Origin of the sequence: Amycolatopsis lurida (assembly GCF_900105055.1) — a bacterium.
Taxonomy (GTDB): domain Bacteria; phylum Actinomycetota; class Actinomycetes; order Mycobacteriales; family Pseudonocardiaceae; genus Amycolatopsis; species Amycolatopsis lurida.
Window position 1 is genome coordinate 5,524,782 of record NZ_FNTA01000004.1, and the last position, 54,826, is coordinate 5,579,607.

Annotated in this window: 53 protein-coding genes and 1 pseudogene (2 of these 54 only partly in view); 27 read left to right on the forward strand and 27 right to left on the reverse strand. The window is 68.7% G+C overall.

The genetic code is table 11. The features are described from left to right. Nucleotides 1–1,226, forward strand: the 3' portion of a protein-coding gene (locus tag BLW75_RS31585; RefSeq protein WP_034309188.1) for a 3-hydroxyacyl-CoA dehydrogenase NAD-binding domain-containing protein. The gene continues 946 nt to the left of window position 1, outside the view; 1,226 of the gene's 2,172 nt are visible here — the last part of the coding sequence; its start codon lies off the left edge, out of view; its stop codon occupies nucleotides 1,224–1,226. A gap of 68 nt (nucleotides 1,227–1,294) precedes the next feature. On the opposite strand, the gene BLW75_RS31590 is transcribed toward BLW75_RS31585, so the two are convergent. The 3 genes from BLW75_RS31590 to BLW75_RS31600 form a co-directional block, all read right to left on the reverse strand. Beyond that, nucleotides 1,295–3,397: an MMPL family transporter gene (locus BLW75_RS31590; protein ID WP_034309323.1), complete on the reverse strand. Its 2,103-nt coding sequence runs from the start codon at nucleotides 3,395–3,397 to the stop codon at nucleotides 1,295–1,297. Nucleotides 3,398–3,506: 109 nt separating this feature from the next. Next, the gene (locus tag BLW75_RS31595) at nucleotides 3,507–4,175 is read right to left on the reverse strand and encodes a response regulator (protein ID WP_034309185.1); all 669 of its coding nucleotides are present in this window, start codon (nucleotides 4,173–4,175) and stop codon (nucleotides 3,507–3,509) included. After that, complete coding sequence (locus tag BLW75_RS31600) at nucleotides 4,172–5,248, reverse strand: sensor histidine kinase (RefSeq protein WP_034309183.1); 1,077 nt, start codon at nucleotides 5,246–5,248, stop codon at nucleotides 4,172–4,174. The genes BLW75_RS31595 and BLW75_RS31600 overlap by 4 nt, the downstream gene beginning before the upstream one ends. A gap of 84 nt (nucleotides 5,249–5,332) precedes the next feature. Here BLW75_RS31600 and BLW75_RS31605 point away from each other — a divergent pair, with 84 nt between their 5' ends. The 5 genes from BLW75_RS31605 to BLW75_RS31625 all read left to right on the forward strand — a co-directional run bounded on the left by BLW75_RS31605 (nucleotide 5,333) and on the right by BLW75_RS31625 (nucleotide 9,577). Continuing rightward, nucleotides 5,333–5,890, forward strand: a complete 558-nt coding sequence (locus tag BLW75_RS31605) for an ArsR/SmtB family transcription factor (RefSeq protein ID WP_034309181.1) — start codon at nucleotides 5,333–5,335, stop codon at nucleotides 5,888–5,890. Further along, a complete protein-coding gene (locus tag BLW75_RS31610) occupies nucleotides 5,883–6,770 on the forward strand; it encodes an SRPBCC family protein (protein ID WP_034309177.1) in 888 nt (295 codons plus the stop codon). Before BLW75_RS31605 ends, BLW75_RS31610 begins: the two co-directional genes overlap by 8 nt. Before the next feature lie 9 nt (nucleotides 6,771–6,779). Further along, nucleotides 6,780–7,532 carry an SDR family NAD(P)-dependent oxidoreductase gene (locus tag BLW75_RS31615; RefSeq protein ID WP_034309175.1) on the forward strand — a complete coding sequence of 251 codons (753 nt, stop codon included), beginning with the start codon at nucleotides 6,780–6,782 and terminating at the stop codon, nucleotides 7,530–7,532. Between the two features lie 71 nt (nucleotides 7,533–7,603). Further along, a complete protein-coding gene (locus BLW75_RS31620) occupies nucleotides 7,604–8,092 on the forward strand; it encodes a DUF3761 domain-containing protein (RefSeq protein WP_241783454.1) in 489 nt (162 codons plus the stop codon). Nucleotides 8,093–8,149: 57 nt separating this feature from the next. Beyond that, on the forward strand, nucleotides 8,150–9,577 hold the full coding sequence (locus tag BLW75_RS31625) for an MFS transporter (protein WP_034309171.1): 1,428 nt from the start codon (nucleotides 8,150–8,152) through the stop codon (nucleotides 9,575–9,577). A 45-nt stretch (nucleotides 9,578–9,622) separates the two neighbouring features. On the opposite strand, the gene BLW75_RS31630 is transcribed toward BLW75_RS31625, so the two are convergent. Together BLW75_RS31630 and BLW75_RS31635 are read right to left on the reverse strand one after the other, a co-directional pair. Continuing rightward, the gene (locus BLW75_RS31630; protein WP_034309169.1) at nucleotides 9,623–11,176 is read right to left on the reverse strand and encodes an acetolactate synthase large subunit; all 1,554 of its coding nucleotides are present in this window, start codon (nucleotides 11,174–11,176) and stop codon (nucleotides 9,623–9,625) included. 12 nt (nucleotides 11,177–11,188) lie between these two features. Beyond that, a complete protein-coding gene (locus BLW75_RS31635; RefSeq protein ID WP_034309320.1) occupies nucleotides 11,189–12,571 on the reverse strand; it encodes an FAD-binding oxidoreductase in 1,383 nt (460 codons plus the stop codon). 190 nt (nucleotides 12,572–12,761) lie between these two features. Here BLW75_RS31635 and BLW75_RS31640 point away from each other — a divergent pair, with 190 nt between their 5' ends. Beyond that, a complete protein-coding gene (locus tag BLW75_RS31640; RefSeq protein ID WP_034309167.1) occupies nucleotides 12,762–13,556 on the forward strand; it encodes a Calx-beta domain-containing protein in 795 nt (264 codons plus the stop codon). Here BLW75_RS31640 and BLW75_RS43645 read toward each other — a convergent pair. The 3 genes and pseudogenes from BLW75_RS43645 to BLW75_RS31645 form a co-directional block, all read right to left on the reverse strand. Further along, nucleotides 13,540–13,704: a hypothetical protein gene (locus BLW75_RS43645; protein WP_241783452.1), complete on the reverse strand. Its 165-nt coding sequence runs from the start codon at nucleotides 13,702–13,704 to the stop codon at nucleotides 13,540–13,542. The genes BLW75_RS31640 and BLW75_RS43645 overlap by 17 nt on opposite strands. A gap of 15 nt (nucleotides 13,705–13,719) precedes the next feature. Further along, nucleotides 13,720–13,914: pseudogene (locus BLW75_RS43985) on the reverse strand (tetratricopeptide repeat protein); the annotation flags it as partial. A 6-nt stretch (nucleotides 13,915–13,920) separates the two neighbouring features. After that, the gene (locus BLW75_RS31645; protein WP_241783451.1) at nucleotides 13,921–16,527 is read right to left on the reverse strand and encodes an AfsR/SARP family transcriptional regulator; all 2,607 of its coding nucleotides are present in this window, start codon (nucleotides 16,525–16,527) and stop codon (nucleotides 13,921–13,923) included. Between the two features lie 149 nt (nucleotides 16,528–16,676). On the opposite strand from BLW75_RS31645, the gene BLW75_RS31650 reads away from it, so the two are divergent. After that, nucleotides 16,677–17,663: a hypothetical protein gene (locus tag BLW75_RS31650; protein WP_034309164.1), complete on the forward strand. Its 987-nt coding sequence runs from the start codon at nucleotides 16,677–16,679 to the stop codon at nucleotides 17,661–17,663. Nucleotides 17,664–17,723: 60 nt separating this feature from the next. Here the strand turns inward: BLW75_RS31650 and BLW75_RS31655 are convergent, their stop codons facing one another. Both BLW75_RS31655 and BLW75_RS31660 read right to left on the reverse strand, forming a co-directional pair. After that, a complete protein-coding gene (locus tag BLW75_RS31655) occupies nucleotides 17,724–18,221 on the reverse strand; it encodes a DUF3830 family protein (protein WP_007033814.1) in 498 nt (165 codons plus the stop codon). Further along, nucleotides 18,221–19,471, reverse strand: a complete 1,251-nt coding sequence (locus BLW75_RS31660; RefSeq protein ID WP_034309162.1) for an aspartate aminotransferase family protein — start codon at nucleotides 19,469–19,471, stop codon at nucleotides 18,221–18,223. The genes BLW75_RS31655 and BLW75_RS31660 overlap by 1 nt, the downstream gene beginning before the upstream one ends. An 88-nt stretch (nucleotides 19,472–19,559) precedes the next feature. Here BLW75_RS31660 and BLW75_RS31665 point away from each other — a divergent pair, with 88 nt between their 5' ends. The 3 genes from BLW75_RS31665 (at nucleotide 19,560) to BLW75_RS31675 (ending at nucleotide 23,069) form a co-directional block, all read left to right on the forward strand. Then, nucleotides 19,560–21,023 carry an NAD-dependent succinate-semialdehyde dehydrogenase gene (locus tag BLW75_RS31665; RefSeq protein WP_034309160.1) on the forward strand — a complete coding sequence of 488 codons (1,464 nt, stop codon included), beginning with the start codon at nucleotides 19,560–19,562 and terminating at the stop codon, nucleotides 21,021–21,023. Then, nucleotides 21,020–22,093, forward strand: coding sequence for a tartrate dehydrogenase (locus BLW75_RS31670; protein WP_034309157.1), 1,074 nt, complete (start codon nucleotides 21,020–21,022; stop codon nucleotides 22,091–22,093). The genes BLW75_RS31665 and BLW75_RS31670 overlap by 4 nt, the downstream gene beginning before the upstream one ends. A gap of 499 nt (nucleotides 22,094–22,592) precedes the next feature. Further along, a complete protein-coding gene (locus BLW75_RS31675) occupies nucleotides 22,593–23,069 on the forward strand; it encodes a DUF4262 domain-containing protein (protein ID WP_034309154.1) in 477 nt (158 codons plus the stop codon). A 4-nt stretch (nucleotides 23,070–23,073) separates the two neighbouring features. Here the strand turns inward: BLW75_RS31675 and BLW75_RS31680 are convergent, their stop codons facing one another. The 3 genes from BLW75_RS31680 to BLW75_RS31690 are packed head-to-tail and all read right to left on the reverse strand — an operon-like array spanning nucleotide 23,074 to nucleotide 25,325. Continuing rightward, nucleotides 23,074–23,766, reverse strand: coding sequence for a GntR family transcriptional regulator (locus BLW75_RS31680; protein ID WP_034309152.1), 693 nt, complete (start codon nucleotides 23,764–23,766; stop codon nucleotides 23,074–23,076). 3 nt (nucleotides 23,767–23,769) lie between these two features. Then, the gene (locus BLW75_RS31685; RefSeq protein WP_091598693.1) at nucleotides 23,770–24,540 is read right to left on the reverse strand and encodes a maleate cis-trans isomerase family protein; all 771 of its coding nucleotides are present in this window, start codon (nucleotides 24,538–24,540) and stop codon (nucleotides 23,770–23,772) included. Between the two features lie 44 nt (nucleotides 24,541–24,584). Next, nucleotides 24,585–25,325, reverse strand: a complete 741-nt coding sequence (locus BLW75_RS31690) for a maleate cis-trans isomerase family protein (protein ID WP_034309150.1) — start codon at nucleotides 25,323–25,325, stop codon at nucleotides 24,585–24,587. Nucleotides 25,326–25,423: 98 nt separating this feature from the next. Here BLW75_RS31690 and BLW75_RS31695 point away from each other — a divergent pair, with 98 nt between their 5' ends. Beyond that, the gene (locus BLW75_RS31695; protein ID WP_034309147.1) at nucleotides 25,424–26,413 is read left to right on the forward strand and encodes a D-2-hydroxyacid dehydrogenase; all 990 of its coding nucleotides are present in this window, start codon (nucleotides 25,424–25,426) and stop codon (nucleotides 26,411–26,413) included. Between the two features lie 7 nt (nucleotides 26,414–26,420). Further along, nucleotides 26,421–27,797: an amidase gene (locus BLW75_RS31700; RefSeq protein ID WP_034309144.1), complete on the forward strand. Its 1,377-nt coding sequence runs from the start codon at nucleotides 26,421–26,423 to the stop codon at nucleotides 27,795–27,797. Nucleotides 27,798–27,849: 52 nt separating this feature from the next. Here BLW75_RS31700 and BLW75_RS31705 read toward each other — a convergent pair whose 3' ends face one another. Beyond that, a complete protein-coding gene (locus BLW75_RS31705; RefSeq protein ID WP_034309142.1) occupies nucleotides 27,850–29,070 on the reverse strand; it encodes an MFS transporter in 1,221 nt (406 codons plus the stop codon). Further along, entirely contained in the window at nucleotides 29,067–29,585 is a 519-nt protein-coding gene (locus tag BLW75_RS31710) for an ArsR/SmtB family transcription factor (RefSeq protein WP_034309140.1), read from the reverse strand. The genes BLW75_RS31705 and BLW75_RS31710 overlap by 4 nt, the downstream gene beginning before the upstream one ends. A gap of 107 nt (nucleotides 29,586–29,692) precedes the next feature. Here BLW75_RS31710 and BLW75_RS31715 point away from each other — a divergent pair, with 107 nt between their 5' ends. Then, on the forward strand, nucleotides 29,693–30,667 hold the full coding sequence (locus tag BLW75_RS31715) for an aldo/keto reductase (protein WP_167373545.1): 975 nt from the start codon (nucleotides 29,693–29,695) through the stop codon (nucleotides 30,665–30,667). Here the strand turns inward: BLW75_RS31715 and pqqB are convergent. The 5 genes from pqqB to pqqA all read right to left on the reverse strand — a co-directional run bounded on the left by pqqB (nucleotide 30,664) and on the right by pqqA (nucleotide 33,713). Further along, nucleotides 30,664–31,521, reverse strand: coding sequence for a pyrroloquinoline quinone biosynthesis protein PqqB (gene pqqB, locus BLW75_RS31720; RefSeq protein ID WP_034309133.1), 858 nt, complete (start codon nucleotides 31,519–31,521; stop codon nucleotides 30,664–30,666). The genes BLW75_RS31715 and pqqB overlap by 4 nt on opposite strands. Then, the gene (gene pqqE, locus BLW75_RS31725; protein ID WP_034309131.1) at nucleotides 31,518–32,600 is read right to left on the reverse strand and encodes a pyrroloquinoline quinone biosynthesis protein PqqE; all 1,083 of its coding nucleotides are present in this window, start codon (nucleotides 32,598–32,600) and stop codon (nucleotides 31,518–31,520) included. Before pqqE ends, pqqB begins: the two co-directional genes overlap by 4 nt. After that, entirely contained in the window at nucleotides 32,591–32,863 is a 273-nt protein-coding gene (gene pqqD, locus BLW75_RS31730; protein WP_034309129.1) for a pyrroloquinoline quinone biosynthesis peptide chaperone PqqD, read from the reverse strand. Before pqqD ends, pqqE begins: the two co-directional genes overlap by 10 nt. A 2-nt stretch (nucleotides 32,864–32,865) precedes the next feature. Continuing rightward, nucleotides 32,866–33,543, reverse strand: coding sequence for a pyrroloquinoline-quinone synthase PqqC (gene pqqC, locus BLW75_RS31735; protein WP_034309126.1), 678 nt, complete (start codon nucleotides 33,541–33,543; stop codon nucleotides 32,866–32,868). 83 nt (nucleotides 33,544–33,626) lie between these two features. After that, nucleotides 33,627–33,713: a pyrroloquinoline quinone precursor peptide PqqA gene (gene pqqA, locus BLW75_RS31740; protein ID WP_034309121.1), complete on the reverse strand. Its 87-nt coding sequence runs from the start codon at nucleotides 33,711–33,713 to the stop codon at nucleotides 33,627–33,629. Nucleotides 33,714–34,028: 315 nt separating this feature from the next. On the opposite strand from pqqA, the gene BLW75_RS31745 reads away from it, so the two are divergent. Then, nucleotides 34,029–35,012, forward strand: a complete 984-nt coding sequence (locus tag BLW75_RS31745) for a PQQ-dependent sugar dehydrogenase (RefSeq protein WP_034309119.1) — start codon at nucleotides 34,029–34,031, stop codon at nucleotides 35,010–35,012. 11 nt (nucleotides 35,013–35,023) lie between these two features. Here the strand turns inward: BLW75_RS31745 and BLW75_RS31750 are convergent, their stop codons facing one another. Further along, nucleotides 35,024–36,430: a WS/DGAT/MGAT family O-acyltransferase gene (locus BLW75_RS31750; protein WP_034309116.1), complete on the reverse strand. Its 1,407-nt coding sequence runs from the start codon at nucleotides 36,428–36,430 to the stop codon at nucleotides 35,024–35,026. Between the two features lie 95 nt (nucleotides 36,431–36,525). On the opposite strand from BLW75_RS31750, the gene BLW75_RS31755 reads away from it, so the two are divergent. The 9 genes from BLW75_RS31755 to BLW75_RS31795 all read left to right on the forward strand — a co-directional run bounded on the left by BLW75_RS31755 (nucleotide 36,526) and on the right by BLW75_RS31795 (nucleotide 47,812). Then, nucleotides 36,526–37,539: a glutathione S-transferase family protein gene (locus BLW75_RS31755; RefSeq protein ID WP_034309114.1), complete on the forward strand. Its 1,014-nt coding sequence runs from the start codon at nucleotides 36,526–36,528 to the stop codon at nucleotides 37,537–37,539. Beyond that, on the forward strand, nucleotides 37,523–38,680 hold the full coding sequence (locus BLW75_RS31760; protein WP_034309111.1) for an NAD(P)/FAD-dependent oxidoreductase: 1,158 nt from the start codon (nucleotides 37,523–37,525) through the stop codon (nucleotides 38,678–38,680). The genes BLW75_RS31755 and BLW75_RS31760 overlap by 17 nt, the downstream gene beginning before the upstream one ends. Next, nucleotides 38,673–39,296: a pyridoxamine 5'-phosphate oxidase family protein gene (locus BLW75_RS31765; protein ID WP_034309110.1), complete on the forward strand. Its 624-nt coding sequence runs from the start codon at nucleotides 38,673–38,675 to the stop codon at nucleotides 39,294–39,296. Before BLW75_RS31760 ends, BLW75_RS31765 begins: the two co-directional genes overlap by 8 nt. Before the next feature lie 99 nt (nucleotides 39,297–39,395). After that, nucleotides 39,396–41,027: a thiamine pyrophosphate-binding protein gene (locus BLW75_RS31770; RefSeq protein WP_034309107.1), complete on the forward strand. Its 1,632-nt coding sequence runs from the start codon at nucleotides 39,396–39,398 to the stop codon at nucleotides 41,025–41,027. Beyond that, the gene (locus BLW75_RS31775; protein WP_034309104.1) at nucleotides 41,024–43,084 is read left to right on the forward strand and encodes a hydantoinase/oxoprolinase family protein; all 2,061 of its coding nucleotides are present in this window, start codon (nucleotides 41,024–41,026) and stop codon (nucleotides 43,082–43,084) included. Before BLW75_RS31770 ends, BLW75_RS31775 begins: the two co-directional genes overlap by 4 nt. Then, a complete protein-coding gene (locus BLW75_RS31780; RefSeq protein ID WP_034309101.1) occupies nucleotides 43,081–44,778 on the forward strand; it encodes a hydantoinase B/oxoprolinase family protein in 1,698 nt (565 codons plus the stop codon). The genes BLW75_RS31775 and BLW75_RS31780 overlap by 4 nt, the downstream gene beginning before the upstream one ends. 2 nt (nucleotides 44,779–44,780) lie before the next feature. Continuing rightward, entirely contained in the window at nucleotides 44,781–45,566 is a 786-nt protein-coding gene (locus BLW75_RS31785) for an SDR family NAD(P)-dependent oxidoreductase (protein ID WP_034309098.1), read from the forward strand. A gap of 4 nt (nucleotides 45,567–45,570) precedes the next feature. Continuing rightward, entirely contained in the window at nucleotides 45,571–46,266 is a 696-nt protein-coding gene (locus tag BLW75_RS31790) for a GntR family transcriptional regulator (protein ID WP_034309096.1), read from the forward strand. Nucleotides 46,267–46,540: 274 nt separating this feature from the next. After that, nucleotides 46,541–47,812, forward strand: a complete 1,272-nt coding sequence (locus tag BLW75_RS31795) for an aminotransferase family protein (protein WP_034309093.1) — start codon at nucleotides 46,541–46,543, stop codon at nucleotides 47,810–47,812. A gap of 6 nt (nucleotides 47,813–47,818) precedes the next feature. On the opposite strand, the gene BLW75_RS31800 is transcribed toward BLW75_RS31795, so the two are convergent. Next, a complete protein-coding gene (locus BLW75_RS31800) occupies nucleotides 47,819–48,823 on the reverse strand; it encodes a GlxA family transcriptional regulator (RefSeq protein WP_034309091.1) in 1,005 nt (334 codons plus the stop codon). Nucleotides 48,824–48,906: 83 nt separating this feature from the next. Between BLW75_RS31800 and BLW75_RS31805 the strand changes: the two genes are divergently transcribed. Together BLW75_RS31805 and BLW75_RS31810 are read left to right on the forward strand one after the other, a co-directional pair. Continuing rightward, nucleotides 48,907–49,782 carry an NAD(P)-dependent oxidoreductase gene (locus BLW75_RS31805; RefSeq protein WP_034309089.1) on the forward strand — a complete coding sequence of 292 codons (876 nt, stop codon included), beginning with the start codon at nucleotides 48,907–48,909 and terminating at the stop codon, nucleotides 49,780–49,782. Continuing rightward, the gene (locus BLW75_RS31810) at nucleotides 49,779–50,264 is read left to right on the forward strand and encodes a pyridoxamine 5'-phosphate oxidase family protein (protein WP_034309087.1); all 486 of its coding nucleotides are present in this window, start codon (nucleotides 49,779–49,781) and stop codon (nucleotides 50,262–50,264) included. The genes BLW75_RS31805 and BLW75_RS31810 overlap by 4 nt, the downstream gene beginning before the upstream one ends. A 175-nt stretch (nucleotides 50,265–50,439) precedes the next feature. Here BLW75_RS31810 and BLW75_RS31815 read toward each other — a convergent pair whose 3' ends face one another. From BLW75_RS31815 to BLW75_RS31830, 4 genes are all read right to left on the reverse strand, one after another. Continuing rightward, nucleotides 50,440–50,862, reverse strand: coding sequence for a VOC family protein (locus BLW75_RS31815; protein ID WP_034309084.1), 423 nt, complete (start codon nucleotides 50,860–50,862; stop codon nucleotides 50,440–50,442). Then, the gene (locus BLW75_RS31820) at nucleotides 50,841–51,035 is read right to left on the reverse strand and encodes a hypothetical protein (RefSeq protein ID WP_020631236.1); all 195 of its coding nucleotides are present in this window, start codon (nucleotides 51,033–51,035) and stop codon (nucleotides 50,841–50,843) included. Before BLW75_RS31820 ends, BLW75_RS31815 begins: the two co-directional genes overlap by 22 nt. A 111-nt stretch (nucleotides 51,036–51,146) precedes the next feature. Then, a complete protein-coding gene (locus tag BLW75_RS31825; protein WP_034309081.1) occupies nucleotides 51,147–51,641 on the reverse strand; it encodes a GNAT family N-acetyltransferase in 495 nt (164 codons plus the stop codon). Nucleotides 51,642–51,784: 143 nt separating this feature from the next. Further along, a complete protein-coding gene (locus tag BLW75_RS31830; protein WP_034309078.1) occupies nucleotides 51,785–52,561 on the reverse strand; it encodes an IclR family transcriptional regulator in 777 nt (258 codons plus the stop codon). A 111-nt stretch (nucleotides 52,562–52,672) separates the two neighbouring features. Between BLW75_RS31830 and BLW75_RS31835 the strand changes: the two genes are divergently transcribed. Next, nucleotides 52,673–53,581 (forward strand): SDR family oxidoreductase, encoded by a 909-nt coding sequence (locus BLW75_RS31835; protein WP_034309076.1) that lies wholly within the window; start codon nucleotides 52,673–52,675, stop codon nucleotides 53,579–53,581. Here BLW75_RS31835 and BLW75_RS31840 read toward each other — a convergent pair. Further along, nucleotides 53,572–54,826 carry the 3' portion of a PH domain-containing protein gene (locus tag BLW75_RS31840; RefSeq protein WP_034309074.1) on the reverse strand. 260 nt of this gene lie beyond the right edge of the window, so 1,255 of the gene's 1,515 nt are visible here — the last part of the coding sequence; its start codon lies off the right edge, out of view; its stop codon occupies nucleotides 53,572–53,574. The two genes, BLW75_RS31835 and BLW75_RS31840, sit on opposite strands and share 10 nt — an antisense overlap.

Below are 54,826 nucleotides of genomic sequence, written 5' to 3' on the forward strand. Positions count from 1 at the left end.
TCGAGAAGTACACCGCCAAGAAGGTCGGCGTCGTCGGCGCGGGCATGATGGGCGCCGCGATCGCGTACGTCTCGGCGAAGGCCGGCATCGACGTCGTGCTCAAGGACGTCACGCTCGAAGGCGCCGAAAAGGGCAAGGGCTACGCGGTCAAGCTGGAGGAGAAGGCACTCTCCCGCGGTAAGACCACGCAGGAGAAGTCCGACGCGCTGCTCGCCAAGATCAAGCCGACCGACAAGGCGGAGGACTTCGCCGGCGTCGACTTCGTGATCGAGGCCGTCTTCGAGAGCGTCGAGCTGAAGCACAAGGTGTTCCAGGAGATCGAGGGCGTCGTCAACCCCGACGCCGTGCTCGGCTCCAACACCTCGACCCTGCCGATCACCGCGCTCGCCGAGGGTGTCCAGCGGAGCGAGGACTTCATCGGGATCCACTTCTTCTCACCGGTGGACAAGATGCCGCTGGTCGAGATCATCTGCGGTGAGAAGACCTCGCCCGCCACACTGGCGAAGGTCTTCGATTACACGCTGCAGATCAAGAAGACCCCGATCGTCGTCAACGACAGCCGCGGCTTCTTCACCTCGCGCGTCATCGGCACGTTCCTCAACGAGGCCGTCGCCGCGCTGGGCGAGGGTGTCGAGCCGGCGTCGATCGAGCAGGCCGGTGCGCAGGCCGGGTACCCGGCCCCGCCGCTGCAGCTGATGGACGAGCTGACCCTGACGCTGCCGCGCAAGATCCGCAAGGAGACCCGCGAAGCGATCGAGGCCGCCGGCGGTACCTGGAACGCGCACGCGTCCGAGGGCGTCATCGACCGGATGGTGGAGGAATTCGACCGCAAGGGTCGTTCCACCGGTTCGGGTTTCTACGACTACGACGGAGACGGCAAGCGGGCCGGTCTCTGGCCGGGCCTGCGCGACGCGTTCAAGTCGGGCAGCGCCGAGGTTCCCTTCGAGGACCTCAAGGAGCGCATGCTGTTCGCCGAGGCGCTCGAGACCGTGAAGTGCTTCGACGAGGGCGTGCTCACCACCGTCGCCGACGCCAACATCGGCTCGATCTTCGGCATCGGTTTCCCGGCGTGGACCGGTGGTGTCATCCAGTACATCAACCAGTACGAGGGTGGCCTGCAGGGCTTCGTCGACCGGGCTCGTGAGCTGGCGGAGCGCTACGGCGACCACTTCACCCCGCCGGAGTCGCTGGTCGCGAAGGCCGCGAAGGGCGAGATCTACGAATAAGCGCGTGACATGGAGGGCCCCTTCATTGCGAAATTCGCAATGAAGGGGCCTTTCGTGTCGTCCGGGAGCTAGCGGGACGACGGCTCCAGCGCCACGTGCGGCAACCGCCGGTCCAGCCAACGCGGCAGCCACCAGGCGCGTTCCCCGAGCATCCGCATCACCGCGGGCACCACGAGGCAACGGATCACGAACGCGTCCACCAGCACCGCGACCGCCAGCCCGAGACCGAACTGCGCCAGCATCCGGTCGGGATTGAGCAGGAACGCGCCGAACACGAGGATCATGATCACCGCCGCCGCCGTGATCACCCCGCCGGTGGAGGCGAGCCCTTCGCGGACGGCGTGGCGCGCGTCGCCGGTGCGTCGCCATTCCTCGTGCATCCGGGACACCAGGAACACCTCGTAATCCATGGAAAGCCCGAACACGATCGCGAAGATCAGCACCGGAACGAACGCTTCGATCGGTCCCGGCTGCGCTCCGAACAGACCGTCGCCGAACACCGCCGTCATCACGCCGAGCGCGGCGCCGATGCTCAGCAGGTTCAGCAAGGCCGCCTTGAGCGGGATCAGGATCGAGCGGAACACGACCATCAGCAGCAACGCCGACAGCCCGACGACCACCAGCACGAACAGCGGCAACCGGTCACCCACCGCGTCCGCGAAATCCACCGCCGCCGCGACACTTCCGCCGACCAGGTACTCGCCCGGCAGCCCCGGCAACACCTCCGTCCGCAACCGCTCCACCAGTTCGGTGGTCGCCACGTCCTGCGGGGAAGACGCGGGGAAGGCGAGAACCGTCGTGACGCCTTGCCCCAGCGGCGGTGTCACCTCCGCGATCCCTGGCGTGGCTTCGAGTTTCCGTTGCAGCGCGGCACCATCGCCGTTCTCGGTGACCACGATCAACGGCTCGCTGAACCCGGGGCCGAAACCCTCCGCCATCAGGTCGTAGGCCTGCCGGGTGGTCGACGTCTCCGGATCCGTGCCCGCGTCGGCGAACCCGAGGCGCATGCCGAGCGCGGGAAGGGAAAGGCCGACGAGGACGAGAAGCCCGATCACGAGCGGCACCATAGGGCGTCGTTGTACCGCGTCCCCGAGCTTGCCCCAAGCCTTGCCGTGCTCGCGTTTCTCGGCATGTTTGCGGATGCCCTTTTCCAAACGGTGGCCGAAAAGGGAAAGCAGCGCGGGCAGCAGGGTGATCGACGCGAGCATCGTCACGAGCACGGTCAAGGCCACCGCGAGGGCGACCCCGCGCAGCGAACCGAGGCCGAGGGCGAGCAGACCGAGCAGAGCGATGATCACCGTGCCGCCCGCGAACAGCACCGATCGGCCCGCGGTGTCCAGCGCCCGCCGCGCCGCCTGTTCGCGGTCGAGACCGGCCAGGATTTCGCCGCGATAGCGGGAAAAGATGAGCAGCGCGTAGTCCACGCCGACACCGAACCCGACCAGCATCATCAGCGGCGCCGTGTAGCTCGCGATGTCGACGAACCTGCTGACGAGCACGATCACGCCCAGCGTGCTGCCGACGGCGAAGATCGCCGTGATTACCGGGAGCCCGGCGGCGAGGATCGAGCGGAATAGGAAGACGAGGACCACGAGCGCGGCCAGCAGCCCGACACCCTCCGACGGGCCGCCGCGTTCGTTTGCCCGTTTGATCGGCTCGCCGCCGAGTTCGACCTGGAGTCCGGCCGCCTCCGCCTTCTTCGCGGTGTCGACGACGCGCACGATGTCGTCGTACGGAAGATCTTGCGACTCGAGGTCGAAAGCGATCGCGGCGTAGCCGATCGTGCCCTCACGCGAGATGGCCGACGGGGTGTCGAAGGGGCTCGTCACCGCCTTCACGTGCGGCTGGCTCCGGACTTCGGCGAGCGTCCGGTCGATCGGTCCACGTGCGGTCGCGAGCCCGCTTCCGGCCTTGAAGACGATCTCGGCCGTCGCGCCGGTCTGTGTCGGCGCCCGCGCCTTGAACAAATCCATGATCTGCTGGGATTCGGTGCCCGGCAGGGAATGGTCATCGTGGTAGGCGCTGCCTGCCAGCTGCGAGCCCAGCGTGACGCCGACGAGGGTGAGCAGCCAGAGCGAAACGGCGAGCCAGCGGTGACGCTGAGACCAGCCCGCCAGCTTCGAGAGCGCGCCCCCAGGCGGCTGTCTCCGGGAAAGAGCGATGGTGTCCATGGCGGAAAGCATCGGCTTTCCCGGCCCGGATATCGTCGGGCTCCGGCGGGCACTCCGGCCGCAACTTCTGGGTACCCCTAGGGCGCCTCCCGTACTACCGGGGTTGTGGTCACGGGGTCATCCAGCGAGGAGTGACCATGCCCGATTCGTAGGCGAGTACGACGAGTTGCGCGCGATCACGGACGTCCACCTTGGTCATGATCCGGCTTACGTGCGTCTTCGCCGTCGCCGGGCTGAGCACGAGTTCCTTGGCGATCTCGTCGTTGGACAGGCCGGCCGCGACCAGGCTCATCACTTCGCGTTCCCTTTCGGTGAGCCGGTTCAGGGTGGGCGAAGGGGTGGGCCGGTCCACCCGGCAGGCGAATTCTGAGATCAGGCGCCTGGTGATCGACGGGGCGAGCAGCGCGTCGCCCCTGGCGACCACGCGGACGCCGTGGATCAGTTCCTGGGGCTCGGTGTCCTTGACCAGGAACCCGCTGGCACCGGCGCGCAACGCGCCGTAGACGTCCTCGTCCAGGTCGAAGGTGGTGAGGATGACGACCTTGATCCCGGTCAGCGCGGGGTCTTTGAGCAGGTGCCGGGTCGCGGTGAGCCCGTCCATTCCGGGCATCCTGATGTCCATCAGGACGACGTCCGGCCTGTGTTCGTGCGCGGCTTGGAGGGATTCGCGGCCGTCGGCCGCTTCGGCGACCACGGTGATGTCGTCTTCACTGTCCAATATGGACTTGAATCCGGCGCGCACCAACCGCTGGTCGTCGACGAGCAGGACCCGGATCATTTCTTCACCCGCAGGGGAAGCCGGGCGCGCACCCGGAAGCCGCCGTCTTCGCGCGCGGCCGCGGTGAGTTCGCCGCCGAGTGCCTCGGCCCGTTCGGTCATGCCGCGGATCCCGTTGCCGGGTTTCGCCGTGCCGCCCCGGCCGTCGTCGTCGATCTGCACGGACACATCATGGGGCGTGTAGCCGATCCGCACCACGACGGTGTTCGCGGCGGCGTGGCGCGCGACGTTGGTCAGCGCCTCCTGGACGACGCGGAAGGCCGCGTGTTCGACGTCGGGCGGCAGTTCCGTGGCCGTGCCGTCGATCTCGGTCCGGACGGTCAGCCCGTGCGCGCCCGCCGATTCGGCCAGTTCGGCGACCCTGGCCAGGCTCGGAGTGTCCGCCTGCCGCAACATGCCAAGTGTGGCGCGGAGTTCGCGCAAGGCCTCCTTGCTGGTCTGTTTGATCGTGGTCAGTGCCTCCTCGGATTTCGCCGGATCCTTGCCGTGCAAGGCCGCGCCCGCCTGGACGTTGATGAGTGCCAGGTTGTGGCCGAGGACGTCGTGCAGTTCGCGCGCGATCCGGAGCCGCTCGTCCGTGGCCCTTCGCCGTGCCTCGGCCTCCTTGGTGCGTTCGGCTTCCCGGCGGTAGTACGTCACCGCGCCGACCGCGACCAGCGCGATGAACCAGCCCGCCATCAGCAGGAACGCGAAGTCGTCCACCTGCCGTGCCGCGCCGGCCTGTGCCTCTCCGATCGCGACGCCGACCATCGAGGCCGCCGCGACGACCGCCGCACTGCGGATCCGCCCGGTCGAGGCGGTGTTGTACAGCGCGAAGGCGAACGCGAGCAGCACGAATCCGTCAGGGTCGGTCTGCGGATAGTAGATCGCGCAACAGGCCGCGGTGAAGATCGCGACGGGGAGCGGATACCGGCGGCGCAGGAACAACGCGGCGCAGGCGAGCGCCACGCAGACCCAGCCGGCGACCGCCTTGCGCGGTGGTTCCGCGCCGTCCCCGAGCGAGGCCACGACGGAACCCGCGATCACCGCCGCGGTGACCGCGATCTCCGCCGGGTACCGCCGAAGGAACGCCACACGACGAGAGTAGCGCGATCCGGCCCGATTGACAAAATGGATTTTTACGTTCAAACTGATTTTTGTGATCAAGGGTGTGGCGCCGTGAGAGACGTGGAGTACTTGGAGCGGTTGGAGCAGGCGGAGGCCTTGCTGAAACCGCAGCGGGTGGACGTGCTGCGGCAGCTGGCCGAGCCGCGGTCCTGTACCGAGGTGGCGGCGGCGCTGGATCAGACGCCGCAGCGGGTCTACTACCACGTGAAGCGACTGGTGGAAGCCGGTCTCGTGAAACAGGTGTCGGAGCGGAAGGTGCGCGCCGTCAGTGAGGGTGTGTACCAGGCGACCGCCCGTTCGTACTGGTTGTCGCCGGGGCTGGTGGGACGGCTCGGCCCGCGGGCGGCGCGGGACGAGTTGAGCCTGGGCTATCTGGTGGACCTGATGGAAGAGGTCCAGGCGGACGTCGCGGCGCTCGACAGGGCCGCGCCGGAACTGCCGTCGATCGGTGTCTCCGGCGAGATCCGGGTGGAGCCGGAGCGACGTCAGGAGTTCCTCGACGAACTGAAGACGACTTTGCAGGATCTGTTCACCCGCTACGGCGGAGCGGAAGGCGACGCCTTCAAGCTCGCCTTGGCCTGTTACCCGAAGGGAAACGCCCGTGACTGAACCGATGAGGTTCGAGGTGCGCCTGCGCGCGCCGATCGACGAGGTCTGGCACGCGCTGACCGATCCAGGGGCGCTGCGCGTGTGGCTTTCCGAATACGCGGAGGTCGACTTGCCGTCCCGGTACGAGTTCTGGGGCCGGTACACGCCGGAAGGCGATCGTCCGCGCCAGCGGCTGCTGTCGGCCGAGGACAACCTCCTGCGGTTCGTCTGGGCCCTCGGCGGGAAGGAGACCGTCGTCGAGATCGCCCTGAAGGAGGACGGGGACGAGACGTCCTTGGCGTTCAGTCAGAGCGGTCTGCCGGATTACGCCACGATGCTCGCCGACTCGTATTCGTCGCTCAGCCTGATGCACACGTTCTGGGCACTTTCGGTCGCGAACCTCGTCGACCACGTCGAAGGACGGCCGCCCATCGCGCGCTGTGACCTCACTTCCCCGCTGATGAGCGAAGAAGTGCGGATCGACGCGCCCCGAGGGGAGGTCTACTCCTCGATCGCCGACCCCGACGTGTTCACCCGCTGGTTCGGCGCCCGGATCGAGGCGGAGACCCATGTCGGCGGCCGCTGGGCGATGGGGTCACTGGACAAGGACCCGGATCCGGCCAAGATCGTCGACCTGGTGCCCGGCTCCAAGATGTCGCTCGCATACCAGGACGGTGTCGTCGCCTCCTGGGAACTCGAGGACTCCGATGGCGGTACGAAACTGACTTTCGTCCAAAGTGGATTCTCGGACGAGAAGCCGCCGTACGGCATGTGGATGGGCTGGCTCAGCGGTTTGGCGGAACTGCGCAGGTTCCACGAGCTCGACTCGTGGCGCTCGTCGTGGGTCGACGTCCACCTGGAGGGAACCCCCGACGGACTCATCACCCTGGACGGCAAATAGGGGGAATAGATGTTGCTCGAAGGCAGGAACGCGATCATCTATGGGGCCGCCGGTGGCATCGGCAGCGCGGTCGCCCGCGGGTTCGCCAGGGAGGGTGCGACCGTCCATCTCACCGGTCGCACCTTGAAGAAACTCGACGCGCTGGCCGATGAAATCCGGGCAGCGGGCGGGAAAGCCGAAACGGCGGAGTTCGACGCGCTCGACGAAGCCGCCATCGACGAGCATGCCGCTTCGGTGGTTTCCTCGGCGGGCAGCGTCGACATCTCGATGAACGTGATCACGCACAACGACGTCCAGGGCATCCCGCTGGTCGAGATGTCGTGGGAGGACCTCGAAAGCCCGGTCCGGACGGCGGTGCGGACGAACTTCCTCACCGCGCGGGCCGCCGCCCGGCACATGATCGGGCAGGGGTCCGGAGTGATCCTGATGTTCGGTGGCGACGGTGATCCGCTGCCGGGGTACCACCTCGGCGGGTTGCAGGTCGCGTTCAGCGCGATGGAGGCGTTGCGGCGAGGGCTGGCGTGCGAACTCGGACCGCAGGGCATCCGGGTCGTGACCCTTCGCACCGGCGGGATCCCGGAGACGATTCCGGCGGGCGCGGGCCTCGATGACGCCATTCGGGACATGGTCGACGCGACAATGCTCGAGCGGACGGCATCGCTCGAAGACGTCGCCCGGGTGGCCGCCTTCGCCGCGTCGGACCATGCGCGGAGCATGACGGCGACGGCGCTGAACATCAGTTGCGGCTCGATGGTCGACTAGACAGCGCTTGGCGGTAACGCCGGCGGACGATCTCCCGACTACGCGGCACTACCAGGTGCTGGGGAGGTCGTATGCCGACGAGAGCGACGAAGCTGGGCATGGCGCTGGCGATCGGACTTATGGTCGCCGGAGGCTGCGGTGTGGAGACCGTGCCCACCGGGCGGGTCACGCCGCAGAGCGGCCCGGTGTCGACAGCGCCGACTACGCCGACAGTCCCGACGGCACTGACGACAACATCGACGCCGACCAGTAGTTGGACGCCGCGTACACCTCAGCAGTCCGTGCCGACGGCCACGTCCGCGGTCGAGGTGCCGAAGCAGGTCGAGCCCAAGCCGACGAAAACACCTCCGAAGTCCACGCAGGCGGCGAAGGCGCCGAACTTGGCGGAGTGCGGAAGCGACTACTACCGCAACACCGACGGTGTCTGTGTCCACCGGCCGTCGGCCGGACCTGGCGCGGCCGACGGAGCGACCGCCCTCTGCAAGGACGGTTCCTATAGCTACAGCCAGAATCGCCGCGGTACCTGTTCCGGCCATGGTGGGGTTCGCACCTGGCTGTGATCCCGTCGGTGAACCGTTCACTGAGAAGGGTGGTGCTGTGTAAGGTCGGATCATGGGATGCGCAGGGTGAAACCGGTCGGACGGGCACCTTCGCCCCGGATCTTCGTCGTCGTGCTGGCCACCTGCGGTCTGGTGGCCTCGTTCATGCAGACGCTCGTGATCCCGCTCATCCCCGCGTTTCCCCGGCTGCTCGACGCGACTCCGTCGGACGCGTCGTGGGTGGTGACGGCGACCCTGATCGCCGGGGCCGTGGTGATGCCGGTGAGCGGCAGGCTCGGTGACCTCTACGGCAAACGCCGGTTGCTGCTGATCAGCCTGGGGTTCCTGGTCGCGGGTTCGGTGGTGTCCGCGCTGACCAGTTCGCTCGCGCTGATGGTCCTCGGACGAGGATTGCAAGGCTGCGCGATGGGCGCGATCCCGCTGGGCATCAGCATCATGCGGGACGAACTCCCGCCGGAACGGGTCGGCGCCGCGATCTCGGTGATGAGTTCGACGCTCGGCGTCGGCGGTGCCATCGGGCTCCCGGTGTCGGCGCTGGTCGCGCAGAACGCCGACTGGCACGTCCTGTTCTGGGCGTCGGCGGGGCTCGGGCTCGTCTGCGGCTTGCTGATCCTGTTCGTGGTGCCGGAGTCGCCGGTGAAGACGCCGGCGCCGTTCGACTTCCTCGGCGCGCTGGGGCTGACGGCCGGACTGGTCTGCCTGCTGTTGCCGATCGTGAAGGGCGGCGAATGGGGCTGGGGAAGCGGCCGCACGCTCGCCTTCGCGGGAAGCGCGGTGGTGATCCTGCTGGTCTGGGGCGCCTACCAGCTGCGGCGGCGTGATCCGCTCGTGGACCTGCGGGTCTCCGCGCGACGGCCGGTGCTGTTCACCAACCTCGCGTCGATCATGATCGGATTCGCGCTGTACTCGATGGCGTTGTCGTTCCCGCAGCTGCTGCAGGCGCCCGCGTCGACCGGCTACGGTCTCGGCCTGACCATGGTGCAGGCCGGGCTCTGCCTCGCGCCGAACGGCCTGGTCATGTTCCTGCTGTCGCCGGTTTCGGCCCGACTCATCGAGCGCTACGGACCGCGCACGACACTGATGGTCGGCGCCACCACCATCGCGGCCGGATACATCTTCGCGACCGTGTTGATGGACAACGCCTTCGAGCTGATCACGGCGTCCATCATCATCGGCGGCGGTGTGGGCATCGCCTACGCGGCCATGCCGGCGCTGATCATGGGCTCGGTCCCGGTCACCGAAACCGCGTCCGCGAACGGGTTGAACTCGCTGATGCGCTCCGTCGGCACGTCGACGTCCAGCGCGGTGATGGCGACCATGCTCGCGTCGCTGGCGATCACCGTCGGCGGGGTTTCCGTCCCGTCCGCGGCGGGCTTCCGGCTGAGCTTCGTGGTCGCCGCCGGCGCGGCGCTCCTGGGGCTCGTCTTGACCGTTTTCGTCCCGAAGCAACGCCAGCCCCGATCTCTGATCGCCTCGGCCCGCTAGCGCCCTGCGTGCGGTGAAGACTCACCGCACGCAGGGGCGCTCCGCTCAGAACAGCGTCGGAACGATCGCGTCGATCAGGTGCGGGCCCGGTTCGGCGAGCGCGCGCTGGAATTGCTCGGCCAGCTCCTCCGCCGTCGTCGCCCGGGTCGCCGGGACGCCCATGCCTTCGGCGATCTTGACGAAGTCCATGTCGGGCCGGGAGAGGTCGAGCAGTTCGTTCGCCTTGGGGCCGTTGGCGTCCGCGCCGACCCGCTGCAGCTCCAGCCGCAGGATCGCGTACGCGCGGTTGTTCAGCAGGACGGTGGTGACGTTGAGGTTTTCCCGTGCCTGCGTCCACAGCGCCGAAATCGTGTACAGCGCGCTGCCGTCGGACTGCAGGTTGATCACCGGCCGGTCCGGCGCGGCGACGGCCGCACCGGTCGCGACGGGCATGCCGTAGCCGATCGCGCCGCCGGTCAGGGTCAGCACGTCGTGCCGGGGCGCCCCCGCGGTCGCCGCGGGCAGCAGCAGACCGGAGGTGTTCGCCTCGTCCGCGATGATCGCGCGCTCCGGCAGCAGCGCGCCGATCACCTCGACCCAGTTCTGCGGGGTCAGCGGTCCGGACGGCAGCGCGGGGCGAGAAGCCTCCTGCAGCACAGGCTCCGTCTCGGCGGCGACCAGGTCGGCGACGTCGTTCAGCGCTCGCGGCACGTCCTGCGCGACTTCGGCCAGCACATGGACCTGCGCGCCTTCGGGAACCAGGTTGCTCGCCTTGCCGGGGTAGGCGAAGAACGACACGGGTGCCTTCGTACCGGCGACGATCACGTGCTTGATCCCGTCGAGCTGGTAGGCGACCTGCTCGGCGAGGTAGCCGAGCCGCTCGATCGTCGGCAGTCCTTCGCCGCGTTCGAGCCGGGCGGGGAAGGTCTCGACGAACGCCTTCACACCGGTCGCGGCCGCGATCCGGCTGGTCGCGCGCAGACCGGCCTCACGGCAGCCGCTGCCGCCGACGAGCAGCGCGACCGGTTCACCGCTGGACAGCACCTCGGCGATGTTCTTCACCGTCGTCGCGTCGACGACCTGCGGGATCCGCGGGGGAATGGGCGCGCAGGTCTCGCCGCCCTCACCCCAGGACGCGTCGGCGGGGAGGATGAGCGTCGCAATCTGGCCGGGGGCGTCCTGGGAGGCCGCGACCGCCGCGGCGGCGTCGGCTCCGACGTCCTTCGTGTGCTCGGAGCGGCGGACCCAGCCTTCGAGCGAACCGGCGACGGCCTCGATGTCCGATTCGAGCGGGGCGTCGTACTGCTTGTGGTAGGTCGCGTGATCGCCGATCACGTTGACGATCGGGGTGTGGGCGCGGCGCGCGTTGTGCAGGTTCGCCAGCCCGTTGCCGAGGCCGGGGCCGAGGTGCAGCAGCGTGGCCGCAGGCTTGTCGGCGATGCGGGCGTATCCGTCCGCGGCACCGGTGACGACGCCTTCGAACAGGCCGAGCACACCGCGCATCTCGGGCACGGTGTCGAGCGCGGCGACGAAGTGCATCTCCGAGGTGCCCGGATTCGAGAAACACACGTCGACGCCGCTGTCGACGAGCGTGCGGATCAGGGACTGGGCGCCGTTCATCTCACTCACTTTTCAAGCCCTCTCAGCGAAAAGAACGCCGGGGTTGAGGATCCCGGCCGGGTCGAAGCTCTCCTTGATCCGGCGCATCAGCGCGATCTTCGCCGGGTCCTCCAGATCGAGGAAATAGCCGGATTTGGCCCGTCCGAGACCGTGCTCGCCGGAGATCGCGCCGCCGAGTTCCATGCCGAGCGCGAAGATGTCGGTCAGCAGCTGCTTCCGCTTCTCCGGGTCCTTGCAGAAGATGGCCAGGTGGACGTTGCCGTCGCCGGCGTGCCCGCAGCCGAGCGCGCCCGCCTCGCGCGACAACGCCATTTCCCTGGCCTTGCGCAGGAACTCGGGCATGGCGGACCGCGGGACCACCACGTCGATGACGTCGTCCGCGCCGGCCGCCTTGGCCGTCCAGAACGCCTTCTCGCGTGCCTCGATCAGCTTGCGCGCCGACGGGCCTTCCAGCACGTACACGTCCATCGCGCCGACGTCACCCAACAGGCCGCCGAGTTCTTCGACGTCGGCGTGCAGCCGGTCACTGTCGCGATTTTCCAGTGCCACCACCAGATACGCCTGCGCCTTGTCGCGGATCGCGTCCGGGACACCGAGGCTGAGCTTCTCGTTGTAGCTGATCGCGGCGAGCGTCAGATTGTCGATGTACTCGAGGATGTGCGGCGCGAGGCCGCTGGCGACGATCTTCGGGACGACGGTCATCACCTCGTCGAAGGTCTCGAACGGGGCGAACACCGTGGCGCCGTGCGGCAGGCGCGGGTACAGCTTCACGATGATCTCGGTCGCGATCGCGAGAGTGCCTTCGGAGCCGATGATCAGCTGGGTCAGGTCGTACCCGGTCGACACCTTCGAGGTCTTGCCACCGGTCCGGATGATCTCGCCGGTCGGCAGCACGGCCTGCAGGCCCACGACGTTGTGCCGCGTGACGCCGTACTTGACCGCGCGCATCCCGCCCGCGTTCGTGCCGACGTTGCCGCCGACGCTCGCGCTCAGCTCGCCGGGGTAGACGGTGTAGCCGAGTCCGGCCACCGTGGTCTTTTCGTCCAAATCGGACAACGTGACACCCGGCTGGACGACGGCGACATGGTTCTCCGTGTCGATCTCCAGTACCGCGTTCATTCGTTCGAAAGAGATCACCAGACCGTCTTCGCGCGGGGTGGCTCCGCCCGAAAGCCCGGTGCCCGATCCTCTCGCGGTGACCGGCACACCGTGTTCGCTCGCGGCCTTGAGCAGCTCCGCGACCTCCTCGGCGCTTCCCGGTTTCGCCAGGTAGGCGGGCCGCTGAGGACTGGTGGTCAAAGCCTCGTCGTGTGCGTAATCCTCGGGGATCGCCTCGCCTGAAAGCAAATTCGAGTCCCCGACGATCTCGGCGAACCGTGCCGCAACATCGCCCATCGACTGCCCTTCCTCACGCTTCATTGCCTGGTTACCGAAGCGTAGTACGTCATGGGCGCGGATGGCCATGAATCATTTTCATGTTTGCTTTCCCGGTGGCCACAACCTCGTGACAACCTCGCTCGGTTACCCATGTCGCAGCGGGCCGCGGCGGCCCGCCGGAAGGGGTGGACGCTCGATGGGAACCAGGATGAGACGGATCGCGGCGCTGGGGGCGGCGCTGGCGATCGCGTTCGGGCTCGCGGTACCGGTGGCCGAAGGCGGGCAAGCGGGCTGCACCGCGCCCGTGGCGAACGTCAGCGGAGTCAGTCAGGCCGAGGGAACGAGCGCCGGGTACACCACCCTTGTCTTCACCGTTTCACTCACCGACGGCGGCTGCGCGCCGCAGGGCTCGGTCGAATACCGGACGATCGAAGGCAACGGCTCGCCGGTCGATCCGGCGTTCATCGCGAAGGAGAGCGTCGACTACCTGCCGCGTGTGGGCACGCTGACCTGGTCCGGGAGGGCGGACGCACAGACGGTCGCGGTCAAGGTCCGGGCCGATTCCTTCGTGGAGAACGACGAGATGTTCTCCCTGCACCTGTACGGCGAGAGAGGCGTGCGGATCGGGCACAGCGTCGGCGTGGCCTGGGTGGCCGACGACGACAAGGTCAAGACCGCGCCGCTGGCCACCACCCAGGAAGGTGAGATCTGCTGGTCGATCCCGCCCAACTTCGCGCTGGGTACCACCACCTGCAAGGTGCCGCTCGTACTTTCCCGGCCGTGGCTGTCCGGACCGCTCACGGTCCGCTACCGCACCGAAGGCTCCGCCCACGAGCCGGTGAAGGACGGTGTCGTCACCTTCCAGCGCGGTGAGACCAGGGCATACGCCGAATTCACGATCGTGCCAGGGCAAACGGGGAAGGCGCGGGTCGAGTTCTTCGAGCCGTCGCAGGGCAAGCTCGTGTACGCGACCTCGACCGTGGTGATCAGCCCCGCCGGGTGACGAGGTCGGCGTCGGCCGTCGCGTTCGCCCGCCGGTACAGCTCGATCGCCCGAGCCCAGTGGGTGGCCGCGGCGGCCGTGTCGCCGCACCGCGCTTCCAGGTCACCGAGGTCGCGGTGCAGATGCGCCTCCTCGTACGGATCCGGCACACTCGCCCGGACCGCGACGCCGCGCTCGAGGTTCTCCCGCGCCGCGGCCAGATCGCCGAGCCCCAGGTGGGCACGGCCGAGCCGGTCGAGCGCCGCCGCCTCGCTGTGCCGGTTCCCGACGTCCCGGCTGATCAGCAGCGCCTGGTCGAAATCGGCCCGCGCGGCCAGGAAATCCCGGCGGGCGAGGTGGACCTGGCCGGCGTGCAGCAGCGACTCCTACTCCTGCCATCGGTCTCCGATCGCCCTGGACGCGGCCAGCGCCTCGCGGAGATGGCCGAGCGCGACGTCGTGATCGCCGAGTTCCTCGTAAGCCTCGCCGAGCGTGTCCAGGGTGGCCGCTTCCAGCCGGGCGTTGCCGAGTTCGCGGAACGTCTCCAGTGCGGCCGTCAACGGGCTGAGGCCGTCCATCGGCTGGCCGCGCCGGATGTAGGCGTGGCCGAGGTTGCGCTGGGACAAGGCGCGTCCGAGCCGGTTGCCTGCCGAGGTGCACCGCTCCACCGCCAGGCGGTATGCGGTGATCGCCTCGTCGAACCGGCGCAGTGCGGCGTAGGCGTTCGCGGTGTTGTTGTAGATGTGCCCTTCACCTTCGAGGTCGCCTGCCGCGCGAGCGGCCTTCAACGCGCGGCCGTTGGTTTCGAGCGCGTCCGTCAGCCTGCGGGTCATGAAGTAAGCCGCGCCCAGCGCACGCAACATTTCCGCCTCGGCCAACGGATCGTCGAGTTCGACGGCCGCCGCGGCCCCTTCGCGGCAAAGCCCGATCCGCTCGTTCCAGCCGCCCATGGTGTCGTAGAAACTGGTGAGCAGGTAGGTGAGCTGCCAGGCGGCGGTGTTGCGGCCGTGTTCGCGCGCGAATCGCACCACTGGCAGCAGATTCGCGCGCTCCGCCCCCAGGAACGCCAGCGCGGCACGCCTTTCCGCCGGGAACGGCCGTTCGGGCCGCGCCCAGCGCAACGCCGGGGTGACCAGATCGCGGTTCGGGTCGATGATCCGGTTCGCTTCGGCGGCGACGTGCAGGTACCAGTCGATCAGCCGGTCCGCGGCCTCAGCACGCCCCGGCGTCGTTTCGTCGGCGTGGGCGCAAGCGACGGCGAATTCGCGGATCAGATCGTGGAGCCGATAGCGGTCCGGGCCCGCCGGGGTGATCAGGTGCGCCGCGGAAAGCTCGGCGGCCACGACCCGGCCGGCTTCGACGGGTACCCCGCACAACGCACTGCCGAGTGACGAACTGAACGAAGTCCCCGGAATCAGCCCGGACAGCCGGAACAGCCGGGCCGCAGCCTGGTCCAGCGGCAGGTAGGCGCTCGCGAGAACGGTTTTGACCGTTCGGGAATCTCCTTGTACCGCAAGGGTTTCCAGCCTGCCGACACCGGTGAGCTCCTCGGTGAGGTCCACGATCGGACGGCCTGGCTCACTCGTCAATCGTGCGGCGGCGATCCGCAGCGCCAGCGGCATCCCGTCGCACAGCCTGGCCAGGCGGGCGGCCTGAGCGGTTTCGCGCGCGACCCGGTCGGCGCCCAGCACCCGGGTGAGCAGCGTCATCGATTCCGGGTCGGCCAGCGCGTCGAGGGCGAACACGCGGACGGCGTGCCTGCTGCCGAGCGCGGCGAGGGTCTGCCTGCTGGTGACGATCAGCATCGCCTTCGCCGTGCCAGGGACGAGGGGAAGGATCTGGTCGACGCCGCGCGCGTTGTCGGCGACGATCAAGCACCGCTTGCCATGCAGCAATGAGCGGTAGAGCGCCGCGCGTTCGGCCGTCGCGTCGGGCAGCCGGTCGTCGGGAAGGCCGAGGCCGCGCGACAGATGCGCGAGGGCGTCGCCCGGCGAGATCGCCTCATCCGGATCGTGCCCGGCGAGGTCGAGGAAGAGCTGGCCGTCGGGGAAGCGGTCCGCGATGCTATGCGCCCATTGCACGGCCAGCGCGGACTTTCCCATCCCTGCGGCACCGGAGATGACCACGACCGGCGGTTCGGCTTCATCAAGGAGACTGTCGAGCGAAGCCAGCTCCTGCTGCCGTCCGGTGAAGTGCCCGACGCGGGCGGGGAGTTGCGCGGGCGCCGTGCCCCGTGCGGGCGCGTCGAGTTCGGGCGCCCGGCGCAGGATCGACGTGTGCAGTTCGACCAGTTCCGGGCCGGGATCGGCACCGAACTCGTCGGCCAGCCCCCGGCGTACGGCCTGGAAGGTCTCCAGCGCCTCGGCATGCCTCCCGCAGCGATGCAGGGCGAGCATGTGCAGGGCGGCGAGCCGTTCGCGGTAGGGCTGCCCGGCACGGAGCCGCGGAAGTTCCCTGAGGACCTCCTCGTGCTCGCCCAGCTTGAGCTCGGCGTCCCAGAGTTCTTCCCAGGCGGACAGCCGTAGTTCCTGGAGCCGTTCGACCTCGCGCAGGCCCCAGCCGTCGAGTTCGGCGTCCGCGAACGCTTCGCCGTGCCAGAGCCGCAACGCCTCACGCAACGCCGCCACCGCCTGAGTGGGACTGCTCCGCTTGGCCGCGCGAAGTTCTTCTTCGAAGCGAAGAGCGTCGACAGAGGACGGAGCGACCGTCAGGACGTATCCCGGCTTGCGCGTCAGCAGGACCGGCGGGAACCCACAGTCCTCCAGTGCCTGCCGGATCCGGGCGACATGACTGTGCAGGGTCTTCACCGCGGTGCGCGGCGGATTCTCACCCCAGAGCACGTCGACCAGCCGGGGGATCGGGACGACCGAGCCCGCGTGCAGGGCGAGAACGCCGAGCACGGCTCGCTGGCGGGCACCGTGCAACTCCGCCCGCCCGGTGGGGCCGATCGCTTCGACCGGGCCCAGCACCCGTAGTTCCCCTGGCCCGGGCACACTGCTCCCTCCGGCAAGTGACCTCGGTGAGCGTATCCGGGCGAAGACCCACCGAAATCGGCCAATTAGGGCACACGATCTCCGCAACCCCGCCACAACCGGCCTGGCGGACGGTCAACGGGTCGAATGTTTCGCCCAAGGAGGGGAACATGATCAGCAGGAATCCGCGACGCCGCCGAACTCTGCTCGCCTCGGCCGTCTTGGCCGCCGCGACGCTGTTCGCGGGAGTCGCACCCGCGGTGCAGGCCGCGCCGGAGGCCCGGAGCGACGTCTTCATCCGGGACAACACGTCGGACGTCGGGTTCGAACCCTCGGCCGGTTCGCTCTACTCCAGCCCCGACATCCGGGTCTGTTTCTCGGCGACGATCCTCTGTGCCACGGATGACCCGATCGTCCAGGGGAGCACCGCCTACATCCACGTCACGCTGAACAACCCCGGCCCGTACGGTGACGGGCTCGAGAAGGGGACGCTGCAGGTCTACTACACGAAGCAAGGCACCGTGGCACAGTGGTCGAGTCAATGGACCTACATCGGGTCGGCCACCAACGTGGACGTGCCCTACGGCACCAAACGGGTCGTCATCCCGTGGAAGGTCCCGATCGGCTCGCACTTCTGCCTGCTGGCTCGGTGGCTTTCGCCGACCGACCTGCCGACCGAGGGCCTGAGCACGTCGGCGAACGCGCGGAACAACAACAACATCGGCTGGCACAACGTGAACGCCGTACCGTTCAAGATCAAGATCCCGGAGTTCCGGCCGATCGTGTTCGGCTGGGACGGCCGTGAGCCCACGGCGGTCGGCGACATCGTCTTCACCCAGCCGGGTAGACCGTTCACCGGCCCGGGACGGATCACCATCGACCTCGGCCCCGACCTGGCCGCGCGCTGGCGGGCGGCGGGCGCGAAAGGGGAGGGCGTCGAACGGGTCGGTGAGACCGAGCTGGCCATCGTGAACCCGCAGCGAGCCCGGATCAGCGGCCTGACCTTCAAGTCGGGCGAACAGGTGGGCGCCAAGCTGAGCTTCACCGCCGGCGCCGAGGCGGCCGGTGGGCAGTACACCGTCCACGTGACCCAGGTCGACCAGCGCGGCGAAGAGGTCGGCGGCGTCGAATACCGGCTCACCGAAGCGCGGCAGTAAGCCAGGGTGGGGTGCCGGCCCGTGGGCGGTGAGGGGGCGAACCCGCACCGCCCACGGGTTTCACGCGCGTGCGAACGAAAGCGTCTCGCCCTCGACACCTCGCAGCCAGAGATCCTGGGCGGCCTCCGCCATTTCGGCGAGCCCCTCTTCGATCGTCGCGAACACGTTGCCGGGCACCCAGCCCGCGTCGCCGTTGATCAACAGGTTGTTGCGGCCGTAGAAGATCGCGAGGTCCGTCGCCCCTTGGTCGCTGTGCGCCTCGCTGCCCTCGTCGTAGCCGTACGCCGGGTTGCCGATCTCCCAAGCCTCGAACCCGAAGTACACGACATCCCCCGGAATCGGGGTCACCGTGGGGTTTTCGCGGCCCGGCTTCGGTTCGGCGAAGGGCGGCACGAGCGTGTAGACCTCGTTGCGCGCGTACTTCGCGTGGTACGCCGAACCGCTCTGCGGCAACGCGTCCCAGACCGCGCGGCAGGTCCGCGGGGCTTCGGCGTCGAGCAGCCGGGCCCGGCAGGACACTCCACGCTTGTCGAGCGTGATCGTGATGTAGCGGGCCATCACTCGACCCCCGCCACCACGTCACCCCAGATGCGCAACGCCTCGTCGACCTGCGCGGAGTCGACGATCAGCGGTGGCACCATCCGGACGACGTTCATGTACGCCCCGCAAGTCAGCAACAGCAATCCGTGGGAGGACGCGGCTTTCTGGGCCGCCTGGGCCTTCGCGGTGTCCGGCTCGCCGTCCGGCGTGGTGAACTCGGAACCGACCAGCAACCCCAGCCCGCGGACGTCGCCGATCGACGGTGATTTGTCCGCGATCACCCGTACGCCTTCCAGGAGCTGGCGTCCTCGATCGGCGGCGTTCTCGACCAGGCCCTCCTGCTGGATCACTTCGAGCGTGGCGATCGCCGCCGCGCAGGCCACCGCGTTGCCGCCGTAGGTCCCGCCCTGGGAACCGGGGAGCGCCTTCGCCATCAGCTCCTCCGAGGCGGCGATACCCGAGATCGGGAACCCGCTCGCGAGCCCTTTCGCGATGAGCACGATGTCCGGGCGCACCTCGAAGTGCTCGTGTCCCCAGAACCGGCCGGTCCGGCCGAAGCCGGTCTGGATCTCGTCCATCACCAGCAGGATCCCGTGCTTGTCCGCGCGTTCCCGGAGCCCGGCCAGGAACTCGGTGTTCGCCGGGACGTACCCGCCCTCGCCGAGTACCGGCTCGATGAAGAACGCGGCCGTTTCGTTCGGCGCGCAGACCGTCGCGAAGAGGTAGTCGAGCTCGCGCAGCGCGAACTTCGTCGCCGTCTCCTCGTCCCAGCCGTAGTGGAACGCGTAGGGGAAGGGCGCGACGTGCACGCCGGACATGAGCGGCGAGATCCCGGCGCTGAACCGGGTGCCCGACGTCGTCATCGTCGCCGCCGCGACGGTCCGGCCGTGGAACCCGCCCTGGAAGACGATGACGTTGGGCCGTTTCGTGGCCTGCCGCGACAACCGGAGCGCCGCCTCGACCGCTTCACTGCCCGAGTTCGCGTAGAAGAGCGAATCCAGGCCTTCCGGGAGGACGCCACCCAGCTTCTCGGTCAGCTCCAGCATCGGCTTGTGCATGACCGTCGTGTACTGCCCGTGGACGAGTTTGCCGATCTGCTCTCGCGCCGCGCTCACCACGTGCGGGTGACAGTGGCCGGTGCTGGTCACGCCGATACCGGCGGTGAAATCCAGGTGACGTTTGCCATCGGTGTCGTAGAGGTAAACCCCCTCACCGTGGTCGACCACGACCGGCGTTGCCTGCTTGAGCAGCGGTGATAGCTGGGCCATGGGCTGCGCTCCTAGGTCGGCTGAGCTGTTGTCGATTGTTGACAATATCCATAGCATGGCGTTCGGGACAACATGGAGGAGCGTTGGGATGAGCTCGATCAGTGAGGCCGGCGTCGTCACGTCGGTCGGCAAGGAACTGTTCATCGGCGGCAAGTGGGTGCCCGCCACGGACGGGAAGACCTTCCCTGTCCTCGACCCCTCGACAGGCGAATCCCTGTGCGAGGTGGCTGACGCGTCACCGGCGGACGGCGTCAGCGCACTCGACGCGGCCGTCGCGGCACAGGCCGACTGGGCGAACGTCGCCCCGCGCGAACGCGGTGAGATCCTGCGCCGAGCCTACGAGCTGCTGATCAAGCGCGCCAACAAACTCGCGCTGCTGATGACCCTCGAGATGGGCAAACCGCTCGCGGAGTCGAAGGGCGAGATCACCTACGCGGCCGAGTTCTTCCGCTGGTTCGCGGAGGAAGCCGTCCGGATCGACGGTGGTTACGCCGTCGCTCCCAACGGCTCGGGCCGGTTCCTCGTGACGAAGCAGCCCGTCGGGCCGTGCCTGCTGATCACGCCGTGGAACTTCCCCATGGCGATGGGCACCCGCAAGATCGGCCCCGCGGTCGCGGCAGGCTGCACGATGGTCATCAAACCCGCTGCGCAGACTCCCCTTTCTATGTTGGCCCTCGCGGCGATCCTCGCCGAGGCGGGACTGCCGGAAGGTGTGCTGAACGTGCTCACGACGTCGGACTCCGGTGGCGTGATGGAGCCGTTGATCCGCGACGGCCGCGCCCGGAAGCTGTCCTTCACCGGTTCGACCGGCGTCGGACGGAAGCTTCTGGAACAGTGCGCGGACAAGGTGCTCCGCACTTCGATGGAACTCGGTGGCAACGCCCCCTTCCTCGTCTTCGAAGACGCCGACCTCGACGCGGCGATCGAAGGCGCGATGACCGCGAAGATGCGCAACATCGGCGAGGCCTGCACGGCCGCGAACCGCTTCTATGTCCAGCGAGGCATCGTCGACGAGTTCTCCCGGCGCCTCACCGAGCGCATGGAGGCCCTGCCGATGGGGCGCGGCACCGAGGAGGGTGTCGTCGTCGGCCCCCTCATCGACGAAGCCGCCGTCGAGAAGGTCAGCGGCCTGGTCGCCGACGCCACCGAGCGAGGAGCGCGCGTTCTCACCGGTGGATCCACAGTGGACGGTCCGGGTAACTTCTATCAGGCCACGGTGCTCACCGACGTTCCCAAGGACGCCAGGCTCGCTTCGGAGGAGATCTTCGGACCGGTCGCCCCGATCACTCCGTTCGACAGCGAGGACGAAGCCATCGCGGCGGCGAATGACACCGAATTCGGGCTAGTGTCCTATGTGTACACCTCCGATCTCAAGCGGGCACTGCGGGTTTCGGAACGTCTGGAAGCCGGCATGATCGGCCTCAACCAGGGTCTGGTCTCGAATCCTGCTGCGCCGTTCGGCGGGATCAAACAGTCGGGGCTCGGCCGCGAGGGCGGCAGCGTCGGCATCGACGAGTTCCTCGAGACAAAGTACATCGCGGTGGCTCTGTGACTTCTCGAGCAGGGACCTCCTATCGGATCGCGAGCATTCCCGGCGACGGGATCGGCGTGGACGTGACGGTCGAGGCCCGCAAGGTCCTCGACCGCGTGGCGGCATCGCATGACTTCTCCTTGTCCTGGACGGAGTTCGACTGGAGTTGTGAGCGGTACGCCAAAACCGGTTCGATGATGCCCGCCGACGGGATCGAGCAGCTTTCGGCCTTCGACGGGCTCTTTCTCGGTGCCGTCGGCTTTCCCGGTGTCCCGGACCATGTGTCGTTGTGGGGTCTCCTCATTCCGGTCCGGCGCGCGTTCAGTCAGTACGTCAACCTCCGGCCGGTCCGGCTGCTGCCGGGGACGACGTCGGCTCTGGCGGGCCGCGGTGCCGAAGAACTGGAGATGGTGATCGTCCGGGAGAACTCCGAGGGCGAGTACTCGGAGATCGGCGGCAGGCACAATCGTGGGATGGAGAACGAGTTCGTCTTACAGGAATCCGTGTTCACGCGGGTCGGGGTGGAGCGGATCATCCGTTACGCCTTCGCACTGGCGAAGACGCGCACGGGGCGGGTCTGTTCGGCGACCAAGTCCAACGGGCTCATTCACTCCATGCCTTTCTGGGACGAGATCTTCGCCGAAATCTCCGCGGAATACCCGGACGTACACGCCGAGCAGTGCCATGTCGACGCGCTCGCCGCGCGGATGGTGCAGGCGCCGGACCGGCTCGACGTCGTGGTGGCTTCCAATCTGTTCGGCGACATCCTGAGCGACCTGGCGGCGGCCGTGACGGGCGGGCTCGGAATGGCGGCTTCGGGCAACATCAATCCGACCGGTGAGCTCCCTTCCATGTTCGAGGCGGTGCACGGCAGCGCTCCCGACATCGCCGGACAGGGCATCGCGAATCCGGTGGCGCAGATTCTGGCGGGAGCGATGCTGCTCGACCATCTCGGGGAAACCGTTGCGGCACAAGACGTACGTGCTGCGGTGGAAAAGGTTCTCGAGGAGGGGGCCGTGCAAACCCCCGATCTCGGCGGGAAGTCCACCACCGCCGAACTCGGGTCCGCGGTGGTCGCCGCTCTATCTTGAACCATCCGCATAGTGGCGTGTCAAGTCCCGGAAGTCATGAACGGTACATTCATGACTTTTGAGTACAGGAAGGCCCCTTCTTTGCGTTAAGCGCAGGGAAGGGGCCTTCGTGTACTCAAGGGAGGTAAGGCTGTAGTGGTGTTTCGAGTAGAGCATCCGCGGTTCGGTGTTCCCAATGTCGCATTAGGGGCACTCAGCGTCTCGAATGCGACATCGGGAACCAAGCTGTCTGTCGAGTCGCCGCTCACGGCGCATATCGGGTGACCGGTTCGGTGCTCCCGATGTGGCATGGGGGCGCGGGCCCGGGCAGTTCAGCGGGCGACCATGCTCTCGGCGAATTTTCTCAGGCAAGTGAAAATGTTGCCCTGAAAGGGAATCTCGGCGCGAAATCGAGAACGAAAGCCCGTTCGCCGCCTGCGCGTCACCCTGGGTCGCGAGTTTTTGTCGGTGCCCCGGTGCACAGTGCCGGTCATCGGATTCGACGACTGGAGGAGCACCGATGTGCTGGCATTGCGACAACCCCGGCAAGAGCCGCGACGACTACCTCGTCGAGGAGGTCCGTCCGCTGATCCGGAAGTACGGCTGGATGGTGCAGACGGTCGAGCGCGAAAGTGTCCAACCCGGTTTCGCGTACACGGTCGGGCTCACCGATGCCGGGCTGCCGGAGCTCGTCGTCACCGGCCTGAGAGAGCGAAGATCCGGGCAGCTGCTGAATTATTTCGCCCAGCAGGTGGTCCGGTCCGGCCCGCCGGAGGCGGGGGAGGTGCTGCCCGCCGCGGTCGGCTGGCCGTCGTTCGAAGTCGTCTCGCTCAGTTCGCCGTCGGCGCACCTGCTCACCGCCGTTCTCCTGTACGGCGAAGAATTCCGCGCGCTGCAACTGGTCTACGAGGACGAGCACGGCAATTGGCCGTGGGACAGGGAGTTCCGCGGCGGGACGGGCGGCCAGCCGGTGCTGGGGGTGCGGGGCCGTGGCTGAATCCTCAAGGCACCGCGGGAGCTTCGCCTTCCCGCAGGCTGGTTCCCGGGGCCAGCCGCTGGACCGCGTCTTCCATATGGGCTTCCAGCAGCGACAGCGCGGTCTCCTCGTCGCCGGCCCGCAGGGCTTCGATGATCCTGGTGTGTTCGGTGACCCGTTCCTCGACCCGCTGGTAGGTCGCCTGCAGTGCGGTGAGGCACATCCGCGTCTCGATCAGCAGGGTCCTGGCCATGCGCACGAGCCGTTTGCTGCCCGAAGCGGCGATCAACGCTTCGTGGAAACGGAGGTCCGCCCAGGAGAGCGCGGTGGGGTCGTCGTCGTCCGCGGCGGTGGCCATGGCGCGCACGGCCTCTTCGAGTTCGGTGGCGACCCGCTCCCTGTCCCCGCGCAGTGCCCGCAGCATGGCGGCGCGCTCGATGGCCGAGCGCGCCGAGTAGATGTCGTAGACGTCGCCGGGCTCGAGGTCGATCACGAACAGGCCGCGGTGGCGCTCGCTGCGCAGGAGCCCTTCGGAGACGAGGTGCTGCATCGCCTCGCGCAGCGGCCCCCGCGAAACCTGGAACCGGGAGGCGAGATCCGTTTCACCGAGCTGGGTGCCGGGAGGGAGGGCGCCGGTCATGATCGCGTCCCGCAACTGCCGCGCGATGATCCCGGCGGTCGACTCCCGGCTGACCGGCTCGATATCCGGCAAGGACATGGTTCAGTTCCCCCTTCTTCCGAACAGCGCGCCCAAGGTGCGGACGAGCGGGGACTTCCCGGTGAGCCGCAGGCCTTCCCAGACGGTGACCTGATTGGCGGTCAGCACCGGCTTGCCGAGCCTGGTTTCGAGGGTGTTGATCTCGCCGAGCGTCCGCATGGCGGTGTCGGGGACGAGCAGTGCGTCGGCTGCGGGGTGGTCCCGGCTCACCGCGAGCTCGACGACGGCTTCCGGACTGAGTTCGCCGACCTCGGCGGCGGTGTCGATGTCCGCGCTGCCCATCGCGACCACTTCGACTCCGCCCGCGCCGAGGAACTCGACGAACAGCCGCGCGACGTCGTCCGGGTAGCTGGCGGCGACCGCGACCCGCCGGACACCGAGCGCCCTTGCGGCGTTGACGAAGGCGAAGGACGTACTCGACGCCGGGACACCGGCGACGGCGGCCAGCCGGTCGGCCTGGTCGCGGGCGCCTTCCCAGCCGTAGACGAAGCTGCCGCTGGTGCACGCCCACACCACCGCGTCGGGTTCGTGTTTGGCCAGGAGCGCGGCGCCGTCGGCGAGCCGGCTTTCGCTGCCGAGGTCCAAGAGCTCCGGCACGGCGTGCAGATCGGTTCCGTAGATGTGCTCGACCGGCAGCTTGATCCCGGCCATGTCCCCGCCGAGGAGCTGTTCCGCGAGCGGGTAGTCGTCTTCGGCCGCGTGATCGGGGTAGATGAACCCGATGGTGGTCGTCTCGGACGGCGGCTCGGGCGAGGCGAACGGCGTGATGGGCACGGAACCTCCGGAGGGCAGATTGTCGACAATCGTAGGCGAAGAGGTCAGTCGACCTCCCGGAGCCACTTGCCGGGCCCGACGATCGGCAGGTTCATCCGCCGGAGGCAGGCCCACATGGTGAGCTGATTCGCGGTGAGGACCGGTTTGCCGAGCGCGCTTTCGAGTGGCTCGATCAGATCGTAGGTGGGGAGGTTGGTGCAGCTGACGAAGATGGCGTCGGCGTCGGCGTGGTCGGCGGCGAGGATGCGCTCGGCGATGGTCCGGTAACTGACCTTCCAGATGCCGCCGCCCAGGCCGAGATGGTCGCTGGAGACGGTACGGACGCCGAGTTCGGCCAGGAAGTCGTGCAGCTTTCCGGTCAGGTCGCCGTCGTAGGGCGTCAGCACCGAGACCCGGTGGAGGTCGAGCTGGTGCAGGACCTCCGCCAGCGCTCCGGACGTGGTGACGGCGTCCGTCGCGCCCGCGTCGCAGATCGCCTTGGTCAGTGAGCGCTCGTAGTCCACACCGTTGACGAAACTGCCGGAGGTGCACAGATAGGCGACGACTTCGGGCTCGACGTGGAGCACGTCCCGCGTGGCGGCGGCGAGATGCCTGCTGTCGCTGACGAGCTGAGCCATCTCCATGCTGACGGGCACGGGCTCGTACGGCGTCCGCGCCAGATGGAGGGAGACCTCCATGGGCACCCAGCGCCACAGCTCGCGTTCCAGGGCCAGGTCGAAGGGAGCGATCACGCCTATTCCGCGCTGCGCCAACGGGCCTTCGAACTCCAGTAAGTCGAAATCCAAGTCTCAGCCTCCGGAAACGTCTGCTGTCACAGTCCGGTGCTCCGGGGGTCGTTCCTCGGATTGTTGACAATCATACGAGCCACTTTTACGGTGTCAATGTGATCGCCTCGGAGACCCCTGTGCTGGCGGTGCTCTGCGGAGACACGCGCCCACCGGACATGCGCGCTATCGAAGACCGAGCGGTGGTTCGTTACACCGGCGAGGCCGGGTTGGCCGATGCGTTATCCGGAGCCGACGCGTTCTTCGTCTACGACTTCCTGTCGACCGCCGTGCCGGGCGCCTGGCACGCGGCCGACAAGCTGCGCTGGCTGCACATCGCCAGCGCGGGGGTCGACCCCGTCCTGTTCCCGGGGTTGCAGGAGAGCGATGTCGTGCTCACCAACTCCCGTGGGGTGTTCGACGGGGCGATAGCCGAGTACGTCCTCGGAGTCGTCCTCGCGTTCGCCAAGGACTTCGTTCGTTCGTGGGACCTGCAGCGGCGAAAGCAGTGGAAGCACCGCGAAAGTGAGCGGATCTCCGGCCGCCGGGTCCTCGTGGTCGGCACGGGGCCGATCGGCCGGTCGATCGCGCGGCTGCTGCGGGCGGCCGGGATGTCGGTGGCGGGCGTCGGACGCCGTCCTCGTGAAGACGATCCCGACTTCGGCGACGTGTACGCGTCCTCGGACCTCGCCCGCCATCTTCCCGGGGCGGACTACGTCGTCGCGGTCGCGCCGCTGACCGAGCAGACGAAGGGCATGTTCGGCGCCGAGGCCTTCGCCGCGATGAAACCCGGCGCTCGGTTCGTCAACGTCGGCCGAGGCGAGCTGGTCGTCACCTCGGATTTGATCGGCGCACTGCGGGACGGGCCGCTCGGCGGCGCGGCGCTCGACGTCTTCGACACCGAGCCGCTCCCCTCGGATAGTCCATTGTGGACCATGAAGAACGTGCTGATCTCGCCGCATATGTCGGGCGACTTCGTCGGCTGGCGTAATACTCTGGTAGAGGTGTTCGCGGACAACTTCCGTCGCTGGCGCGCGGGGGAGCCGCTGCGCAACGTCGTGGACAAGCAGCTCGGGTACGTGCCGTCGGAGACGCTTCGCCAAGGTTAGGGGCCGGATGAACGACACCAAGTTGACCGCGAGCGAGCTCGTCGCCGCGTATGCCACCGGAGAGCTGTCGCCGGTCGAGGCCACCCAGAACGCCTTGCGCGCCATCGAAGAACGCGACGGCGAGACCAACGCCTTTTGCCTGGTCGACGCCGACGGCGCGCTCGAACAGGCGAAAGCTTCCGAGATCCGCTGGCGGGACGGCAATCCGATCGGCTGGCTCGACGGTGTCCCGGCCTCGATCAAGGACATGTTCCTGACCCAGGGCTGGCCGACACTGCGTGGTTCGCGGTGCATCGACCCGGACCAGCCGTGGGACGTCGACAGCCCGGTCACCGCGCGGCTGCGTGAGAACGGCTTGGTGCTGCTGGGAAAGACCACGACGCCGGAACTGGCGTGGAAGGGCGTCACCGACAACACGCTGACCGGGATCACCCGCAACCCGATCGACCCGTCGACGACAGCGGGCGGTTCGAGCGGGGGCAGCGCCGCGGCCGTCGCGGCGGGGATGGGTGAACTCTCCGTCGGCACCGATGGCGGCGGCTCGATCCGGATTCCGGCTTCGTTCTGCGGAATCGTCGGGCTCAAACCGACGCACGGCCGGATCCCCTTGTTCCCGGCGAGCCCGTTCGGTCCGCTCTCGCACGCCGGCCCCATGGCGCGTTCGGTCGACGACACCGCCTTGCTCCTCGACGTCCTCGCCCTGCCCGACCATCGGGACCCGGCCGCGCTCGCGCCGCCGGTCTCGACCTATCGCGAGGCCGTTCGCCGGGACGTGCGCGGCCTGATCGCCGCCTACTCGCCGACGCTCGGTTACGTCGACGTCGACCCGGAGGTCGCGGAGATCGTCAAGTCGGCGGTCCGGTCGCTGGGCGACGCGGGCCTGCACATCGAAGAGACCGATCCCGGTTTCACCGACCCCAAACCGGCCTTCGACATCCTGTGGTCGACAGGGGCGGCCAAGTGGCTGGACACCTTCCCCGCCGGTTCGGAGACGAAGGTCGATCCCGGGCTGCGGAAGGTGTGGGAACTCGGCAAGACCTTCTCGGCGAGCGACTACCTCGGCGCCAACGCCGAGCGGGCCGCGCTGGGCATCCTGATGGGAGAGTTCCACACGCGCTACGACGTGCTGATCACGCCGACCCTCCCCATTCCCGCCTTCGAGGCAGGGCACGAGGTGCCGCCGGGCAGCGGGCTGAGCGGCTGGCCGGACTGGACGCCCTTCACCTATCCGTTCAACATGACCCAGCAGCCCGCCATCAGTGTGCCGGCGGGCCGCACCTCCCGTGGTCTCCCGGTCGGCTTGCAGATCGTCGGCCCGCGGCACTCCGACGACCTGGTGCTCGCGGTCGCGAAGCTCCTCGAGGAGGTCCGTCCCTGGCCGTGACCTGCGGAAAGGGAGCAAGGGACCTTTGCTACCACTTTTGCGGGGCGGGGGATCAGGGCTGCGCGGCGTGGGACTTCCGGACGAGTCCGCGCACTTGGCCGCTGCACAGTGCGAGAGCGGTGGCTGCCACGACCAGCGCGGCGCACGCGAGCAGTGTCGTGCTGACCCCGAAGTGCTGCGCGGCGGGTCCGGCCGCCATCTGTCCGAGGGGCAGGGCGATGAAGGAACCGAGCATGTCGTAGGAGTAGACGCGCGCGAGTTTGTCCTCGGGCACGTTCTCCTGCAGCGAGACGTCCCACGCGACCACGAACTGCTCGATCGCCAGCCCGGAGACGAACATGGCCGCCAGCAGCAGCGGCAGCAAGGGAGCCTGGCCGAGGAGGATCAGCGGCGGTGCTTCGAAGAGGATCACCGCGACGCCGACGAACAGCGCGCGCCGCGGCTGCCATCGGGCCACGAGGATGCCGCCGACGAGTGAGCCGATCGTCTGCGCGGCGAGGGCGAATCCCCAGCCGGATCGCCCGAAAGTGCTGTCGGCGACGACGGGGCCGAGCACCGCGATCCCGCCCGCGATGACGGCGTTCACCACCATGAACTGCACGACCACGACCCACACCCACGTGCGCGACCGGAACTCGTGCCAGCCTTCGACGAGTTCCGCCAGCGGGCGGCTGCCGGGGATCCGTTCCCGGCGGCTGAGGCGGATGCACCGGTAGGACAGGGCGGAGCCGAGGAACAGCAGCGCGTTCCCGCCGAGCGCCCAGCCGGGGCCGACCGCGGTGACCAGGATGCCGCCGAGCCCGGCGCCGGCGATCCGGCCGGAGTTCGACAACAGCCTCGCCAGCGCGTTGGCCTGCGCGAGCAGGGTGGCGGGCACCGTCAGCGGGGTGAGCGACGCCGACGCGGGGGCGGAGATCGCGGCCACCGCGCCGTTGACCACGCTCAGGCCGACCAGCAGCGGGATCGACGCGAATCCACAAAGGACACTCGCCGCGATGGCCGCCTGGGTCATGGTGGCGGCGACTTCGGTGCCTTGCAGGATCACCGACCGCGGTAGCCGGTCCGCCAGCACCCCGCCGAACAGCAGCAGGACCACGCTGGCCACGGATCGCGCGCCGACGACGATGCCGATGTCGACGGCCGAACCGGTCAGGTCGATCACCGCGAACGCGAGTGCGAGCGGGGCGACGGCGTTGCCGAACTCCCCGAACGTGCGGCCGCCGATCAGCCAGCGGAAGTTGTGATGGCGCAGTGGTTCGCGCAGGGACGTCACCGTCGCCTCATTTCGATCAGCGAGACCGTCGCGCTGACCGGGATCGTGCCCCGGGTGCGGGGCGGCTTCGCGGCGGAGTGCAGGAGGTCGCTCAGTTCTCGAGCGTGTTCGAGCGCCTTCTCCCAGGTCTCGCGGTCGACCCACATCTCGGCGTCGCTCGTCGACCCCGGCTTGCCGGGGACACGGAATTCACTGCGGCGCTTGAGTTCTTCGGCCATCGTCGCGATGAGCAACTGTTCTTCCCGCGGATTCTTCGACGTGAACCGCGATCCGGACTCCGGATCGTGCCGGTAGCGTTTCGCCAGGCCGCCCCGGATCCGGACCTCCTCGGCGACGTCCAGCAGGCCGGCTTCGTGCAACCGCCGCAGGTGATAGCTGACATTCGCTTGTGTCTCACCGAGTTCGCGCGCGGCTTCGGCCGCGCTCATCGCGACACCGGTCAAAAGCGACAGAATGCGCAGGCGTACGGGATGGGCGAGGACACGCAACCCGTCGAGGCCGGGGGACTCGGACATGGGCCGAGTATCGACTGCCGGGACGCCAACCGTCAAACAGTTATTTGGGGGTTTCATTGGCCGGGAGATCCGGTGCGGTGCTCCGATGTCTGTGCTCTGCTGGAGGTATGCGTACGACGACATTGGGCAGAAGCGGTCTCGAGGTGTCGAGGATCGCTTTCGGCACTTGGCAACTCGGCGGGGACTGGGGTTCGTTCGACGAGGACGCGGCGATCGCGGCGATCCATCACGCCCGAGAACTCGGCGTGAACTTCTTCGACACCGCGCAGGCCTACGGGTTCGGCAAGTCCGAAGCGATGCTGGGGAAGGCGCTGCGTGAGGAACTCAAGCGCGACCGCGACGCCCTCGTCATCGCCACGAAGGGCGGCATCAAGCCGCGTTCCGAACGGCCGCGCGACTCGCGGCGCGAGTGGCTGGCCCAGGGCATCGAGGACAGCCTCCGCTTTCTCGACGTCGACCACATCGACCTCTACCAGATCCACTGGCCCGATCCCGACGCTCCCGGCGAAGAGACGGCGGGGATCCTCCAGGAGTTCGTCGACGCCGGGAAGATCCGGCACGTCGGTGTCTCGAACTACGACGCCGCGGGGCTGGCCGCCTTCGACAAGGCCCGGCCTGTGGAAACCCTGCAGCCGCCGTATCACCTGTTCCGCCGCGACATCGAGACCGATCCTCTCCCGTACGCACGCGAGAACGACATCGGCGTGCTCGTGTACAGCCCGCTCGGCAGCGGACTGCTGACCGGATCCTTCACGCCGGAGACGACGTTCGAGAAGACCGACTGGCGTTCACGGTCGTCGGCGTTCACCGGTGAGACCTTCCGGCGCAATCTCGCCGTCGTCGACCGGCTCAAGGAATTCGCGGCGGGCAAAGGGATCTCCGTCAGTCAGCTCGCGATCGCGTGGACGCTCGCCCAGCCGGGCGTGCACGTCGCGATCGTGGGCGCGCGGAAGGCGGCCAACATCGAGGCCAGTCTCGCCGCCGCGGACATCGACCTGACCGCGGACGATCTCGCGGAGATCGATCGGCTCACCACCGACGCCGTTCCCGTGTCCGGCGCGAGCCCCGAAGGTGTCGCCTAAAGCTTGAATTCGGTACCGTCCAGGGGAAGCGAGGCGCCGCCGTCCAGTACGGCGGCGTGTTCGGGCGACGCGGGATCGATCACCGGATTCGTGTTGTTCAGGTGGGTGTACGCCCACCGCGGGCCGGGCCGGAGCTTCGCGAGGCTGCCGGTGATCGGCAGATGCCCCATCGCCGGTTGAGCGCCGGCTTCGGCCGCGGTGGCGCCCGACATCTCATCCGGCGCGTAGAAGGTCCCGTCCAGAAGCACCAGGTCGGCATCGCGAGTGAAGTCGTCGAACCCGTCCGGCCAGCTTTTCAAACAAGGCGCGTAGACGAAAACACCGCCGGTCTCGACGTCTTCGAGCCGATAGGCCACCACCCACGGGCCGTCCTCAGTGGACGAACGTGCGTACTTCGGCCGCTTGTCGCTCACGGGAAGCATGCTCACCCGCAGCCCGTCGACGGCGACCTTCGACGACGGCAGCCAGTCCCAGCCGCCGTATCCGTCGATGATCGACCGCGCGGGGAACTGCTCGGACAAGGCGTCCAGCACGGCGTCCGGTGCCCACACGGGCAGGCCGCCCGCTTCCCGCAGGAGAAGCAGGCCGAGTGAATGATCGAGTTCGGCGTCGGTCAGCAACACCCCGCGCAGTGGGATTTCCCGAGGCCCCGGCCCGGCGCGCAGCGGTGGGGTGGCGAGGATCTGCGCGCGGATGTCCGGCGACACGTTGAGCAGGTACCAGCCCTCGCCGTCCGCGCTCACCGCCACGCAGTCCTGCGTCCGCGACGGCGCGTCCGAAACGCACAGCGCGCAGGCGCAGTTCCATTGCGGGAAACCGCCGCCCGCCGCCGTGCCGAGCAGGATCACCCTCATCGTGCCGTCCGCATCACGAGTTCGTCCGTTTTCACCTGCGTGGCGAGGATGAGGTCGACGACCTCCCGATGCGGCGAACGCGAGCACACCGGGTCCGTCGCCGACGCGTCACCGGTGAGCTGGAACGCCTGGCACCGGCAGCCGCCGAAGTCGATCGCGCGCCGTTCGCAGGTGCCGCAGGTGTCCGGCATCCAGTCCTCGCCGCGGTAGGCGTTGAAGGAACCGGATTCGTACCAGATCCACGCCAGCGGCTTGTCCCGTACGTTGTCGAATTCCAGCGTCTCGATCGCCGTCGAGGCGGGACACGGCAGCACGTTCCCGTCCGGCGCGACGGTCAATTGCCGCGCGCCCCAGCCGTACATGCACGGTTTCGGGTACTTCTCGTAGTAGTCGGCGACCACATAGATGATCTCCATGCGGCCACGCAGCCGTTCGGTGGCCGCGCGCACGATCGGCTCGGCCTCGTCGAGCTGGCGCCGGGTCGGCATCAGGGCGTCACGGTTGCGCAGGGCCCAGCCGTAGTACTGCGTGTTGGCCAGTTCGAGCCGGTCCGCGCCCATTTCCTCGGCCAGGTCGATGATCCCGGCGAGCTGATCGTGGTTCTGCCGGTGCAGGACGACGTTCACCGAGAGCGGCAGCCCGGCCTTCTTGATCAGTGCGGCGGCGACCACCTTACGGTCGTGTGCCCGTGCTCCGGCGAGCCGGTCCGCGCGGTCGGCGGTCGCGCCCTGGACGGACAGCTGGACATGCGCGATGCCGCGCTCGACGAGATCGTCCAATCTGGACTCCGTCAGTCCGAGCCCGGACGTCACCAGGTTGACGTAGCACCCCAGTTTCGTGGCGTGTTCGACCAGGATCGGCAGATCCGGCCTGGCGAGCGGTTCGCCGCCGGACATGTGCACCTGGAGCACGCCGAGTTCCCGCGCCTGGGTGAGCACGGACCGCCATTCCTCTGTGGACAGTTCGCCGTCACGGGCGATCAGCTCGATCGGATTCGAGCAATACGGGCAATGCAGCGGACAGCGGTGGGTCAGCTCGGCCAGCATGCCCAGTGGCGGCTGCGCGGGTTTCAGGTCCATTCGACGATCCGCCGTTCTCCTAACCGGGACAGGACGTCCAGGATCTCTTCCTCACGCACACCGGTGTAGCGTTCGCGCAACGCCGAAGCGATTCCCGCCACGTCGACGACGCCGTCGCAGAGGGAAAGCACGGCCGCGGCGGTCGGATTCGGGACGAGCACGCCTTCGGGGAACAGGAGGACGTGCGTTTCCCTGGTCTGGTCATAGCTCAGCCGGACTCCGCGCCGCAGCCGCGGCACCGAGCCCGGTTCGAGGGTGGTCATCGCTACTCCTTGGCCGCGTGCTCGATGGCGTCGAGCATCGACCAGAGCACGTCGGTCTTGAACGACAGCGCGGCGATCGCCTTGTCCTGTTGCTCGCGGGTGACGGCGTGCCGCACGACGATGTCGAGCGTCCCCTTGCCCTCACCGGAGACCTTGTCGATGCGATTGGTGAAATAGGCCAGATCCTCCGGCGCGATCCACGAATAGTTCGCCAGCATGTCGGCGACCCGCCGTTGCATGAGATGGCCGGCGAACATTTCGGTCAGCCCCGAGGCGACCGCTTCGAGCCAAGGTCTCGTGCGGGCGAAATTCACGTAGGCGTCGACGGCGAACCGGACGCCGGGGGCGACGTGCCGCTGATCGAGAACCTCTTCGCGGTCGAGCCCGACCGCGGCGCACAAACGGAGCCATCGCTCGATTCCGCCGTCACCGGCCATCGTCCCGTCGTGGTAGACGATGCGGTCGAGCCATTCCCGGCGGATTTCCGGTAACGGGCAGTTGCTGATGATCGCCGCGTCCTTCTGCGGGAGAACGCACTGGTAGTACCAGCGGTTCGCGGCCCAGATCTTCAGCTCGTGCTGGGACAGGCCGCCGTCGTGCATCCGCACGTGGAACGGGTGGGTGCCCCAATAGCGGTGCGAAAGCCCGCGCAACGCCGCGATGAACTCCGACGACGACATGAGGGACACCGTGCTGCCTCCGGGTGCTCGCTGATCGGGACGGCGGCGGTGGTGGGGGACGGCCCCCACCACCGGATGCGAATTTAGTCCTCCATGCGGGCCGCGTAAGCGGTGACCTCCATGGGGGTTTCGTATTCTACGAAGTCGGGGGTGGTCCATACCTCGTTCATTTCTGCTCCTAACGTCCACAGGGGATCGAACAGGGCCGAGCCACCGTCACCCTAGAAGCGGGTCGCCGATTCTGACCAGACGTAAGGACCGACTTCCGGCGGCATTTTGTAAAGTTTCCTACCTATGGCCGATCGAGCGGGGCCGGTCGTCACGCTCGGCGCACACAACGGTTAACGGCCGGTGCCGCCGATAGCCCGTCCAGTGGTGTCCGTTTCGTCCTGCGGTGTGTTTCTATCCAACTCGACGGGTGCACCCCGACCACCCGCCTACCGCCGCCATCCGAGCTCCAGGGGTGTAGCTGAAGGAGGCGTCCCATGTCCTTACGTCGTACTCTCGCCGCCACGTTCGCCGCGGCGACGGCCGTGTCGATCACGGCCGTCCCGGCCGCCGCCGAAGCGCCGTCGATCCAGGCGATCAGACAGCTCGCGAGCGGCCTCAACCAGGCCTGGTCGATCGATTTCCTGCCCGACGGCACCGGCGTCTTCACGCAGAAGGACGCCAGGACGATCAGCAAGATCGACAAGGCGGGCAAGGTCACCACGGTCCAGACCGTCCCCGGGGTGAGCGTCACCGCGGAGGCCGGTCTGCTCGGCATCGCCGTCTCGCCGAATTACGCCACCGACGAGACGGTCTTCATCTACTACACGACCAGTTCCGACAACCGCATCGCCAAGCTGAAGCTGGGTCAGACGCCGACGCCGATCGTCACCGGCATCCCGCGCGGTTCGCAGTATCACCACGGCGGGCGGATCAGGTTCGGCCCGGACGGCTACCTCTACGCGGGTACCGGCGACGGCCAGAACGGCGCCAACGCCCAGAACAAGAACTCCCTCGGCGGCAAGGTCCTGCGGGTCACCACCGACGGCGCGGCCGCGCCGGGCAACCCGTTCAACAGCCGCGTCTACTCCTACGGCCACCGCAACGTCCAGGGTCTGACCTGGGCGAACGGCCAGCTGTACGTCTCCGACATCGGCGCGAACCGGCTCGACGAGCTGAACAAGATCGAGCCGGGCAAGAACTACGGCTGGCCGACCTGCGAAGGCCCGTGCAACACGGCCGGGATGACCAACCCGGTCAAGTCCTGGCCGACGTCCTCGGCGACGCCGAGCGGGCTCGCGGCCTACAAGGGCTCGCTGTACATGGCTTCGCTGAAGGGCGGCACGTACAAGCTCGACCTGAACGGCAACGGCGGCAAGCTCTGGACCAACCTCGGCCGCACGCGTGACGCGACCGCCGGGCCGGACGGCCAGCTGTACACGATCACCCCGGGCGCCATCTACGTCTCCGACGGCAGCTAGCCCCGGCGCGTTCAGTCCTCTGGATGCGGTCGTCCAGAGGACTGAACGCGGGGCAGGGAGACCGCGTGTTCGAGTTCGGCGAGCGCGGTGTCCAGATGGGTCAGGATGCGCTGCAGATGCGGCACGCTCCGCCGGCAGCCGGTGATGCCGAAGTCCAGGTTGTCCCCGTTGCTGGTCAGCGTGATGTTCATCGCCTGCCCGTCCAGCAGCACCGACGCCGGGTAGATGCCGTCGAGCGCCGCGCCGTTCCAGTACATCTGCTTGCGCGGCCCCGGCACGTTGGAGATCACCAGGTTGAACGGCGGTTTCGTGTTGTTCACGAAACCCGGGATCGGGGACACGCCGAGCTGGGCGACGTTGATGCCCGACAGCAGCAGCGTCTGCAGCGGGGTCAGCTCCGAGAAGAGCTTCTTCCCGTTCCGCATGGACGCGTTGATCGTCGCCAGCCGGGCGGCCGGATCGGTCAGATGGGTGGCGAGGTTGCACAGCAGCGCGCCGATGTTGTTCCCCGACGCGTCCCCGCTGTCCTTGCGCCGCAAGGAAACCGGGACCATCGCGGTCAGTGGCGCGTCGGGGAGCGCGTTCTGTTCCATCAGGTAGTCCCGCAGCGCGCCCGAGCACATCGCGAGGACGACGTCGTTGCGCGAGACCCCGGCGGCGGTCGCCACCTTGCGCACCCGGTCCAGCGACCACGACTGCGCGGCGAACCGGCGGGCCCCGCCGATCGGCACGTTGAACATCGTCTTCGGCGCCTGCGACGGCAGCGTGAGCGTGTGCTCCTGGAACGCCTCCCGTGCCACCTTCATCGCGGCGGGCGCGATGCCGGCGAGCTGGTTGACCGTCTTGCCCATGGTCTGGAACAGCGAGGGCGACACCTTGCCGTTGCGGCCGCCGTCCGGTTTGGCGCGGCGCCCCCACGGCGGCGGGCAGTCGAGGTCGAACGGGTCGTCCGAGAGCGTGCCTTGGAGGTGCCGAAGTGCCGAGACGCCGTCCATCAGCGCGTGGTGGATCTTGCTGTAGATCGCGAACCGGCCGTCCTGCAGGCCCTCGACCAGATGGATCTCCCACAGGGGGCGATGGCGGTCGAGCAGGGTGCTGTGCCACCGTCCGGTCAGCTCCAGCAGCTCGCGGATCCGGCCGGGCTGGGGCAGTGCCGAATGGCGGAAGTGGTAGTCGAGTTCGAGGTCGGTGTCGGTCGACCAGGCGAGGTGGCCGGCGGTGTTCACCGGCCGGGCGGGACGGCGCCGGAACACCGAGCGCATGTTGTCGGAATCGAGCAGGCTCTTGCGGACGTCACGCAGGTAGTCGGGGCCGGCGCCCTCGGGTTTCTTGAACAGTTGCAACCCACCGACGTGCATCGGATGTTCGCGCGTCTCCACGAGAAGGAACATCGAGTCGGTCACGGGCATGAACGGCATCGTCGGACCACCTTCCGCGCGGCGGCGTGCGGACACGCCGGGTGCCAGAGTCTACGCACACCGAAACCACCTTCTCACGCTTTAGGGTGGCTCACATGACGATCCCGACCGATCCGCAGACGGGTGAGTTCCGCCGGTCCGCCAACCATTTCGACGCGCGTGTCACCGCCGACGGCCGCGACGGCTGGCCGGTGGAGGCGGGGAGATACCGGCTGGTGGTCAGCCGGGCCTGTCCCTGGGCCAGCCGGGGCCTGGTCGTCCGGCGGTTGCTCGGTCTCGAATCCGCGCTGAGCGTGGCCGTCGCCGACCCGATCCAGGACGAGAAGAGCTGGCGGTTCACCCTCGATCCCGATGACCGGGATCCGGTACTCGGCATCAAGTACCTGGCCGAGGCCTATCACGCCGCGGATCCGCACTACATGGGCGGGATCAGCGTTCCGGCCATTGTGGACATTCCGAGCAAACGGCTGGTGAGTAACGACTATCCGCGGATCACCCTCGATCTGTCCACCGAATGGACCAGCCTCCACCGGCCCGGCGCGCCCGACCTCTACCCTGAGCGACTTCGTGACGAGATCGACGCCGTCAACGCGGGGGTCTACGCCGACGTCAACGCCGCCGTGTACCAAGCCGGGTTCGCGACCAGACAGGCCGCGTACGAGGACGCGTACACCCGGCTCTTCGCCATGCTGGACGTGCTTTCCGAGCGGCTGGAAGAGCAGCGCTACCTCGTCGGTGACACGATCACCGAAGCGGACATCCGGTTGTTCACCACGCTCGTCCGCTTCGACGCCGTCTACCACGGGCACTTCAAGTGCAATCGGAACAAACTGACCGAAATGCCGGTGCTGTGGGCCTATGCCCGTGACCTCTTCCAGACGCCGGGCTTCGGTGACACCGTCGACTTCGACCACATCAAGCGGCACTACCACGCGGTGCACGAGCAGGTGAACCCGACGCGGATCGTCCCCTTGGGACCGGACCTGTCCGGCTGGACGACGCCGCATCACCGGGAGCAGCTGGGCGGGCGCCCGTTCGGCGACGGCACGCCGCCGGGACCGCCGCCCGAGGACGAACGGATCGGGGACCCGCATGGAGCCACTTCCTGAACGCACCGACGTCGTCGTGATCGGCGGCGGCATCATCGGGGTCAGCTGCGCGTACCGGCTCGCCGCCGCCGGGGTCTCGGTCCTGCTGGTCGAACGCGACATCCTGGGCGCGGGCTCGACGGCGAAGGCGGCGGGCGGGATCCGGTCGTCGTTCACCACCCGGGTCAACATCGAGATCGGGCTGCGCGGGCTGGCCGAGTACGCCTCCTTCGCCGAAACGTACGGGACCGAGATCGATTTCCGCCGCGACGGCTACCTGTACCTGGTCACCGACCCCGCGGACCTGCCCGAATTCGAGCGCTGCGCCGAACTGCAGAATTCCTACGGCGTCCGCAGCCGTCTCGTCGAGCCCGCCGAAGCGCGGCGGTTCTCCCCGTTGATCGAGACCGAAGGCGTCGTCGCGGCGCTGTGGTCGCCGGACGACGCGAAGGCGACTCCGGACTCCGCCGTCCAGGGGTACGCGCGGGCGGCCCGCGGGCATGGCGCGGTGCTCAGGACCGGCGTCGAGGTCGTCGGGATCGAACGCGACGGTGACGAGATCGCCGGTGTCCGGACCTCGGCCGGTTTCGTGCGGACGGACGCGGTGGTCTGCGCGGCGGGCGCGTGGTCGGGCCGGATCGGCGAACTCGCCGGTGTCGACCTCCCGGTGCGGCCGTTCCGGCGGCAGGTCGTGTTCACCGGAGCGGTCGCCGATCTGCCCGAGTCGGTGCCGCTGACCATCGAGATGCCGTCCGCCTTCTACTTCCACCGCGAGGGTCTCGGCCTGGCGATGTCCTTCTGCGACGGTGACGGCGACCCCGGCTTCGACACTCGCTACCAGCCGGGCGAATGGCTGCCGGAACTCGCTGAAATCGCCGCGCGCCGGGTGCCCGCGGTGCTCGACGCGGGGATCCGCGGCGGCTGGGCCGGGCTGTACGAGGTCACCCCCGACCGCAACCAGATCGTGGGGGAGAGCGTCCAGGTGTCGCGGTTCTTCTACGCCACCGGCTTTTCCGGGCACGGGTTCCAGATGGGCCCGGCGGTGGGGGAGCTCGTGCGGGACCTCTACCTGGGGCGGGTCCCGGCCATCGACATCACCGGGCTCGACGTCCGCCGGTTCGCCGGCGACCGGGCTGTGACGAGGGAGCACAACATTGTCTGAGTTCGTCGAAGTCACCACCGAAGCCGAGCTGCGCGAGATCCTGCCGCCGCCGCTGGAACGGACCGCGAACAAGGCGCGCCCGACGCTGCACGAGCTGGACCGCCAGTGGCTCGCGGAGTCGCCGTTCGTGCTGATCGCGACCTCGGCGGCCGACGGCACCTGCGACGTCTCGCCGAAGGGCGACCCGGCCGGGTTCACGCTGGTACTGGACGACACGCGGATCGCCATCCCGGAGCGCCCCGGCAACCGGCGCGCCGACGGGTTCCGCAACGTGCTGTCGAATCCGCACGTCGGGCTGATCTACCTGATTCCCGGTCGCGGTGACACACTGCGGATCAACGGCCGCGCGCGGCTCGTGCGGGAGGCGCCGTTCTTCGACGACATGATCGTGAAGGGCAGCCGGCCGAAGCTCGCGCTGGTCGTCGACATCGACGAGATCTTCCACCACTGCCAGAAGGCGTTCATGCGCTCGAAGCTCTGGTCGCCGGAGAGCTGGGCGCCCGACGTGCTGCCGTCGCGGGCGGCGATCTCCAAAACCTTCGAACGGCCGGAGGATTCCCTGGCCGACCTCGAGGCGTACTACGAACCGAGCAGGTACGCGGCGGGTCTGTACTGAGGCTCGTGAGTGGCAAGGACGGTTCTAACCGTCCTTGCCACTCACGAGGCCCGGCGCGCTGGTTGCTGGATCGTTGAACGATCTGGCACTATCGGCGGGGTGCCTGCACCCACCGGAGCCCAGCATCTCGCCGACGCGCTGACCGCTCTGGGGACCGAAGTCGTCTTCGGTCTCCCCGGGGTGCACAACCTGCCGTTATGGGAGGCGCTGGCCGATACGGACATCCGGCTCGTCGGCGTCCGGCACGAGCAGACGGCGGGGTACGCCGCCGACGGGTACGCCCGCGCCACGGGGAAGCTCGGCGTCGCGCTGGTGACCACGGGCCCCGGCGCGGCGAACACGCTCGCCGCCGTCGGCGAGGCCATGGCGTCGGCCGCGCCGGTGCTGATCATCGCGACCGACATCCCGTCCACGTTGCGGCGGCCGGGCGTGGTCCGCGGCGTGCTGCACGAAACGTCGGACCAGCAGGCGATGTTCGCGCCGGTCACCAAGGCAGGCTTCACCGTCACGAGCGCCGACCAGGTCGCCGCCACCCTCCACCGCGCGGCCCGGCTCGCGCTCCAGCCGCAGAGCGGGCCGGTGTACCTCGGCATCCCCGCCGACTTCCTGTCGGAGCGGACGCCCGCGCGCCGCCCGCCGCGGTCGCACGCCCGGCCGTCCGAGATCCCGGATCTCAGCGAGGCCGAGGCCCTGCTCGTGGCCGCGGACCGGCCCCTGATCTGGGCGGGCGGCGGCGCGCTGCGCGCCGAGGCGGGTGAGGCGATCGGGAAACTCGCCGAACGGCTGGCCGCGCCGGTGCTCACCACGTTCGGCGCTCGCGGGCTCCTGCCGGTCGATCACCCCTGCCTCGCCCCGAATCCGGTGCACGCGCCCGAGGTCGGCGCGCTGTGGGACGAGGCCGACGTCGTCCTCGCGATCGGCACCGACTTCGACGGGCTGATGACCCAGAACTGGCTGATGCCGCAGCCGAAGAAGCTCATCGCGATCAACGTCGACCCGGACGACGCGGCCAAGAACTACCGGCCGGACATCACCCTGGTCGGTGACGCCCGGGTGCTCGTCGAGGCGCTGAAGGTCGAGGAACGCGCGGGAATCGCGGCACTCGTCGGCAGGCTCGCCAAGGTCTCCGCCCGGGTCCGGCAGCGGATCAAGGAGGAGGAGCCGCAGGCCGCCGACCTTTTGTCCACTTTGGACGAGGTGCTGCCACAGGACGCGGTCGTGGTCGCGGACATGTGCGTGGCCGGGTACTGGATCGGCGGGTTCCATCGCGTCCGCGCGCCGCGCAAGCTCGCATATCCCATGGGCTGGGGAACCCTCGGCTACGGCTTCCCCGCCGCGCTCGGCGCGGGTGCCGCGGGCGTCGGCCGCGCGATCTGCGTCAGCGGGGACGGCGGTTTCCTGTTCGGCTGCGGCGATCTGCACACGCTCGCGCAGGAACAGCTGCCGGTCACGGTGATCCTCGTCGACGACGGCGGCTACGGGATGCTCCGCTACGACCAGGATCGCGCGGGACTGCCGCGCCGGGGGGTCGACTGGGACAGTCCCGATTTCGTCGGCCTGGCGAGGGCTTTCGGCGTACACGCGGACCGTGTCTCCGGATTCGGGCGGGCGTTCCGGCGGCTGCTCGGCGAATTCGTCGAGTCCGACGAGCCCAACGTCCTGGTCGTGCGCGCGAAGATGGCTCCGCCGCTCAACACCTCGCCGCGCTGGTACCGCAAGGAATCCCTGTGACCGGGCTCCGTGTCGGCGTGGACATCGGCGGCACGTTCACCGATCTCTGCGTACTCGACGAGACCGGTATCGTGGCGGTCGGCAAGGTGCTGACAACGCACGACGAGCCCGGCCGGGCGGTCGAAGAAGGTCTCAAGAGGACGCTCGCGGACGCCGGGCTGGACGCGGGTGACGTCGAGCAGTTCGTGCACGGCACGACACTGGTCACGAACGCGCTGATCGAACGCAAGGGAGCACGCACCGCCCTGCTGGCGACGGCCGGTTTCCGCGACGTGCTGGAGATGCGGCGCGAGCACCGGTACGAACTGTACGACCTGCTCATCGAATTGCCGGCGCCACTGGTGCCACGGCACCTGCGGTTCGACGTCCCTGAGCGGATCCTCGCCGACGGCACTGTCCACACAGGACTGGACGAGGAGTACGTCGCGCGGCTCGGCCGTGAGCTCGACGCCCGGGGGATCGACGCGGTGGCGATCTGTTTCCTGCACGCCTTCACGAACCCCGCGCACGAAAGACGGGCCGCCGAGGTGCTGCGGAAGGTCGCGCCTCGATTGCGGGTCGCGCTCTCCAGTGAGGTCGTTCCCGAGATCCGCGAGTTCGAACGGATGTCGACCACGGTCGGATGCGTCTACGTCCAGGACCTCACCGAACGTTACCTGCGTGACCTGGAACGGCGCCTGCACGGGGCCGGGGTGCGGCCGTCACCGCACATCATGCTGTCCAACGGCGGGATCGCGACCGTCGACACCGCCGCGCGCTACCCGATCCGCATCCTCGAATCCGGGCCGGCAGGCGGGGCGCTGGCCGCGTCCGCGATCGGGTCCGCGGCGGGGGTCGAGGATCTGCTGGCCTTCGACATGGGCGGCACGACGGCGAAATTGTGCATGATCTCCGGTGGCGCGCCGCTGGTGACGCACGAGTTCGAGGTGGACCGGAAGTACCGGCTGCTGCCGGGATCCGGGCTGCCGGTCAAGGTACCGGTCACGGACATGATCGAGATCGGTGTCGGCGGCGGCTCGATCGCGCGGATCGACGCGCTCGGCCTGCTCACCGTCGGCCCGGATTCGGCGGGGTCCGAGCCCGGTCCGGTCTGTTACGGACGAGGCGGCACCGAGCCGACCGTGACGGACGCCGACCTCGTGCTCGGTTATCTGGATCCGGGGTATTTCCTCGGTGGCGGAATGACTCTGGACCTCGACGGCGCGCGCGAGGCGATCCGCTCGAAGATCGCCGGACCGCTCGGCGTCAGCGTCGAAGAGGCCGCTTGGGGCATCCACACCAGCGTCAACGAGGACATGGCCAACGCCGCCCGGGTCCACGCGGTCGAGCGAGGCAAAGATCCGGCGAAGCTGCCGATGTTCACTTTCGGCGGCGCCGGCCCGGTGCACGGCGTCGGGGTGGCGCGGGCGCTCGGCGCGCCCGAGGTGGTCGCGCCGCCCGCCGCCGGGGTGCTCAGTGCGGCGGGATTCCTCACCGCGCCACTGGCCTTCGACTTCGTGCGTTCGGCGCGCTCCGCGGTGCTCGACCTTTCCCGGGACCAGGTCGGCGCGTTGTTCGGAGAGATGGAGGCCGAGGGCGCGGAGCTGCTGGAGAAGTCCGGTGTGGACAGTGCGGCGGTGACGCACCGCCGGATCGCCGAGATGCGGTACGCCGGGCAGGGCTACGAGATCCGGGTGCCGGTCGAGGGCGGGGACTGGCCGGGTTCGCTGATCGACGCGTTCACCGAGACCTATCGGACGCTGTACCGGCGGACCGGGCCGGACGTCGCGATCGAGGTGCTGAACTGGCGCGTCGTCTCCAGCGGCCCGGCGCCCGAGGTCACGCTGGAACTCGCGGGAGCCGAGGCCGAGGGCGACGCGCGCAAGGGGAGCCGTCCCGCGTACTTCCCCGCCGAAGGTGGCTTTGTCGACACGGCGGTGTTCGACAGGTACCGGTTCAAGCCTGGTGATCGCGTCGAGGGACCGGCCATCGTGGAGGAACGAGAGTCCACTGTGGTCGTTCCACCGGGGGCCCGCTGTGCCGTCGGCGCGGACGCCAGTCTGGTGGTGACGGTATGAGCGTGGACCCGATCCTGGTCGGGGTACTGGGAAACCGGCTGCACTCCATCCTGGCCGAACAACAGAACGCGCTCGTCAACACGGCGTTCTCGTCCGTGGTGCGGGAATCGCTCGACCTCGCCTGCGCGGTGTTCGACTCCCGCGGCGAGATGATCGGCCAGTCCGTCGGCGGGACACCGGGTCACATCAACGCGATGGCGACCGGGATGCGGCATTTCGTCGCCGCGTACCCGCCGGAGACGCTGGAACCCGGCGATGTCCTGCTCACCAACGACCCGTGGCAGACGGCCGGGCAGATCAACGACATCACCGTCGCGACGCCGGTTTTCCTGCGGGGACGGCTGGTCGCGTGGTTCGCCTCCTGCTGCCACGCCCCGGACATCGGCGGGCGCCTGGTCTCCGCCGAGGCCAGTGAGGTCTTCGAAGAGGGCCTGCGCCTGCCGATCATGAAGTTCCTCCGCGCGGGCGAGGTCAACGCGGATCTCGAACTGCTGATCCGCGCGAACGTCCGGACCCCGGAGGAGACCATCGGCGACCTGTACGCGCAGGTCACCGGGAACGAGGTCGGTGCCGCCGGCCTGGTGCGGCTGCTGGAGGAATTCGGGCTCGATTCCCTGGACGACGTCGCCGCGGAGATCATGAACCGCTCCGAGCGGGCGCTGCGGGACGCGCTGGCGAAACTGCCGGACGGCACCTACACCAGCGAGCTGGTGACCGACGGATTCGACGACGAAGAGATCGTCCTCAAGGTCGCCGTGACCATCGAAGGTGCGGACATCCACCTCGATTTCGCCGGTTCGTCGCCGCAGAGCCGCCGCGGGATCAACGTCGTCCTGAACTACACCAGGGCGTACGCGTCGTTCGCGGTCAAGGCGGCCATTTCGCCGGAGGTGCCGCACAACGCGGGCTCGTTCCGGCCGGTGCACGTCACCGCGCCGGAGGGCTCGGTGCTCAACTGCACCCCGCCCGCGCCGGTCGCGTCGCGGCACCTGATCGGGCACTTCCTGCCTTCGCTGCTGATCACGGCCTTGCCGGGGAACGCCATGGCGCACAGCGCGGACGCGTTGTGGATGACGATCTGGCGCGGCGCCGACGCCGAGGGTCGCGAGTTCATGCTCAACGTCTTCCAGACCGGCGGTATCGGTGCGAGGTCCACAAAGGACGGACTGAACACCACGGGATTCCCGAGTGGACTGCGGTCGACACCGACGGAGGTCATCGAGACGATGGCGCCGTTGATCCAGCGTGAACGTGTGCTGCGCACGGATTCGGGCGGCGCCGGAAAGTGGCGCGGCGGCCTTGGCCAGTGCACCACCATGGCCGCCCGCGGCGAGATCTCCTGGAGTGTCAACGGGAACGTCGACCGGGTGCGCCGTCCGGCGTCCGGTGTGGACTCGGGACACGACGGGGCGGTGGGCCGGTTCGAGCTGACCCGTGGCCCACTGCCGTCGAAGAGCCGGGTGGACCTGCGGCCGGACGACGTGGTGAACGTGGTACTCCCGGGCGGCGGAGGTTACGGGGACCCGTTCGAGCGGGATCAGGAAGCCGTGCTCGCCGACGTCGTCGACGGATACGTCTCGGTGGAAGCGGCGCGCGAGCTGTACGGCGTCGAGGTGACCTATCACGGAGATCCCGAGGCGCTGGTGCGCCTTCCGGAGGACTACACGGCGGTTTCGCTGAGAGGGAGGAAATGAGCATGGGCCGGCTGGCAGGCAAGGTCGCGGTGGTCTTCGGGGGAGCGAGGGGCATCGGCCTCGCCACCGTGAAGGAGTTCGTCGCCGAGGGCGCGACCGTGTTCTCCAGTGACATCCGCGAACCCGCGGAATCCGTCGAAGACGCCCGTCACTCCCTTGTGGACGCCACCGACGAGGGGCAGGTCGACGAATTCGTGCGCGGCGTGGTCGCCGAAAACGGGCGGATCGACGTCCTGTTCAACAACGTCGGCATCCACCTCGGGAAACCGCTGGTGGACACCACGCTGGCGGAGTTCGACGACATCTTCGCGCTGAACGTGCGCGCGGCCTTCCTCGGCACGCGGGCGGTGTTGCCGCATATGATCGCGAACAAGGCAGGCAGCATCGTCACGACGTCGTCCAACGGCGGGGTGATGGGCCGCCCCGGCGACCCGGTGTACAACGCCACCAAGCACGCCCTGGTCGGCCTGACGAAGTCGATCGCCGTCGCGCACGCGCACCAGGGGATCCGGGCGAACACGGTCAACCCGGGCGCGATCGACACGGACATGCTGCGCGGCACGCTCGCCTCTCCGGAGGACTTCGAAGCCAAGCAACACCAGTTGACCGCGAGCACACCGGCGGCGCGGGTCGGCGAGGCGTGGGAGGTCGCGAAAGCGGTGGTCTTCCTGGCCAGTGACGAATCCCGGTTCGTCAACGGGGTCGCCCTCCCGATCGACGGCGCCAAGGCCGCCGGCGCCATGCCGGGCAACCGGTACAGTCTCGACTTCGAACTCGGTGTCAGGTAGCGCCATGTCCACATCTGCCGCCGAGGAGACGCCGGCCAGCGACAGACCGTTACTCGAACGGAGCGGGACGGCGGAACGGGTCGCCGAGATCCTGCGCCAGCGCATCACCGAGGGCGTCTTCCCGCCCGGGTCGAGGCTTTCGGAACCGTCGATCAGCGCCGCGCTGGGCGTCTCGCGCAACACCCTGCGCGAGTCCTTCCAGCTCCTGGCGCACGAACGGCTCGCGGTGCACGAACTCAACCGCGGCGTGTTCGTGCGGGAGTTGACCGCGCAGGACATCTCGGATCTCTACGTGATGAGGCGGGTCACCGAATGCGGTGCGCTGCGACGTGCGGCCGAACTGTCCACTGTGGACTTGTCGGCGATCGCGGACGCGGTGCGGGACGGCCGTGCCGCGGCCGACGAAGGCGACTGGCAGGCCGTCGGGACCGCGAGTATCGCGTTCCACCAGGCGGTGGGCGACCTGGCGGGCAGCGAGCGGGTCAGCACGACGATGCGCCAGGTGCTGGCGGAGACGCGGCTCTTCTTCGTGCTGACGGAGAACACGCGTGCGTTCTTCGAGCCGTTCCTGGAGCGGCACGAGCGGATCCTGCGGGATCTGGAGCGGGGGCGTTTCGGAGCCGCTGAGACGGCATTGGAGAAGTACCTGCGGGATGCGGAAAAGCAGCTGCTGGCCGCCTACGACCGTCGAGGGTCGTGAGGGCGCTTTTGGCGCGTTGCGAAAGCCACTTTCGCAACCTTCAACGTTGCGAAAGTGGCTTTCGCAACGTCGGTGGCCTGCCCAGGTGGTCCGGGCGCGTGTCGCGAAAGCCACTTTCGAGATGTGTGATGTCCCGAAAGTGGCTTTCGCGACACGAACGGCGACGGGGCCGACAGACCGGACAGATCCGAAGCACGAACTGTGCACGATGGAGTGTTCGCGTTCCGGCCGGATCCGGGTGAGGATGGGGGGCACGAGCACGAGGAGGAAGATCATGGTTTCGTCGGCGTCCGCGCGCAATCCCCTGTGGCACCCCTTCGCGGACATGGGAGCGGTCGACGGCGACCGGCTCGTCATCACCCGCGGCGAGGGTTCCTACGTCTGGGACGACCAAGGCAACCGGTACTTCGACGCGACGGCGTCGCTCTGGTACGCGAACTTCGGGCACGGGCGCGAGGAGATCGTGCAGGCCGTCGCGGACCAGTTGCGGACGCTCGACTCGTACAACCTGTTCGGCTACAACGCAAACGAGCCCGCGCTGAAGCTCGCCGAGCGCGTCTCCGCGCTGGCACCCGAACCGGGCTCGAAGGTGTTCTTCGGGTCGGGCGGCGGTGACGTCATCGACACCGCGGTCAAGATCGCCCGTTCGTACTTCGCTCACACCGGGCGCCCGGAGAAGGTGCATGTCATCGGCCGGGTGCAGGGTTACCACGGCACGCACGGTTTCGGCACGGCCGTCGGCGGCATCGCGGCCAACGCGGCGGGCTTCGGTCCGCTGCCGGGGGACATCTCGCACGTCCCCTACGACAGCGCCGAAGCGCTCGAAGCGGAGATCCTGCGGGTCGGGCCGGAGCGGGTCGCGGCGTTCTTCTGCGAACCGGTGATCGGCGCGGGCGGCGTCCTCCTTCCCCCGGACGGGTACATCGAGACGGTCGCCGAGATCTGCCGCAGGCATGACGTGCTGTTCGTCGCGGACTGCGTGATCGCCGCGTTCGGGCGGCTGGGTACCTGGTTCGGGATCGACCGGTGGGCCGTGAAACCGGACATGATCACGACCGCGAAGGGCATCACCGGCGGCACGATCCCGCTGGGCGCGCTGATCGTCGCGCCGAGGGTGGCCGAGCCGTTCTTCACCGGCTCGCCCGGTGCGCCGGTGCTGCGGCACGGCGCGACCTACGCCGGGCATCCGGTCGCGTGCGCCGCGGGGAACGCGACGCTGGACATCTACGAGCGCGACGGGCTCATCCCGCGCGGGCGAGAACTGGAGAAGCCGCTGGCGGACGCGCTTTCCGGGCTCGCTTCGCATCCATTGGTGGCGGAGGTCCGGGCCGGGCTGGGCTTTCTCGGCGCGGTCGAACTGAAGGCCGAAGTCATCGAGGCGAACCCCGGCGCGGCGAACCGGCTACAGCGGTTGGCCCGGGACGAAGGCGTCCTCGTGCGGAACCTGGCCAAGGGGATCGCGGTCTCGCCGCCGTTGATCGCGGGCGAGGCCGAACTCGACCTGCTCACGACGGCTTTGCCGCGTGCGCTGGACAAGCTCGTCTAGACGACGTCATCCCGCGGCGGCGGTCACCGGTGGCTGCCGCGGGAACGCGTTCCGATAGGCACCGGGCGAGACGCCGACCTGCTTCAGGAAGTGGTGGCGCAGGTTGTTCGCGGTGCCGAGACCGCTGAGCTCCGCGATCCGCTCCACCGGCAGGGCGGTCGATTCCAGCAGGCTCTGCGCCCGGGAAAGCCGCTGGGTCAGCAGCCATTGGAGCGGTGTCGTGCCGGTCGCCTGCTGGAGGCGCCGGTAGAAGGTCCGGCGGCTCATCATGGCGCGCCGGGCGAGATCTTCGATCGTCAACGGCCGGTCGAGATGGGCCCTCGCCCAGTCGAGCACCGGTGCCAGCCCCTGGTCGTCGGTGGCGGGAACGGAAAGATCGATGAACTGGGCCTGTCCGCCCGGCCGGTGCGCGGGCACGACCATCCGGCGGGCCAGCTGGTTGGCCACGTGCGCCCCGAGATCGCGCCGGACCAGATGCAGGCACAGGTCGAGGCCGGCGGTCATCCCGGCGCTGGTGAGCACGTCGCCGTCGTCCACGTAGAGCACGGAGTCGTCGACTTCGACCTCGGGGAACCGCTCGGCCAGCTCCGCGGTGTGCATCCAGTGCGAGGTCGCTCGACGGCCGTCTAGCAGCCCGGCCTCGGCGAGCGCGAAAGCGCCCGAGCACAGCGAGACCATCCGCGCGCCCGCGTCGTGGGCGCGCCGTAACGCGCTGATCAGCTCGGGTGAGACCGGCGCGCCGTCGCTGAGGACCTCGTCCGGTACCGACGACACGATGACCGTGTCGGCGCCGACGATGTCGTCGAGCCGGTACGGGGTGCGCAGCGCGAACCCGGGAGCCGCCGCCTCGGACCGGTCGCCGGTTCCGCACAGCCGCAGGTCGTACCAGGGATCGGCGAGATCGGGCTGGGGCATCCCGAAAACGGTGGCGGGGATGCTCACCTCGTACAGGTCCCAGAAGGCGATCCCGATCTCGTCGGGGACGACCAGGGCGACCGAACCAGCGCTCATGGACACAGCCTATGGCACGAATTTGGTGCTTCCGGTCATCAGTGTCACTGGCAGCGGGAAGTGCGGGCCGCGAGGCTGGTCACATGAGTACGACACCTGACCGAGTCGCCGTGATCGGCCTCGGCAACCTGGGCCACGCGCTGGCTGAAACCTTCTTGCGCCAAGGGATTCCCACGACCGTTTGGAACCGCGACGCCGCCAAGGCGGACGCGCTCGTCGCTGCCGGGGCGACGGCGGCGGCCACGGCCGCGGAGGCGATCGAGTCGAGCGAACTCGTCCTCGTCGCGCTGCTCGATGCCACCGTCGCCCGGCAGGTCCTGACGACGGCGGGTGATGCCGTCGCCGGGCGCGCGCTGGTCAACGTCACGTCCGGCGGGCCGGAGGACGCGCGTGAGCTGGCCACCTGGGCGGCCGAGCACGGCGCGCGGTACCTGCACGGAGCCGTCTACGCGGTGCCGCAGACGATCGGCACCGCCGGATCGTCGATCAGCTACAGCGGTGCCCAGGACGTTCACCGGCGCTGGCAGCCGAAGCTGGATCTGCTGGGTAAAGGCACTTTCCTCGGCGCCGACGCCGGTCTCGCGTCGGGTTACGACGTCGCCATCCTGGCCGGGATGTACGGCATGATCGGCGGTTTCCTGCACGCCACGGCGATGGCGTCGGCGGCAGGGGTGCGTGCCACCGAGCTGACGCCGATGCTGCTGTCCTGGCTGGCGGATTCGTTCCCGGCGCTGACCACCTTCGCCGAGGAGATCGACCGTGGCGGATACACCGGTGGCGAGTCCAGTCTTGCCATGAACCAGGCGGGGCTGAGCACGATCATCCGGGCCAGCCGGGCGCTGGACGTCCCGCCGGACACCCTGCTCCCGATCAAGGACCTGATCGACCGGCAGATCGCGGCCGGACACGGCGCGGCCAGCCTCTCGCGCGCCGTGGAATCCTTCCGGAGCGCCGCATGACCACGACGACCCGGGACTTCGGTGAGCTGGAAGCCGAGTTCAACGGCTACGTCGGAGCCATCAACTACGCCACGATGGTGACCGTCGACGCCCAGAACCGCCCGCGAACCCGGGTGCTCATCCCGGTGTGGGAGAAGGTCGACGGGCGTCCGCTCGGCTGGCTGGCCACCTTTCGGACCCCGGTGAAGGCGGCCCATCTCGAAGGCAACCCGCATACCAATTTCTCTTACTGGGCACCGGGGAACAACTCGGTGGCGGTCGACGCGGTGGCCGTCTGGGACAACGAGCCCTCGGTCAAGGAGCATGTGTGGGACCTGTACCGCAAGACCAGCCCGCGCGGCGCCGGCTACCCCCTCGGCAATTTCTGGCAGGCACCGTCCGACCCGCGGCTGCATGTGCTGCGCCTGACGCCTTGGCGGATCCAGGTGATCCGCGGTGCCGACCTGCGCAGCCGGATCTGGCGAGCGGACCGGAACCGGTAACCGGATCGTCGTGGGTGTTCCCGGGCCGCCGGAACGACCAGGGAACACCCACGACTGTCACGCCTCACGCGAGGCGCGACGCGCACGAGGGCCGCGCGCTCGGTCATGAAGGGCACAGCCGACGGGACCAGGTCCCTTCATGACACCCCCAGTGGCGGGCCCTCGCGGGCCCGCCTCAGGAGAGGCAGAGTTCGTTGCCCTCCGGGTCCGCGATCGTGATCCACTCCGCGGGCCCTTGCTTGCCGCGGTGCAGGAACGTCGCACCGCGCGCGGTCAGCCGCTCGAGCTCGGCCTCGATCTTGCCCGCCCCCACGCGGATGTCGAGGTGCAGCCGGTTTTTGACCGTCTTCCCCTCGGGCACCAGCTGGAAGAGGAACCGCTGCCCGGTCTCCGGGTGGACGATCGCCGCGCCGTCCTTCCACACCAGGACGCCGTTGTGCGTGGTCGTCGCTTCCTCGGCGGCGTAACCCTCGGCGACCATCTCGCGGATGAACTCCTCGTTGCTCTCCTCGACCCGCCACCCGAGCATCTCGGCCCACCAGTCCGCGAGGGCGTGCGGACGGGCGGAGTCCACCGTCACCTGGAAGTCATACGCCATACCGGCACATTAACGACCCGCCCCGACAATTCCGGGCGGTCGTGCCCGCTGACCACGGTGAACCGCCATTTGTCGACCCCGCCGCCGATGATCTCGGCGTAGCGCCGGGCGCCGTCCGCGTTGGCGAAGCGCACCTGCTGCCCATTAGTGAGATGGGTGATCTTGACGGCCATCCGTGCCTCCCTGAAGTCCGGTGCCGGCCCGCGGAGCTTCCCCCTCCGGGGCCGGCGCCGACAGTAGAACACATGTTCGATGCCCGCCGCCAACCCGACCCCCCGGGCGGGTCATCTCCGCATGGTCACCCGCGGCCACGCGTCCAGGCCGCGGGCGATTTCGTGATCCCGGACGGCTCGCAGGCCGTCTGTGAGGCTCTCCTCGTCGAGCGTCACGAAGCCGAGCCGGGCGTAGTACGGCGCGTTCCACGGCACCTCGGCGTACGTCGTCAGCGTCAGCCCGGCGAGCCCTTCGCGCGAAGCCCACTCGGCGGCGTGCTCGATCAGCCGCCGCCCGAGGCCCCGGCGCGCGTGAGCGGGATGGACGGACACCTGCTCGATGTGGCCGTGACCGTCGACGACCTCGGCGAGCAGGTACGCCACCGGCCCGTCGCCCGCGTCCCACACCCAGGCCCGGTTCGCGCGCTGGAAGGCCGTGAGGTCCGCGATCGACGGCGGGTCGTCGTCGGCGATCGCGGCCATGCCGAGCGCACGGAACGGTTCGCCGGCGGCACGTTCGATGTCCTGGAGGGCGAGCAGGTCGTCGGAGGTGGCGAGTCGGATCACGGTTCGAGTTCTACCCCGCCGCGGCGCGTGGCGGCGCGTGAATTAGAGGGCGAGGCCGGCCGGCCCCGTGACCGGATGGACGACACGCGTGATCAGACGGACGACACGCGTGACTGGATGGACGACACTCGCGTGGGCGCTCTTCAGAGGGCGAACGACGAAACGGCGCGGTGGATCCGGTTCGCGTACGACTGGAGCGCGACGATGGCCGCCCGCTTCGCGTCGTCACCGATCCGGGTGGCGGGGGCGGCCAGTGTCAGCACCGCGGGCCGGTGCCCGGTGCTCGGGATCGGCACGGAACACGACCAGACGCCGTCGTCCAGCTCGCCCCAGCTGACCGCGAACCGGTTCGCCCCGGCGCGTTTGACCTCTTCCCGCACGCTCGGGCCGCGGCGCTGCACGATCGACGAAAGGCGCCGTTCGCGTTCGCCCTCCGGCAGCATGGCGAGCAGCATCTTGCCCGACGCGCCGGTGCCGAGCGGGACGGAATGCCCCGGCTGGAAGGTGAAACGCATCGCGCGTTCGCATTCGACGCGGTCCGCGCAGACCGCGGATTCACCGAAATGCTGGAACAGCAGCACCGTCTCACCGAGGTCGCGGGCCGCCTCCTCCATCGCCGGACGGGCCAGCCTGGCGAGATCGTTGGCCAGTTGCGCGGCCCGCGCGAGCGGCATCACCTGGCTCGTCACGTGGTAGCGCCCCGTCCTGCCCTCCTCCAGGAGCTGGAGTTCCTTCAGCAGCGCGACATAGCGGTAGGTCGTGGCGACCGGGGTGCCGATCCTCGCCGCGAGTTCGGCGACGCTCGCGTCCCAGCGGCGTTCGGAAAAGGAGAGCAGCAGTTGCAGTACTTTGCGCGAGCTGCTGGCGCCGGGGGTCCGTTTCGGCGGGGCGGTGTCCAGGGATCGTGCGGCAGGCGTCATCTCGACCTCTCGCCGGAGAATCACGAAGAGTCAAGAAACTAGCACATTGTGTGAATTGCGGACCAGGGTCTTTGGTCCATGAACAAGCGGACTTCTTGCTAGGTTCGGCCCATGGAAAAGCCATTGGCCGGCAAGATCGCGTTGGTCGCCGGGGCGACTCGCGGGGCAGGGCGGGGAATAGCGGTCCAGCTCGGCGCCGCCGGCGCGACCGTTTACGTGACCGGTCGCAGTACCGGTTCCCGGCGATCGGAAATGAACCGCCCGGAGACGATCGAGGAGACGGCGGCGCTCGTCGACGAGGCGGGCGGGCGCGGGATCGCGATCGCCGTGGACCATTTGGCGGCGGAGGAGGTCCGCGAACTGGTGGAACGGATCGACGCCGAACAGGGCGCGTTGGACGTGCTGGTCAACGACATCTACGGCGCGCCCATCGAGTGGGACAAGACGGTCTGGGAGTCCACTTTGGACGTCGGTCTGCGGACGTTACGGCTCGCCGTCGACACCCATGCCATCACCAGCCATTTCGCGCTCCCGCTCATGATCAGGAAGCGCGGCGCGCTGGTCGTCGAGGTCAACGACGGCACCGCCGAGTACAACTCCGGGAACTACCGGGTCTCGTTCTTCTACGACCTGGCCAAGACCGCGGTGAACCGGATGGCGTTCGCCCTCGGGCACGAATTGGAACCGCATGGCGGTACCGCGGTGTCCGTCACGCCGGGCTGGTTGCGGTCCGAAGCGATGCTCGACGCTTATCGGGTGACCGAAGAGAATTGGCGTGACGCGACGAAGGTGCAGCCGCATTTCGCCATTTCTGAAAGCCCGGCGTTCGTCGGAAGGGCGGTCGCCGCGCTGGCCGGCGACGCGGAAGTCGCCCGCTGGAACGGGAAATCGGTGTCCAGCGGCGAATTGGCGAAGGAATACGGATTCACCGACCTCGACGGCAGCCGTCCCGATTGCTGGCGCTATCTCGTCGAGGTCCAGGATCCCGGCCTGCCCGCGGACGTCACCGGCTATCGCTGAACCTCCCGGCGGAGGAAGGGAGTGAGCAGACCGGGCGCCGCCTGCTCCGCCATCGCGAGCCCGGCCGATTCGCCGACGTCGACCACTTGGTAGCCGCCCTTGCCCGCCGCGATCGGGGCCGTCACGGTGATCAATCCGGCGCGGCGCTGGAAGAACGAGCGGCTGACGACGACGCCGGTGAGGCCCTCGCGCCGGATCGCCACCGTCGCCCGCGCGAGCGAACCCGACCGGCTGACCAGGTACCGCCCGACGATCGCGTGGCCGAGATTGCGGTAGCGGTCCCAGCCCACCAGTGCGGCGAGCGGGACAAGGCCGAGCGCGACCTGCCACATCCACGACGGCAGGAAGTCGATCCACGCCAAGCCGAACAGGGCGGCGGCCAGGATCAGCACGCCACCCACCGCGCGGGTCAGCCGCCTGGTCAGTGCCCGCCGGGGATGCCGGTTCAGCGGGACGGTGGCCGGGTCGAAGTTCTCGCGCAGCACTTCGGCCGCGACCTCGTGGACCCGGCCGACGGGCGCGGGCGGCAGCAGAAGCCCGCCGCCCTTGTCCCCGCCCTTGCCCTCACGCAGCCCGCCGACGATCGCGGTGAGCCGCGCCCCGCCCGCGATCCGCAGCGGCAGCGGCTCCTTCACTTCGACGCCGCGAAGCCGTTCTTCTTCGATGGACACCGAACGCGTGGTGATCAGCCCGCGCCGGACGTGCAGGGTGCCCTCCGTCTCCCGGGTGAGCTTGAAGTTCCAGAACGACAGCACGTAGCCGCCGACGGAAAGCAGGGAGACGACCACGAGCAGGGCGACCGCCGCGACGACCACGATCAGCCACACCGCCGTGTTCGCCAGATCGTCCATGAGATCCCGCAGCGGGCCGACGTTCTCCGGGGCGATGTCCAGCTGGTGCGCGAAATGCCAGACCGCGGCGAAGATCGCGCCCACCACGGCGAGCCCGGACAGTGTGAACGGCGCGTACCGCACCCACCTGCGGTCGACCACCGCCACGACCTGCTCAGGAGGCGGGGCGGTCTCGGTGATCTCCTTGCGGTGCAAGAGAACCGTGCGCAAGCGGTGGGCCTCGGCCTGGCTGACGGCGTCGAGCACCAGCTGGTCGCCGTTCGCGCCCTGGGCGGGTGAATGCCGTCCGGTGCCGATGCGCACGGCGCTGAGGGAGAACAAACGGTGCTTGGGTTCCGAGGTGACGTCGACCGTGCGCACCCGGTCCAGCGGGATCGCGCGATGCTTGCGCAGC

What these genes read in the sequence shown, in the direction of transcription:
- BLW75_RS31590 (WP_034309323.1), bottom strand. Translation starts at nt 3,397, where the DNA reads ATGGACACCATCGCTCTTTCCCGGAGACAGCCGCCTGGGGGCGCGCTC.
- BLW75_RS31595 (WP_034309185.1), bottom strand. Translation starts at nt 4,175, where the DNA reads ATGATCCGGGTCCTGCTCGTCGACGACCAGCGGTTGGTGCGCGCCGGA.
- BLW75_RS31615 (WP_034309175.1), top strand. Translation starts at nt 6,780, where the DNA reads ATGTTGCTCGAAGGCAGGAACGCGATCATCTATGGGGCCGCCGGTGGC.
- BLW75_RS31620 (WP_241783454.1), top strand. Translation starts at nt 7,604, where the DNA reads ATGCCGACGAGAGCGACGAAGCTGGGCATGGCGCTGGCGATCGGACTT.
- BLW75_RS31625 (WP_034309171.1), top strand. Translation starts at nt 8,150, where the DNA reads ATGCGCAGGGTGAAACCGGTCGGACGGGCACCTTCGCCCCGGATCTTC.
- BLW75_RS31630 (WP_034309169.1), bottom strand. Translation starts at nt 11,176, where the DNA reads ATGAACGGCGCCCAGTCCCTGATCCGCACGCTCGTCGACAGCGGCGTC.
- BLW75_RS31635 (WP_034309320.1), bottom strand. Translation starts at nt 12,571, where the DNA reads ATGGGCGATGTTGCGGCACGGTTCGCCGAGATCGTCGGGGACTCGAAT.
- BLW75_RS31640 (WP_034309167.1), top strand. Translation starts at nt 12,762, where the DNA reads ATGAGACGGATCGCGGCGCTGGGGGCGGCGCTGGCGATCGCGTTCGGG.
- BLW75_RS31650 (WP_034309164.1), top strand. Translation starts at nt 16,677, where the DNA reads ATGATCAGCAGGAATCCGCGACGCCGCCGAACTCTGCTCGCCTCGGCC.
- BLW75_RS31655 (WP_007033814.1), bottom strand. Translation starts at nt 18,221, where the DNA reads ATGGCCCGCTACATCACGATCACGCTCGACAAGCGTGGAGTGTCCTGC.
- BLW75_RS31660 (WP_034309162.1), bottom strand. Translation starts at nt 19,471, where the DNA reads ATGGCCCAGCTATCACCGCTGCTCAAGCAGGCAACGCCGGTCGTGGTC.
- BLW75_RS31665 (WP_034309160.1), top strand. Translation starts at nt 19,560, where the DNA reads ATGAGCTCGATCAGTGAGGCCGGCGTCGTCACGTCGGTCGGCAAGGAA.
- BLW75_RS31675 (WP_034309154.1), top strand. Translation starts at nt 22,593, where the DNA reads ATGTGCTGGCATTGCGACAACCCCGGCAAGAGCCGCGACGACTACCTC.
- BLW75_RS31680 (WP_034309152.1), bottom strand. Translation starts at nt 23,766, where the DNA reads ATGTCCTTGCCGGATATCGAGCCGGTCAGCCGGGAGTCGACCGCCGGG.
- BLW75_RS31700 (WP_034309144.1), top strand. Translation starts at nt 26,421, where the DNA reads ATGAACGACACCAAGTTGACCGCGAGCGAGCTCGTCGCCGCGTATGCC.
- BLW75_RS31710 (WP_034309140.1), bottom strand. Translation starts at nt 29,585, where the DNA reads ATGTCCGAGTCCCCCGGCCTCGACGGGTTGCGTGTCCTCGCCCATCCC.
- BLW75_RS31715 (WP_167373545.1), top strand. Translation starts at nt 29,693, where the DNA reads ATGCGTACGACGACATTGGGCAGAAGCGGTCTCGAGGTGTCGAGGATC.
- pqqB (WP_034309133.1), bottom strand. Translation starts at nt 31,521, where the DNA reads ATGAGGGTGATCCTGCTCGGCACGGCGGCGGGCGGCGGTTTCCCGCAA.
- pqqE (WP_034309131.1), bottom strand. Translation starts at nt 32,600, where the DNA reads ATGGACCTGAAACCCGCGCAGCCGCCACTGGGCATGCTGGCCGAGCTG.
- pqqD (WP_034309129.1), bottom strand. Translation starts at nt 32,863, where the DNA reads ATGACCACCCTCGAACCGGGCTCGGTGCCGCGGCTGCGGCGCGGAGTC.
- pqqC (WP_034309126.1), bottom strand. Translation starts at nt 33,543, where the DNA reads ATGTCGTCGTCGGAGTTCATCGCGGCGTTGCGCGGGCTTTCGCACCGC.
- pqqA (WP_034309121.1), bottom strand. Translation starts at nt 33,713, where the DNA reads ATGAACGAGGTATGGACCACCCCCGACTTCGTAGAATACGAAACCCCC.
- BLW75_RS31745 (WP_034309119.1), top strand. Translation starts at nt 34,029, where the DNA reads ATGTCCTTACGTCGTACTCTCGCCGCCACGTTCGCCGCGGCGACGGCC.
- BLW75_RS31750 (WP_034309116.1), bottom strand. Translation starts at nt 36,430, where the DNA reads ATGCCGTTCATGCCCGTGACCGACTCGATGTTCCTTCTCGTGGAGACG.
- BLW75_RS31755 (WP_034309114.1), top strand. Translation starts at nt 36,526, where the DNA reads ATGACGATCCCGACCGATCCGCAGACGGGTGAGTTCCGCCGGTCCGCC.
- BLW75_RS31760 (WP_034309111.1), top strand. Translation starts at nt 37,523, where the DNA reads ATGGAGCCACTTCCTGAACGCACCGACGTCGTCGTGATCGGCGGCGGC.
- BLW75_RS31780 (WP_034309101.1), top strand. Translation starts at nt 43,081, where the DNA reads ATGAGCGTGGACCCGATCCTGGTCGGGGTACTGGGAAACCGGCTGCAC.
- BLW75_RS31785 (WP_034309098.1), top strand. Translation starts at nt 44,781, where the DNA reads ATGGGCCGGCTGGCAGGCAAGGTCGCGGTGGTCTTCGGGGGAGCGAGG.
- BLW75_RS31790 (WP_034309096.1), top strand. Translation starts at nt 45,571, where the DNA reads ATGTCCACATCTGCCGCCGAGGAGACGCCGGCCAGCGACAGACCGTTA.
- BLW75_RS31795 (WP_034309093.1), top strand. Translation starts at nt 46,541, where the DNA reads ATGGTTTCGTCGGCGTCCGCGCGCAATCCCCTGTGGCACCCCTTCGCG.
- BLW75_RS31800 (WP_034309091.1), bottom strand. Translation starts at nt 48,823, where the DNA reads ATGAGCGCTGGTTCGGTCGCCCTGGTCGTCCCCGACGAGATCGGGATC.
- BLW75_RS31805 (WP_034309089.1), top strand. Translation starts at nt 48,907, where the DNA reads ATGAGTACGACACCTGACCGAGTCGCCGTGATCGGCCTCGGCAACCTG.
- BLW75_RS31810 (WP_034309087.1), top strand. Translation starts at nt 49,779, where the DNA reads ATGACCACGACGACCCGGGACTTCGGTGAGCTGGAAGCCGAGTTCAAC.
- BLW75_RS31815 (WP_034309084.1), bottom strand. Translation starts at nt 50,862, where the DNA reads ATGGCGTATGACTTCCAGGTGACGGTGGACTCCGCCCGTCCGCACGCC.
- BLW75_RS31820 (WP_020631236.1), bottom strand. Translation starts at nt 51,035, where the DNA reads ATGGCCGTCAAGATCACCCATCTCACTAATGGGCAGCAGGTGCGCTTC.
- BLW75_RS31830 (WP_034309078.1), bottom strand. Translation starts at nt 52,561, where the DNA reads ATGACGCCTGCCGCACGATCCCTGGACACCGCCCCGCCGAAACGGACC.
- BLW75_RS31835 (WP_034309076.1), top strand. Translation starts at nt 52,673, where the DNA reads ATGGAAAAGCCATTGGCCGGCAAGATCGCGTTGGTCGCCGGGGCGACT.